53 protein-coding genes and 1 pseudogene (1 of these 54 cut by a window edge) are annotated in these 54,583 nt (G+C 68.4%); 32 read left to right on the forward strand and 22 right to left on the reverse strand.

All coding sequences use genetic code 11. The features are described 5' to 3' along the window. The first annotated feature begins 55 nt into the window (after positions 1-55). The 6 genes from ACIQ67_RS04555 to ACIQ67_RS04580 all read left to right on the forward strand — a co-directional run bounded on the left by ACIQ67_RS04555 (position 56) and on the right by ACIQ67_RS04580 (position 8,077). Positions 56-4,147, forward strand: a complete 4,092-nt coding sequence (locus tag ACIQ67_RS04555) for an alpha/beta fold hydrolase (protein WP_397533172.1) — start codon at positions 56-58, stop codon at positions 4,145-4,147. Next, positions 4,147-5,781 carry an alkaline phosphatase D family protein gene (locus ACIQ67_RS04560; RefSeq protein WP_397533173.1) on the forward strand — a complete coding sequence of 545 codons (1,635 nt, stop codon included), beginning with the start codon at positions 4,147-4,149 and terminating at the stop codon, positions 5,779-5,781. Before ACIQ67_RS04555 ends, ACIQ67_RS04560 begins: the two co-directional genes overlap by 1 nt. Positions 5,782-5,785: 4 nt before the next feature. Continuing rightward, the gene (locus ACIQ67_RS04565; RefSeq protein ID WP_397533174.1) at positions 5,786-6,343 is read left to right on the forward strand and encodes a GNAT family N-acetyltransferase; all 558 of its coding nucleotides are present in this window, start codon (positions 5,786-5,788) and stop codon (positions 6,341-6,343) included. 34 nt (positions 6,344-6,377) lie between these two features. After that, the gene (locus ACIQ67_RS04570; protein WP_397533175.1) at positions 6,378-7,019 is read left to right on the forward strand and encodes a DUF2238 domain-containing protein; all 642 of its coding nucleotides are present in this window, start codon (positions 6,378-6,380) and stop codon (positions 7,017-7,019) included. A gap of 21 nt (positions 7,020-7,040) precedes the next feature. Continuing rightward, a complete protein-coding gene (locus ACIQ67_RS04575; RefSeq protein ID WP_397533176.1) occupies positions 7,041-7,379 on the forward strand; it encodes a hypothetical protein in 339 nt (112 codons plus the stop codon). 74 nt (positions 7,380-7,453) lie between these two features. Then, on the forward strand, positions 7,454-8,077 hold the full coding sequence (locus tag ACIQ67_RS04580) for a GNAT family N-acetyltransferase (RefSeq protein ID WP_397533177.1): 624 nt from the start codon (positions 7,454-7,456) through the stop codon (positions 8,075-8,077). Positions 8,078-8,154: 77 nt separating this feature from the next. Here ACIQ67_RS04580 and ACIQ67_RS04585 read toward each other — a convergent pair whose 3' ends face one another. Beyond that, positions 8,155-9,066 (reverse strand): hypothetical protein, encoded by a 912-nt coding sequence (locus ACIQ67_RS04585; protein ID WP_397533178.1) that lies wholly within the window; start codon positions 9,064-9,066, stop codon positions 8,155-8,157. 270 nt (positions 9,067-9,336) lie between these two features. Here ACIQ67_RS04585 and ACIQ67_RS04590 point away from each other — a divergent pair, with 270 nt between their 5' ends. Beyond that, entirely contained in the window at positions 9,337-9,924 is a 588-nt protein-coding gene (locus ACIQ67_RS04590) for a glycine zipper 2TM domain-containing protein (protein WP_397533179.1), read from the forward strand. A gap of 15 nt (positions 9,925-9,939) precedes the next feature. On the opposite strand, the gene ACIQ67_RS04595 is transcribed toward ACIQ67_RS04590, so the two are convergent. From ACIQ67_RS04595 to ACIQ67_RS04610, 4 genes are all read right to left on the reverse strand, one after another. Further along, positions 9,940-11,247, reverse strand: a complete 1,308-nt coding sequence (locus ACIQ67_RS04595; RefSeq protein WP_397533180.1) for an ATP-binding protein — start codon at positions 11,245-11,247, stop codon at positions 9,940-9,942. A gap of 1 nt (position 11,248) precedes the next feature. Further along, on the reverse strand, positions 11,249-11,941 hold the full coding sequence (locus tag ACIQ67_RS04600; protein WP_397533181.1) for a response regulator: 693 nt from the start codon (positions 11,939-11,941) through the stop codon (positions 11,249-11,251). 121 nt (positions 11,942-12,062) lie between these two features. Continuing rightward, positions 12,063-12,455 (reverse strand): VOC family protein, encoded by a 393-nt coding sequence (locus tag ACIQ67_RS04605; protein ID WP_397533182.1) that lies wholly within the window; start codon positions 12,453-12,455, stop codon positions 12,063-12,065. Positions 12,456-12,553: 98 nt separating this feature from the next. Beyond that, entirely contained in the window at positions 12,554-13,399 is an 846-nt protein-coding gene (locus tag ACIQ67_RS04610) for a metal-dependent hydrolase (protein ID WP_397533183.1), read from the reverse strand. A 101-nt stretch (positions 13,400-13,500) separates the two neighbouring features. Here ACIQ67_RS04610 and ACIQ67_RS04615 point away from each other — a divergent pair, with 101 nt between their 5' ends. Next, positions 13,501-14,091 (forward strand): TetR/AcrR family transcriptional regulator, encoded by a 591-nt coding sequence (locus ACIQ67_RS04615; protein ID WP_397533184.1) that lies wholly within the window; start codon positions 13,501-13,503, stop codon positions 14,089-14,091. A gap of 8 nt (positions 14,092-14,099) precedes the next feature. On the opposite strand, the gene ACIQ67_RS04620 is transcribed toward ACIQ67_RS04615, so the two are convergent. Continuing rightward, complete coding sequence (locus tag ACIQ67_RS04620) at positions 14,100-14,420, reverse strand: DUF2322 family protein (RefSeq protein ID WP_397533231.1); 321 nt, start codon at positions 14,418-14,420, stop codon at positions 14,100-14,102. 292 nt (positions 14,421-14,712) lie between these two features. Here ACIQ67_RS04620 and ACIQ67_RS04625 point away from each other — a divergent pair, with 292 nt between their 5' ends. The 3 genes from ACIQ67_RS04625 to ACIQ67_RS04635 all read left to right on the forward strand — a co-directional run bounded on the left by ACIQ67_RS04625 (position 14,713) and on the right by ACIQ67_RS04635 (position 19,580). Continuing rightward, positions 14,713-17,691: a two-component regulator propeller domain-containing protein gene (locus tag ACIQ67_RS04625; protein ID WP_397533185.1), complete on the forward strand. Its 2,979-nt coding sequence runs from the start codon at positions 14,713-14,715 to the stop codon at positions 17,689-17,691. A gap of 341 nt (positions 17,692-18,032) precedes the next feature. Next, positions 18,033-19,106, forward strand: coding sequence for a porin (locus tag ACIQ67_RS04630; RefSeq protein ID WP_397533186.1), 1,074 nt, complete (start codon positions 18,033-18,035; stop codon positions 19,104-19,106). A 42-nt stretch (positions 19,107-19,148) separates the two neighbouring features. After that, the gene (locus ACIQ67_RS04635) at positions 19,149-19,580 is read left to right on the forward strand and encodes a hypothetical protein (RefSeq protein WP_397533187.1); all 432 of its coding nucleotides are present in this window, start codon (positions 19,149-19,151) and stop codon (positions 19,578-19,580) included. Between the two features lie 38 nt (positions 19,581-19,618). Here the strand turns inward: ACIQ67_RS04635 and ACIQ67_RS04640 are convergent, their stop codons facing one another. The 4 genes from ACIQ67_RS04640 to ACIQ67_RS04655 form a co-directional block, all read right to left on the reverse strand. After that, the gene (locus ACIQ67_RS04640) at positions 19,619-20,512 is read right to left on the reverse strand and encodes a tetratricopeptide repeat protein (protein ID WP_397533188.1); all 894 of its coding nucleotides are present in this window, start codon (positions 20,510-20,512) and stop codon (positions 19,619-19,621) included. Beyond that, positions 20,509-21,072: an isochorismatase family protein gene (locus tag ACIQ67_RS04645; protein WP_397533189.1), complete on the reverse strand. Its 564-nt coding sequence runs from the start codon at positions 21,070-21,072 to the stop codon at positions 20,509-20,511. The genes ACIQ67_RS04640 and ACIQ67_RS04645 overlap by 4 nt, the downstream gene beginning before the upstream one ends. Before the next feature lie 75 nt (positions 21,073-21,147). Beyond that, complete coding sequence (locus ACIQ67_RS04650; protein ID WP_397533190.1) at positions 21,148-22,128, reverse strand: hypothetical protein; 981 nt, start codon at positions 22,126-22,128, stop codon at positions 21,148-21,150. A gap of 132 nt (positions 22,129-22,260) precedes the next feature. After that, positions 22,261-24,186, reverse strand: a complete 1,926-nt coding sequence (locus tag ACIQ67_RS04655) for a B12-binding domain-containing radical SAM protein (RefSeq protein ID WP_397533191.1) — start codon at positions 24,184-24,186, stop codon at positions 22,261-22,263. A gap of 104 nt (positions 24,187-24,290) precedes the next feature. Between ACIQ67_RS04655 and ACIQ67_RS04660 the strand changes: the two are divergent. Then, positions 24,291-25,295: pseudogene (locus ACIQ67_RS04660) on the forward strand (aldo/keto reductase). Between the two features lie 17 nt (positions 25,296-25,312). Then, on the forward strand, positions 25,313-26,665 hold the full coding sequence (locus ACIQ67_RS04665; protein WP_397533192.1) for a glutamine synthetase family protein: 1,353 nt from the start codon (positions 25,313-25,315) through the stop codon (positions 26,663-26,665). Between the two features lie 160 nt (positions 26,666-26,825). On the opposite strand, the gene ACIQ67_RS04670 is transcribed toward ACIQ67_RS04665, so the two are convergent. Beyond that, entirely contained in the window at positions 26,826-27,074 is a 249-nt protein-coding gene (locus ACIQ67_RS04670; protein ID WP_397533193.1) for a hypothetical protein, read from the reverse strand. Between the two features lie 36 nt (positions 27,075-27,110). Continuing rightward, positions 27,111-28,322, reverse strand: a complete 1,212-nt coding sequence (locus tag ACIQ67_RS04675; protein WP_397533194.1) for a murein transglycosylase A — start codon at positions 28,320-28,322, stop codon at positions 27,111-27,113. Here ACIQ67_RS04675 and ACIQ67_RS04680 point away from each other — a divergent pair. Next, complete coding sequence (locus ACIQ67_RS04680) at positions 28,321-28,479, forward strand: hypothetical protein (RefSeq protein ID WP_397533195.1); 159 nt, start codon at positions 28,321-28,323, stop codon at positions 28,477-28,479. The two genes, ACIQ67_RS04675 and ACIQ67_RS04680, sit on opposite strands and share 2 nt — an antisense overlap. Positions 28,480-28,485: 6 nt before the next feature. On the opposite strand, the gene ACIQ67_RS04685 is transcribed toward ACIQ67_RS04680, so the two are convergent. Continuing rightward, positions 28,486-30,486 carry a site-specific recombinase gene (locus tag ACIQ67_RS04685; RefSeq protein ID WP_397533196.1) on the reverse strand — a complete coding sequence of 667 codons (2,001 nt, stop codon included), beginning with the start codon at positions 30,484-30,486 and terminating at the stop codon, positions 28,486-28,488. Further along, a complete protein-coding gene (gene apaG / locus ACIQ67_RS04690) occupies positions 30,486-30,860 on the reverse strand; it encodes a Co2+/Mg2+ efflux protein ApaG (RefSeq protein ID WP_397533197.1) in 375 nt (124 codons plus the stop codon). Before apaG ends, ACIQ67_RS04685 begins: the two co-directional genes overlap by 1 nt. 223 nt (positions 30,861-31,083) lie before the next feature. On the opposite strand from apaG, the gene ACIQ67_RS04695 reads away from it, so the two are divergent. After that, positions 31,084-31,761, forward strand: a complete 678-nt coding sequence (locus ACIQ67_RS04695) for a substrate-binding periplasmic protein (RefSeq protein ID WP_397533198.1) — start codon at positions 31,084-31,086, stop codon at positions 31,759-31,761. 35 nt (positions 31,762-31,796) lie between these two features. Here the strand turns inward: ACIQ67_RS04695 and ACIQ67_RS04700 are convergent, their stop codons facing one another. Together ACIQ67_RS04700 and ACIQ67_RS04705 are read right to left on the reverse strand one after the other, a co-directional pair. Then, complete coding sequence (locus ACIQ67_RS04700) at positions 31,797-32,720, reverse strand: fasciclin domain-containing protein (RefSeq protein ID WP_397533199.1); 924 nt, start codon at positions 32,718-32,720, stop codon at positions 31,797-31,799. A gap of 25 nt (positions 32,721-32,745) precedes the next feature. Next, on the reverse strand, positions 32,746-33,663 hold the full coding sequence (locus ACIQ67_RS04705) for a fasciclin domain-containing protein (RefSeq protein ID WP_397533200.1): 918 nt from the start codon (positions 33,661-33,663) through the stop codon (positions 32,746-32,748). 147 nt (positions 33,664-33,810) lie between these two features. Here ACIQ67_RS04705 and ACIQ67_RS04710 point away from each other — a divergent pair, with 147 nt between their 5' ends. The 5 genes from ACIQ67_RS04710 to ACIQ67_RS04730 all read left to right on the forward strand — a co-directional run bounded on the left by ACIQ67_RS04710 (position 33,811) and on the right by ACIQ67_RS04730 (position 37,747). Beyond that, positions 33,811-34,437 carry a TetR/AcrR family transcriptional regulator gene (locus ACIQ67_RS04710; protein WP_397533201.1) on the forward strand — a complete coding sequence of 209 codons (627 nt, stop codon included), beginning with the start codon at positions 33,811-33,813 and terminating at the stop codon, positions 34,435-34,437. A gap of 70 nt (positions 34,438-34,507) precedes the next feature. Then, a complete protein-coding gene (gene rpe, locus ACIQ67_RS04715; protein WP_397533202.1) occupies positions 34,508-35,191 on the forward strand; it encodes a ribulose-phosphate 3-epimerase in 684 nt (227 codons plus the stop codon). Positions 35,192-35,205: 14 nt separating this feature from the next. After that, positions 35,206-35,658: a low molecular weight protein-tyrosine-phosphatase gene (locus tag ACIQ67_RS04720; RefSeq protein ID WP_397533203.1), complete on the forward strand. Its 453-nt coding sequence runs from the start codon at positions 35,206-35,208 to the stop codon at positions 35,656-35,658. A gap of 14 nt (positions 35,659-35,672) precedes the next feature. Further along, positions 35,673-36,266, forward strand: coding sequence for a LysE family translocator (locus tag ACIQ67_RS04725; protein ID WP_397533204.1), 594 nt, complete (start codon positions 35,673-35,675; stop codon positions 36,264-36,266). 53 nt (positions 36,267-36,319) lie between these two features. Beyond that, a complete protein-coding gene (locus tag ACIQ67_RS04730; protein ID WP_397533205.1) occupies positions 36,320-37,747 on the forward strand; it encodes a diguanylate cyclase in 1,428 nt (475 codons plus the stop codon). Here ACIQ67_RS04730 and ACIQ67_RS04735 read toward each other — a convergent pair. From ACIQ67_RS04735 to ACIQ67_RS04750, 4 genes are read right to left on the reverse strand one after another with little or no spacing between them, the layout of a single operon-like run. Next, positions 37,730-38,653, reverse strand: a complete 924-nt coding sequence (locus tag ACIQ67_RS04735; RefSeq protein ID WP_397533206.1) for a pseudouridine-5'-phosphate glycosidase — start codon at positions 38,651-38,653, stop codon at positions 37,730-37,732. The genes ACIQ67_RS04730 and ACIQ67_RS04735 overlap by 18 nt on opposite strands. A 10-nt stretch (positions 38,654-38,663) precedes the next feature. Beyond that, positions 38,664-39,785, reverse strand: coding sequence for a carbohydrate kinase (locus ACIQ67_RS04740; protein WP_397533207.1), 1,122 nt, complete (start codon positions 39,783-39,785; stop codon positions 38,664-38,666). A 52-nt stretch (positions 39,786-39,837) separates the two neighbouring features. Next, positions 39,838-40,623, reverse strand: coding sequence for an alpha/beta fold hydrolase (locus tag ACIQ67_RS04745; protein ID WP_397533208.1), 786 nt, complete (start codon positions 40,621-40,623; stop codon positions 39,838-39,840). Next, positions 40,620-41,684 carry a M14 family zinc carboxypeptidase gene (locus tag ACIQ67_RS04750; RefSeq protein ID WP_397533209.1) on the reverse strand — a complete coding sequence of 355 codons (1,065 nt, stop codon included), beginning with the start codon at positions 41,682-41,684 and terminating at the stop codon, positions 40,620-40,622. The genes ACIQ67_RS04745 and ACIQ67_RS04750 overlap by 4 nt, the downstream gene beginning before the upstream one ends. Positions 41,685-41,746: 62 nt before the next feature. Between ACIQ67_RS04750 and ACIQ67_RS04755 the strand changes: the two genes are divergently transcribed. Together ACIQ67_RS04755 and gph are read left to right on the forward strand one after the other, a co-directional pair. Continuing rightward, a complete protein-coding gene (locus ACIQ67_RS04755; protein WP_397533210.1) occupies positions 41,747-41,890 on the forward strand; it encodes a hypothetical protein in 144 nt (47 codons plus the stop codon). A gap of 65 nt (positions 41,891-41,955) precedes the next feature. Next, complete coding sequence (gene gph / locus ACIQ67_RS04760) at positions 41,956-42,645, forward strand: phosphoglycolate phosphatase (RefSeq protein WP_397533211.1); 690 nt, start codon at positions 41,956-41,958, stop codon at positions 42,643-42,645. Here gph and ACIQ67_RS04765 read toward each other — a convergent pair. Further along, positions 42,642-43,244 (reverse strand): chalcone isomerase family protein, encoded by a 603-nt coding sequence (locus ACIQ67_RS04765; RefSeq protein WP_397533212.1) that lies wholly within the window; start codon positions 43,242-43,244, stop codon positions 42,642-42,644. The genes gph and ACIQ67_RS04765 overlap by 4 nt on opposite strands. A 433-nt stretch (positions 43,245-43,677) precedes the next feature. Between ACIQ67_RS04765 and trpE the strand changes: the two genes are divergently transcribed. The 6 genes from trpE to ACIQ67_RS04795 are packed head-to-tail and all read left to right on the forward strand — an operon-like array spanning position 43,678 to position 49,418. Beyond that, positions 43,678-45,174, forward strand: a complete 1,497-nt coding sequence (trpE, locus tag ACIQ67_RS04770) for an anthranilate synthase component I (protein ID WP_397533213.1) — start codon at positions 43,678-43,680, stop codon at positions 45,172-45,174. A gap of 2 nt (positions 45,175-45,176) precedes the next feature. Then, on the forward strand, positions 45,177-45,761 hold the full coding sequence (locus ACIQ67_RS04775) for an anthranilate synthase component II (RefSeq protein ID WP_397533214.1): 585 nt from the start codon (positions 45,177-45,179) through the stop codon (positions 45,759-45,761). After that, entirely contained in the window at positions 45,758-46,798 is a 1,041-nt protein-coding gene (ltaE, locus tag ACIQ67_RS04780) for a low-specificity L-threonine aldolase (protein WP_397533215.1), read from the forward strand. The genes ACIQ67_RS04775 and ltaE overlap by 4 nt, the downstream gene beginning before the upstream one ends. Before the next feature lie 4 nt (positions 46,799-46,802). Further along, on the forward strand, positions 46,803-47,837 hold the full coding sequence (gene trpD, locus ACIQ67_RS04785; RefSeq protein WP_397533216.1) for an anthranilate phosphoribosyltransferase: 1,035 nt from the start codon (positions 46,803-46,805) through the stop codon (positions 47,835-47,837). 34 nt (positions 47,838-47,871) lie between these two features. Continuing rightward, complete coding sequence (trpC, locus tag ACIQ67_RS04790; protein ID WP_397533217.1) at positions 47,872-48,663, forward strand: indole-3-glycerol phosphate synthase TrpC; 792 nt, start codon at positions 47,872-47,874, stop codon at positions 48,661-48,663. Then, positions 48,663-49,418 carry a uracil-DNA glycosylase gene (locus ACIQ67_RS04795; RefSeq protein ID WP_397533218.1) on the forward strand — a complete coding sequence of 252 codons (756 nt, stop codon included), beginning with the start codon at positions 48,663-48,665 and terminating at the stop codon, positions 49,416-49,418. Before trpC ends, ACIQ67_RS04795 begins: the two co-directional genes overlap by 1 nt. A 7-nt stretch (positions 49,419-49,425) precedes the next feature. Here the strand turns inward: ACIQ67_RS04795 and ACIQ67_RS04800 are convergent, their stop codons facing one another. Continuing rightward, positions 49,426-50,931 carry a GAF domain-containing protein gene (locus ACIQ67_RS04800; RefSeq protein WP_397533219.1) on the reverse strand — a complete coding sequence of 502 codons (1,506 nt, stop codon included), beginning with the start codon at positions 50,929-50,931 and terminating at the stop codon, positions 49,426-49,428. A gap of 318 nt (positions 50,932-51,249) precedes the next feature. On the opposite strand from ACIQ67_RS04800, the gene ACIQ67_RS04805 reads away from it, so the two are divergent. The 4 genes in view from ACIQ67_RS04805 to ACIQ67_RS04820 are tightly spaced (at most 15 nt apart) and all read left to right on the forward strand, a layout consistent with a single transcriptional unit that may run on beyond the window. Then, positions 51,250-52,119, forward strand: coding sequence for a BadF/BadG/BcrA/BcrD ATPase family protein (locus tag ACIQ67_RS04805; RefSeq protein ID WP_397533220.1), 870 nt, complete (start codon positions 51,250-51,252; stop codon positions 52,117-52,119). After that, a complete protein-coding gene (locus ACIQ67_RS04810; RefSeq protein ID WP_397533221.1) occupies positions 52,116-52,853 on the forward strand; it encodes a GntR family transcriptional regulator in 738 nt (245 codons plus the stop codon). Before ACIQ67_RS04805 ends, ACIQ67_RS04810 begins: the two co-directional genes overlap by 4 nt. Before the next feature lie 15 nt (positions 52,854-52,868). Next, positions 52,869-53,999, forward strand: coding sequence for an N-acetylglucosamine-6-phosphate deacetylase (gene nagA / locus ACIQ67_RS04815; RefSeq protein ID WP_397533222.1), 1,131 nt, complete (start codon positions 52,869-52,871; stop codon positions 53,997-53,999). Continuing rightward, positions 53,992-54,583, forward strand: partial view of an SIS domain-containing protein gene (locus ACIQ67_RS04820; RefSeq protein WP_397533232.1) — the 5' portion only. Its footprint extends 419 nt past the window's final position; only the first 592 of its 1,011 coding nucleotides appear in the window; it begins with the start codon at positions 53,992-53,994; its stop codon lies off the right edge, out of view. The genes nagA and ACIQ67_RS04820 overlap by 8 nt, the downstream gene beginning before the upstream one ends.

Below are 54,583 nucleotides of genomic sequence, written 5' to 3' on the forward strand. Positions count from 1 at the left end.
TGGCGGGGATGCTGGCGGCGCTGAAGGACGCGCGTACCGAAAGCCATCCGGCCTGATGCCCGCGGCATCCGCCTCCCGGGCCTCCCGCTGGCTGAGCGAGCCGCTGGAGGCGCTGCTGCTTGAACGTGCCAGCGCGCCGCCGCAGGAAGCCGAGCCTGACTTCGACCTGCTCATCGTTGGCAGCGGCTATGGCGGCGCGGTCGCTGCCGAGCGCTTCTCGCGCTGCACTGACGAGCAGGGCCAGCCGCTGCGCATCGCGGTGCTGGAGCGCGGCCGCGAATACCTGCCCGGCAGCTTTCCGCAGCACTTTGCCGAGCTGACCGGCCATGTGCGCACAGTTGGCCCCTCGGGCCAGCCCATGGGCTTCGGCGACGGACTCTTCGATCTGCGCGTCGGCCCCGATATGGTGGTCGTGCAGGCCAGCGGCTTGGGCGGCGGCTCATTGATCAATGCCGGCGTGATGCTGCCTGCGCGCGAAGAGGTGTTCACCGCGCCGCACTGGCCCGCGAGCCTGCGCCGCGACCCGGCCCAGATGCGCGCCTGGTACGAGGATGCAGGCCGCGCGCTCGGCAGCCTGGACGCGCAGGGCGAGCCGAACACCATCGATCGCCTGGCCGGCTTCAAGCCGCGCCGCGCCGATTTTTTCGCCAGCCTGGCCGATGGTGCCCAGGCGCCCGTGCGCCGCGTGCCGATCACGGTGGCGCTGGATGCGCAGCCGCTCAGCCCCGCCGGCCTGGACCTCAGTCGATGCGTCGCCTGCGGCGACTGCGCCACCGGCTGCAACCATGGCGCCAAGCAGTCCTTGGACACCAGCCTGCTCGTGCAGGCGCAGCAGCGTGGTGTGCGCCTGTTCAGCGGGGCCAGCGTGGTCCGGCTCGAGCCGTCCGGCGTGACGGGCTGGCGCGTGTGGGTCGAGCACAGCAGCGAGGCGCTGCGCCGGCGCGAAAGCGGGCCGACGGCACTGACCGCAAGGCGCGTGGTGCTGGCCGCCGGCACGCTGGGTTCCACCGAGATCCTGATGCGCTCGCGCGATGCCGGCGGCCTGGCGCTGTCTGATCGCCTGGGCCGCCAATTCAGCGGCAACGGCGACCTGATCGCCGCCGCAGTCGAAGCGCCGGTGGACCTGCACGCGCTGGCCGACGAGCAGCAGGCGCCGAATGCACGCGAGGCCGGCCCGACCATCACTGCGATGCTGGACGCACGCGGCGCCGCGCTGGATGGCAGCCACTTCATCGTGCAGGACCTGGCCGTGCCCGGTCCCTTGAGCTGGACCTTCGAGGAAGGCTTCGCGCTGGCCGAGACGCTGGAATCGCTGGCCGGCGGCGATGCCGCGCGCCATCAGGCCGGCTTCTCCTTCGATGATGCGCTGACGATCCGACCCGAGCGCAGCCGGCGCCTGCTGCCGCTGGCCATCATGGGCCTGGACAGCGCCAGCGGCGAGCTGCGCCTGCCCGAGGCCGCCGAGCGAACCGGGGCCTTGACGGTGCACTGGCCCGGCGCGCGCGACGACCCCGCGGTGCAGCAGCGCCATGACTGGCTGGAACAACGCCTGCAGCGCCAAGGCGCACACCTGATCCCCAACCCGATGTGGCGGCTGCTGCCGGCCGAGATGGCCCTGCTGATCGACGATCAGAAAGGCCCGATGCTCAGCGTGCATCCGCTGGGCGGCTGCGCCATGGGCGACGATGCGACGCGCGGCGTGGTCGATGAATACGGCCGCGTCTATGCCGGCCGCAGCGGCAGCGCGGTGCACGAGGGCCTGGTGGTGCTGGACGGCGCCATCGTGCCCGGCGCGCTGGGCGTCAACCCGGCGCTGACCATCACCGCGCTGGCCTTGCGCGCGCAGGCCACGCTACGCCGCGTCTGGGGCTGGCAGGAAACGCAGCACAGCAGCCCTCTGCCCAAGCCCGCGCCGCGGCTCGTGTTCCGCCCCATCCCGGTCGACCGCGCGGCCGCTCAGCAGCCCACCGAGGCCGAGCTGCGCGAGCGCCTGGGCGGCTTCGTGCGCCTGCCCGGCGCGCCGGGCGGCGAGGTGAAGTACCTGGAGCTGACCTTCGTCTATGAGCCGCTGCCCCTGCGCCAGCTGCTCAAGGCCGGGCCTGAGCGGCGGCTGCGCTGCGCTGATGACGGCCAGAGCCGGCTGCGCCTGTTCGACGCCTGGCCCGACCCGGATGCGCCGGGGCACTACATGGTGGTCAAGGCCGATAGCGCACGCGGCAAGGGCAAGCTGTGGATGCACGCCGAACGTGCCGATGCCGACGCACGCTGGATCGCGCCGCTGCGCAGCGCCGAGCTGGCGGTGTTCCACCGTGAGGCCAGCAGTGCCTGGCAGCGCCGCAGGCGCGGCCTGTTGGCCTGGTTTCTGAACCGTGGCTGGCGCGACAGCCTGTTCGCGCTGCAGGATGCCTGGGCCCAGCGCCAGGCGCCCAGGCCCGGCCAGGCCTCGGTCTGGCATCGAGTGAAGACGCAGGCCGTCCACGCCTGGAACCTGGCCTCGCATGCCGGCCAGGTGCGGCGCATGGACTACACGCTGGAGATCGGCGAGAGCGCCGCCACGCCGGCCTGGGCACGGCCGCTGCAAGGCCTGCAGCTGCAGGGCGGCAAGCGCATCAGCTACACACGCCGCGGCAATCCCTGGAAGCAGCTCAGCACGCTGACGCTGGATGTCAGCGGCCCGCTGCGTGCGCCCAAGGGCCGCGCGGCGCCGGTGCTGGAGCTGGACCTCTACTACCTGGCGCGCCAACGCCAGCCGCTGTTGCGCATCACCCGCGCGCAGGACCTGCCCAGCGTGATCCGTGATGTGGGCCAGCTGATGGCCTATGTCACGCGGCTGCTGCTCCAGGTGCACGTCTGGACCTTCCGCCTGCCTGACGAAGCGCCGCCGCGCAAGCCGGAGCGCCTGCCTGGCGCGGTTCCGGGCCTGCCCGCGCCGGAGATCAGCGAGATCGCCGTCGGCCGCCGCGGCGAGGCGGGTCAGCAGCGCCGCCCGGTGGGCCGCAAGCCGCGCGGCGATGACGACGAGCCCGTGCACATCCGCCTGACGCGCTACCGCCAGGACCAGCGCGTGGCGCCGGCGGGGCACGGCGAGCGCTGGGCCGCCGGCCAGCCTATCCTGATGATCCACGGCTACAGCGCCAGCGGCACCACCTTCGCGCATCACTCGGTGCAGCCTGGTCCGGCCCAGCTGCTGTGGGATGCGGGCTTCGATGTGTGGGTGCTGGACATGCGCACCAGCGCGGGCCTGGACAGCGCCAAGCTGCCCTGGACCTTCGAGGAGTGCGCGCTCAACGACATTCCGGTTGCCGTGGACGCGGTGCGCCGCGCCACCGGCCGCGACAAGATCGATGTCTTCGCGCACTGCATGGGCTCGGTGATGCTGCAGATGGCGCTGCTGCAGCCCAGGGAGCAAAAGGGCATCGAGCACTTTTTCGCGCTGCGCGAGAAGCTGATGCACGAGCATCCGATCCGCCGCCTCGTGATCTCGCAGGTGACGCCCAAGATGATCATGTCACCCACCAACGCCTTGCGCGCGCACCTGATGCTCTATCTGCGGCCTTGGCTGCCGATGCTGCAGGATTTCGCCTTCCGACCCGAGGGCCAGCGCACTCTGCAGGATCAGCTGATCGACCGCCTGCTGTCCAGCCTGCCCTATCCGGACGCCGAGTTCGACCTCGAGAACCCGCCCTTTCCCAGCCTGAAGAAAACGCCCTGGGTGGCGACGCGCCACCGCATGGACATGCTCTATGGCCGTGACTTCGCGATCACCAATGTGGATCAGCCGGTGTTCGACTTCATCGACGACCTCTTCGGCCCGCTGAACATGGACACGGTAGCGCAGGCCATCCACTTCGCGCGCGTCAACGAGATCACCGACTGGCGCGGCGCCAGTCTCTACCTCGACGACATGGCCAAGGTGCTGGCCCAGCTGGAAGCCTTTCCCATCCTCTCGATCCACGGCCAGGACAACGGCCTGTGCCAGGCTGAAAGCGGCGAGTTGACGAAAGACCTCTACGAGCAGCTGGCCCCCGGCCGCTACCGCTTCAAGGTGATCCACGGTCATGGTCACCAGGACTGCCTGATCGGCCGCCATGTGCGCGAGAAGGTTTTCGTCCATGTGCTGGACTTCCTGTTCGAGGAGCAACCCTGATGGCCCGGCTGCATGAGTTGCGCAGCGCGGCGCCGCCGCTGCACCGCGTCGAGCGCGTAATCGAGCGCCAGGCGCAGGAGGAAGGGGGCGATCAGCTGCGCGTGCTCACCGCGCTGCGCCCCGAGCTCGGCTGGCCGCGTGCCTGGGCCTGGCTGCCTGTGCGCGAGGACGCAAAGGCCGGGCGCTATGTACCGCTGGACCCGCTGAAGCCCTTGAGCCAGCAGGTGCAGCTTCAGCCTTTTGAATCGCAGCCCGGCGAGCCGGGGGCGGCCTTGCGCAGCAGCTTGCCCGCCCGCTGGCTACCTGCCGAAGCGGGCTCCGGCCTGCTGTGCCTGTTCGTCTATGCCGACGAGCGGGAACAGCGTGTCGAAGGCCTGCACGAAACGCCGGACCTCGAAACCGCGCTGCGCAGCGCGCTGGCCGCCGGTCTGGTGGCGCTGCGCCATGCCTTCGTCACCCGCCCGGCCGAGGCGCCGGAGGAAGGCAAGCTGAGCTTTGTGCTGGCCGCCTGCCAGTTCCCGCCGGGCTTGCTGGACACACTGCAGGGCGCCGAGATCGACCCGCGCCGCGCCGGGCCGGCCGATGCATCGCTGGCGCGGCTGCTGGCCTTTACGCGCGGCCATCCGGCCGGTGCTGCGGTGTCGCTGCTGCTGCTTGCGGGCGACCAGATCTATGGCGATGCTAGCGGCGGCGTGGCCGATGCGGCCAACAGCGTGGACCGCTATGCCATGCCTTACCGCGCGTTCAAGGCCGGCCTGGTGCGCCATCTGCCGTCGACGCTGGAGCGCATCGTCCATGCGCCCGACGACCACGAGATCATCGACAACTGGGAGCCGAAGCTGCTTGCCGATGGCCGCTGGGACCGCGGGCCCTGGGCTGAGGAGGCTCTCGCCGCGGCCTGGGCGGCGCGCTGGGAGCCTGGCGCACGCGCAGGGTTGTTCGAGCGCTTCTGGCATCCGTTCGACTGGCGCGGCGCCAGCTTCTTCATCGGCGACTCACGGACCGAACGCGAGCCGCGGCCGCTGGCGCGCTTGCTGCGCGCGCAGATGATCAGCAGCGCGCAGCGCGCAGCTTTCGCCGCCTGGCTGGCGCACAGCTCGGCAGCCGGCCGACCGCGCTTCGTGCTGACCGGCTCGATGCTGCTGCCGCGTCGCCTGGCCACAGCCGAGCACGCGGCCAGCGCGCTGCACTCCGACGCCTGGGACGGCTACCCAGCCTCGCTGCACTGGCTGCTGGGCGAGCTGTGGCGGCAGCGGGCTTCGAATGTCGTCTTTCTTTCCGGCGACGAGCACCGCTCCGGCTTCATCAGCGCCAGCATCCGCCGGGCCGATGGCGCCGAGCCCGAGCGGGCGGTGCAGCTGCACTCCATCCACAGCTCGGCGCTGTATGCGCCCTGGCCTTTTGCGGTGACGCCCGCCGAGGCCCTGGCTGCGCCCGAGGCCTTCGACTTCCCCGGCCCCGAGGGTCAGGTCTTGCGCTGCACGGTGAGCGCCTGGCACGATTGCCCCGGCGACGGCTTTGCGCTGCTGCAGGCTGAAGGCGCTACGCTGCGCCTGTGGTTCGACCGGGCCGAGCGCCCCTTGCATGAGGGCGCGGTGCTGCCGGCTGCGGATGCGGTGCTGGATTTGAGTTGAGGTGATGACGGAGCAAACCTTGGACGATCTGCAGCAAATCCATGTGCCGGGCCTGCTGCTGCGGCCCTTTGTGGACAGCGATGCGCCTGCCTTTGCGGCTGCAGCGCTTGAGTCTGTGGAGACGGTCGGGCGCTGGATGCCCTGGTGTCACGCCGGTTTCGGCGCGGAGACGGCGCTGGCCTGGTTTGCCGCATGCCGCAGCGGCCGCGAGGCTGGCAGCGCCTACGAATTCGGTGTTTTCGATGCCGCCAGCGGCGAGCTGGTGGGCGGTGTCGGCCTGAACCTGATCAACCTTCAGCATCGCTACTGCAACCTTGGCTACTGGGTGCGGCAGTCGCGACAAGGGCAGGGCATTGCGACGCGCTGTGTGCCGGCACTGACGCAGCTGGCCTTCGGCATGCTCGCGCTGCATCGCATCGAGATCGTGGTCGCGGTGGGCAATGCCGCCAGCGAGCGCGTGGCGCTCAAATGCGGTGCCACGTTCGAGGCATTGGCACGCAAACGGCTGCTGCTGCATGGTGAGCCGGTGTCTGCCTCGATCTTCTCCATCGTTGCGCCTTGATCCAGCCCCGGCGCCCAGCCGCTAGCATGCACGCATGAATCCCGCTGCCCCCTCGTCTGCCCGCGCCGACCTGCCGGTGCTGTTGCTGCTGGCCTCGCTGCTGCTGCTGGGCCTGCTGGCCTGGTCCGGCTGGCAGCCTTACGACCGCGCCACCTGGGCGATGGAGGTGGCGCCCGTCTTCATCGCGCTGCCGCTGCTGTGGGCCAGCTACCGTCGCTTTCCGCTCAGCAGCTTGCTGTATGTCTGCATCTTTGTGCACGCCTGCGTGCTGATGCTGGGCGGCGCCTACACCTATGCGCGCGTGCCGCTGGGCTTTGCGCTGCAGGACTGGCTGCAGCTGCAGCGCAACCCCTACGACAAGATCGGCCACTTCATGCAGGGCTTCGTGCCGGCCCTGGTGGCGCGCGAGATCCTGCTGCGCGGCGCCTATGTGCAGGGCCGGCGCATGCTGTCCTTTCTGTGCGTCTGCGTCGTGCTGGCGATCAGCGCCAGCTATGAGCTGATCGAATGGGGCGCGGCGCTGGCTCTGGGCCAGGGCGCTGACGAATTCCTGGGCACCCAGGGCGACCCCTGGGACACGCAGTCCGACATGTTCCTGGCGCTGATCGGTGCCGGCGTGGCCCTGCTCCTGTTCACGCGGCTGCAGGACCGGCAGATTGCCGCGCTTTCGCGCTAGCTCATCGGAAGAGAAAACGGCATGTACGAGGCCAAGCACCAGCCGCTGATACCGCCTGAACGCTTCATGCGCCGGGTGCTCTTGCACGCTGGCGCCGGGGCAGCCTTGCTGCTGGCGTCGCTGGCGCTGGGCATGGGCGGCTATATGCATTTCGAGAACCTGGCCTGGCGCGACGCCTTCCTCAACGCGGCCATGCTCTTGGGCGGCATGGGGCCGGTGGACGCGCCGCGCAGCGATGCGGGCAAGGTCTTCGCGGGGCTTTATGCGCTCTATGCCGGACTTGTGTTCCTGATCGTTGCCGGATTGATCGTTGCGCCAGTTGCGCACCGGGTGCTGCACAAATTCCATTGGGATCGTTAGGGCCTGCGGCGTGCGTGGCTCGGGGATCATCCGGTCGGCGCGCCGTCCTGGCGCGTCGCAGAATCGAAGTCACGATGAACACCACCCGCACTTCCACCCAGCCCCTGCTGTTCCAGACGGCCGATCTGCAGGCGCGCGAGCTCACCGAGGCTGAGCTGCCTGAACTGCAGGCCTTCTACGACGCCAACCCCTTCTACTTCCAGACCATCAACGGCCACCCTGCGGGGCCGGACGATGCACGCATCGATTTCGAGGAGCGCCCGCCGGCGCACATGAGCTTCAGCCGCCAGTGGTTCATCGGCCTGCGCTTGCACGAGCAGCCCGATGCGCCTCTCGGAGGTGTGGCCATCGTGGTGTCTGACCTGGTGGCCCGGCAGGTCTGGCACCTGTCGCTGTTCCTGATCGCGACACCGCTGCACGGTCAAGGCATTGCGGCGCCCGCCTACCAGGCGCTGGAGTCCTGGGTGAGCGGCCAGGGCGCGCGCTGGCTGCGCCTGGGTGTGGTGCAGGGCAATGCGCGGGCCGAGGCCTTCTGGGCGCGGCAGGGCTACGCAGAGCTGCGCACCCGAGAAGGCGTGGACACGGGCGGGCGCATCAACACTTTGAGCGTGCGGCTGAAGCCACTGCAGGCCGGTGCGGGGCTCGATGACTACCTGCGCCTGGCGCCGCGGGATCAGCCGGGGTCCAACTTGCCCTGAGTCGGGCGGGGCCCGACCGCAAACGCTTCAACTTCCCGCGCTCCTCGGGTCAGGGTTTGCGCGGCAGTCGCGTGCAATCAGGGGGTCATGATCAGCACGCTGTCGTTGCGGTTGTCGGTGTCGGCGCTGGCCCGCACGCTGGTGTTGAACAGCAAGCCTTGTGTGACGCCCGGTGCAAAACGGTAGGGCAGCGTGAACACCAGGGTGCCATCCTTGGGCAGGCTCGGAAGTTCCATCACCCCCACCTTCAGTTCCGTCGGGCACAGGGCTCCACCGGAGGCGCTGCAAGTGATCGTGCCGAGCGTGGGTGCGCTGGCCGCGGGATTGCTCAGCAGATCGATGCCCAGGCGCGCATCCGTCGACGCGTCCGGGCCCTTGTTGCTCACCGTGAGCACATAGGCAAAGGCGCCACCGGGCGGAACGGATGTGCTGGGGCCGGTGGCCTGCACCGCCACATCAACGCTGTAGGCCTTGAAGCCGACCGATTGGCTGCTGCTGGACATGTGGCCGCCATTGCTGGTGCTGGCGGACGCCGCCACATTCACCGTGCTGCTGGTGCCCAGTTTGACCATGCCAACCAGATCGAAGGTGAGCGAAGCGCCGGGCTGCAGATTGCTGACAGTCATGCGCGAGCCCGTGGCCGGGCAGGCGGAGGCGGCGTTGTCAGACTTGCAGTTGACCACCTTCAGGTCTTGCAGCACCGCGTCGGCCGTGATGTTGAAGTCGGTCGTGCCAGCCACGCCCTTGCCGATATTGCTGAGCTTGACGGTGGCCATGGTCTGCAGGCTGCCCGAAGGGACCGGGTTGGCGATCGGCTTCACCAGAACCGCCAGTTCGGCCGCGTTGACGGGCGGGGGAGGGATCACTTCGGTGCCACCGCTACCACCGCCACCACAGGCACTGAGCACGGCAGCGGCCGATAGCGTCATCGCGAGCAGCAGCGGGCGATGACGGGGGCTGGAGGCGATCTGGGCGGCGTGCGTGTTCATGGAATTCCTCGGAGGCGTTTGAAAGGCGGGTGGGGTTTCGGGTGCGGCGGCGTTGTGCGGCCGGTGCGTCGCACTGCGTCGAGGCAATGTGGACAGCGATGAAAAAGTGTAGGAGCGCGGGGTCCGCATGTCTGTGTAGGTTTTGTACAGCCGCCGCCATCGGGGCTGTCACAGACCGTCACACAGGCCGTACGCGAGCAGCACAGACAGCGGCGGTGGCAGTTTCGACAATTCGATCCGTCAACACATCAACCCAAACGGAGACCCCTCATGTCCAAGCCCAACACCGCCACGCTCACCACTTCGGCCCGCGGCGCCGCACTCATCGTGGCTGTCGGAATCACGCTGAGCCTGTTCTCTGTGATCGTCAACGAAGCGCAGGCGCAGAGCTGGGGCACCGGCGAGCGCCGTGCCGAGCCCAGCACCATGGTGCGTGTGCTCTCGGCCACGCCCAACCTGGACCGCATCAGCGAGACCCGCCAGCAATGCAGCTACGAAACCCAGCAGGTGCCGGTGAGCACGGCTGGCAGCAGCGGGACGGGCGGCGCGGTTCTTGGCGCGCTGGCCGGCGGCCTGCTGGCCAGCCAGGTGGGCAAGGGCACGGGCAAGCATGTGGCCATTGCGGCGGGCAGCGCGACCGGCGCCTTGATCGGCAAGAACATGGCCGAACAGGCGGGCAGCACCAGCTATGTGAACCAGCAGGTCCAGGTGTGCCGCCCGGTGACGCAGTGGCGCGAGCAGGTGCGCGACTACACGGTGCGTTATGCCTACCAGGGGCAGGAGTACACGGTGAACCTGCCGCAGCATCCGGGCGAGTGGCTCAAGCTGACCGTCTCGCACGGCGTCACGCCGATCTGATCGTCCAGCCAGCCCTCAGGTCAGCGGCCATTGCAGCAACAAGCGCGCACCACCCAGCGGGGCGGCGCCCATTGTCGCGCTGCCACCATGCGCTTCAGCCACCCGCCGCACGATGGCCAGCCCCAGGCCAAAGCCCCGGCTGCCGCGCTCCTTGACGCGGTTCAGGCGCTTGAAGGGCTGGAACACCGCTTCACGCAAGGCCTCGGGCACGCCCTCGCCGTCGTCATCAACCGCCAGCAAGACCTGGCCCTCATGCACCCAGGCCGACAGCAGAATGCGTGAGCGCGCATGCCGGGCGGCGTTGCGCAGCGCATTGCGCAGCGCGTAGGGAATCAAGCGCGCATCGAAGCTGAGCGAGGGCGGCAGACGAAGCTCGGTGGCGAGTTGCTTGCCACCCAGCAGCGGTGCCAGGCTGTGCGCCTCCCGCTCCAGCAAGACCTGTAGATCGCCGGGCTCGGGCTGGGCCTGCAGGGCTCCCATGTCCAGGCGCGCCAGCATCAGGCTGGTATCGATGAGGGTGTCGAGTTCTTCGATATCGCGTTCGCAGGCCTGCACGGCGCGCTCGCGTGTTGCGGCATCGTCCTCGTCCACCAGCGCATCGATGGCGAAGCGCAGGCGCGCCAGCGGGGTGCGCAGCTCGTGAGACACCGCCCCGGTGAGTTCGCGCTGCGCGGCCAAGGCGGCGGCCAGGCGGGCCAGCGTGGCGCGCGCGCCGGCGGCGATGGGGGCGAACAGGCGGCTTTGTGGCTCGGGAATCTGCGTGTCGAAGCGGCCCGCGCTCATTTCGTCTGCGGCGTGCTGCAGCGCGCGCATATCGCGCCAGATCGGGCGCAGCAGCCACCAGGCGATGCCCATCACGGCCAGCGCCAGACCCAACGCGGCCGCCAGCTGCAGCCAGATCTCGCGTGGCAGCTGCAGCCTCGCATGCGGGTTCCAGTCGGCGTTCAGGGGGCCCAGCCGCAGCAGCTGACCCGGCTCGCCCGGCACGGCTGCATAGATGCGTCGGTTGAAGCCTTGCACCACCAGGCCGCCGGTCGCCACAACTTCCAGCTGCGCGGTGCTCAACTCCGTGCTGGGCACGATCGCCACGGGGTAGGCAAACAGCTCGTCCAGCAGCAGCACGCGCTGGCGGCGTTGCGCCTCGGGCAGGGCGGCAAGGTCGCGCACCAGCATGTCCACCGTGCCGCGCATGAAGCGGCGCACATAGTCATCAGTCACGCCATCCACTGCCAGCAGCACCAAGGACTGCACCAGCAGCACCAGCGTCAGTACCGCCAGCCCCAAGCCCAGGGCCACGCGCAACATCGGGGCGCGAAAGCGCACCTCAGTCCTTGGCAAAGAGATAGCCCTGGCCGCGCACCGTCTTGATGCGCGAGGGGGCGTTTGCATCGTCGCCGACCTTCTTGCGCAGGCGCGAGACGCGTGCATCGATGGCGCGATCCAGCCCATCGAATTCCAGGCCGCGCAGGCCCTGCATGATGTCGTCGCGCGTCACCACCTGGCCGGCCCGCTCAACCATGAAGAACAGCAGCTCATACTCGGCCGTGCTCAACTCCACCCGCTCGCCCGCCAGGCGCACATCACGTGCCGCCGGCTTGATCTCCAGCGCGCCGAACACCAAGGTGTCGCTCGGCGCGGCTGCAATTGCGGCGGTGTCGCGGCGCAGCAAAGCCTTGATGCGCGCCAGCAGCACGCGCGGGGCGACCGGTTTGGTGATGTAGTCGTCGGCGCCGCCCTCCAGGCCGAGCACCTGGTCGATGTCGTCGTCGCGTGCGGTCAGCATGACGATGCGGCCGCTGTAGTCGCGGCGCACATCGCGCAGCACCTCAAAACCATCCTTGCCGGGCAGATGACCATCCAGCAGCACCAGCTCGAAAGCCTGGCTGCGCAGAAGGCGCTCGCCCTCCAGGCCGTCGGCGCAGTGCTGCACCGCATAGCCGGCCTTGCGCAAGGCCTCGGCCACCAGTTCGGCCAGGCGTTCATCGTCCTCGATCAGCAGAATGCGGGCGGATTCCATGCTGGCGAGTGTAGGCAAAAGCGCTGCGCTTCAACCCCGGTTGCACTGGTCCGCAGCAGCGGGTGCCGCATGTCTTTCTCATTCGCCAGCGAATGCGCATGCGCCTGCGGCACCGCGGCACTCACTTGGGGCGATAGATCGCGCAGAGCTTGTGCCCGTCGGGGTCGCGCACATAGGACAGGTGCAAGGCGCCCATGGCGCCTTCGCGCAGGCCGGGCGGGCCTTCGATCGAAGTGCCGCCATGGGCCACGGCCACATCATGGAACTCTCGCACCTGCTCGGCCGAGTTGCACTTGAAGCCCAGCGTGCCGCCGTTGGCGTAGGTCGCTTCCTCGCCGTTGATCGGCTCGGTCACGCCGAAGGTGCTGCCTTCGTGGCGGTAGAACAGCCGGGTGTGGCCTGTGGCCGACTGGTTGCGCACCGGCTCGCCGGCGCCGAGCACGCCCAGCACCGCGTCGTAGAAGCGCTTGGAGCGCTCGATATCGTTTGAACCCACCATCACGTGATTGAACATGGCCTTGTCTCCTCAGGGTTGTTTGTCCAAGGCTGTCGATGCTAACGGTGTCGGCGGCAATCTGCGCAGTCCGGCGGCGGGGTGCAGGCGCTTGAGCCTCAGCCCTGTGCGGTGGCCGCCCCCGGCGTCTGCCGCACCGGCACCGCGATGTCGCCATGCGCCGCCAGCCATTGCAGGCCGGGCTCGCCGTCGCCTTGCGAGGGGTGGAAGTCGGGGCGCAGATAGGCCTTCCAGGCCTTGTGGGTGCAGCGCACGAAGCCCTCGCGGCCGAAGGTCATGCGCCAGGCGCTGGCCCAGGTGGAAGGCCGCCACCAGCTGCCGTCGTGCCAGAGGTTGTTGAGTGTCTGGCGCAGCAGGTCGCAGCTGAAGTGCCAGGACACCAGCCAGAACAGGCGCCGGCGCCAGGCTTCGTTGCCGCCCAGCGCTCGGTAGAGGTCGAAGGCGGTGCTGCGGTGCTCGCTCTCCTCGCTGGCATGCCACAGCCACAGATCGCGCAGCCGCGGCTCGGCGCCGGCCAGCGGCGTCTCGTGGCACAGCAGGTACTCGGCCAGGATGGCGGTGAAGTGTTCGGTGGCGGCGGTTGCGGCCAGCCAGATGCGTGGGTCCACGCCGTCCAGGCGCTGCATGCGCCGCCGTGCGCGCGGCTCCCAGTGGTTGCGCAGGCCCTGGCGCGCGAGGTGTTCGTTGAACAGCGCGTGGATGCGCCGGTGCGTGGCCTCCTGGCCGATGAAGCCCTGCACCTCGTCGGCAAAGCGCGCGTGGCCGGCCTCGTCGAGCTGCTTCAGCCCCAGGCGCATCGAGTCGATGAAGAACTGCTCACCAACCGGGAAGCTCATCGACAGCGCGTTGAACATCGCGCTGCGGAAGGCGTCGCCGCCGTTCCAGTGGCGCGGCAGCGGGGTCTGCAGGTCGACCAGCAACCGACGCACGATGAGTTCAGCCATGGCTTGTTCCTCAGCTCTGTTGTTGGGGCTTGGTACTGCCGGGTACCAATGCGCGATCTTGGGTGGCATGGCTGGTACTGTCAAGTACCATGCGCCTCAGCATGAATACCCTGACCGATCCGATCCAGGACACTCGGCGGCGCCTGCTCGACGCGCTGGCGGCCATCATCGCCAGCAAGGGCTATGCGGCCACCACCATCGCCGACCTGGTGGCCGAGGCGCGCGTCTCGAAGCGCAGCTTCTATGAGCAGTTCAGCGACAAGGCCGATGCGCTGCTGGCGCTGTACGAGAGCGCCACGCGCCAGTCCTTCGCGGTGCTGCGCGCCGCCATCGACCCGGCGCGCGACTGGCACGACCAGCTCGACCAGGCGCTGGGCGCCTATTTCGCCACGCTGGCGAGCAATCCGCCGCTGCTGCGCACGCTGTTCGTCGAGATCATGGCGCTGGGGCCGCGCGGCCTTGCGGTGCGGCGCCAGTCGGCCGAGGCCTTTGCTGACTTCATCGTCCAAGTGGCCGGGCCGAGCCTGCCCAAGCCGCTGGCGCTAGCCATCGTTGGCGGCATCCACGAATGGGTGCTGCAGGCTGTGGAGGCCGACGCGGTGGCGGGCCTGCCCGCGCTGACGGCGCCGGCCTCGCGCCTGGTGCGCGCGGTGGTGGATGCATCGGCGGCGGGCGATGCAGCGCCGCGCTAGCGCTGGCCCTACAGCGCCGGCACCAGCTTCACTGCCAGACGCTTGCCGCTGGCGATGATGTCGAATAGGCGGTCTATGTTCGGATGGCTGCCCGGATGGGCGCGTGCGGCCTCGGTGTGTTCGGCGAACAGGCGCAGGCCTTCTTCGGCGGCCGCCGCGTCAATATGGCCACAATGGCGCGCGGCCAAGGCCGCATAGACGGCCAACGCGCCGGCCTTGCCGGGCTTGTTTTCTATCGTCGCTACCCACTCGCCGGCGGCGTCCAGCAGATGCAGCTCGGCCAGATGGGCCGCGGGCGGGAGTTGCTTTAGCGTGTCGGCGAAGGCCATGGTCAGCGCAGCGTGCAAGGTTGGGATGGCCGCCATTGTCCTGGCATGTCAGCTGGGCCGCTGGGCGGGCGTGACCCACTGCACGCTTGCACTGTCGTGCCGGGGCGCTGGCGGCTCAGGCTCGGGTAGCCTACGTGTGCGCGGCTCGCCGCTCGCCCAGCCGCCACGCTGCGGCAAGGCCAAGGCCTGCTTTTCTCCCTTATGCTGTGTCAACTTCCTTTTGCTACGAGCCCCGAACCCTGACAGCGCCCATGCAAGGCTTTCGCACGATTCGTTTTACGGCAGGTTGGCGATGAAACGAGCGCTGCCCACACTGGGCTGGCTGCTGGCGCTGTGGCTGATGGTGTCAGCCGCGCAGGCCGCCGAGCCGCCCAAGTCGTCTGTGTCGGCCACATCGCCAGCGAGCAGCCTGGGCCTGGGCGGGCCGACGCAGGCGTTGACGCAGTACAAGATCGACAGCTGGCAGACCGAGCAAGGCCTGCCGCTCAACACCGTGCAGGCCTTGCTGCAGACCCGCGACGGCTATCTGTGGATCGGCACCGCGGGCGGCCTGGCGCGGTTCGACGGCGTGCGCTTCACCAGCGTCGATGCAACACAGGCGCCCGATGTGGCCTCGCAGCCGGTGTTCGGCCTGATGGAAGACCGCGAGCAGCAGCTCTGGATCGGCCACAGCAAAGGCGCACTGGTCTACCGCCAAGGCAGCTTCCACAGCGTCATCAGCACCGAGCAGACCGCCGGCCGGCGTGTCTGGGCGTTTGCGCAGGCGGGCGACGGCTCAGTGTGGGCCGCCAGCGAGAACGGGCTGATGCACTTGCGCGAGGGCAAGCTCGTCAAGCGCTACCAAATGGCCGACGGCCTGCCGACCTTGCGGCTGCGCAGCCTGGCCTTCGACCGCGAGGGCGTGCTGTGGATCGGCACCAGCGGCGGCGGCCTGGTCGCGCTGGAGAAAGGCGGCCAGTTCCGCATCCTGAATCCGGACACCGGCTTCCCGCATCTGCAGGTGCGTCATGTGCTGGCCGATCCGCACAGCGGCGTCTGGGCCGCCACGGCCGGCGGCGGCCTGGTGCATGCGACGCCCGGTGGCCAGCGCGTCTACACCGTGGCCGACGGTCTGCCGACCGACCATCTGACGGCGCTGGCGCGGGATGCCAAGGGTGCGCTGTGGATCGGCAGCTGGGGTGCTGGCGTGGTGCGCATGAACGCCGAGGACGGTCGCTTCAGCGCGATCTCCAGCGCCGAAGGTCTGGCCGGCAGCCAGATCTGGTCCGTCCTCAGCGACCGCGAGGGCAGCGTCTGGGTGGGCACCTGGGTGGGCGGGCTGAACCGCCTGCGTAACCGCCCCTTCACCGTGTTCGGCACGCCGGAAGGCTTGGCGCACGACAACGTGCGTGCGGTGCTGCATGGCCGCGGCGGTGTGAGCTGGGTGTCGACGGCGGGCGGCGGTCTCAGCCGCATCGAAGGCGAGCGCATCAGCACGCTGAGCAAGAAGGACGGCCTGCCGACAGACGAGGTGTCGGCCCTGCACGAGGACGCCGATGGCACGCTGTGGATCGGCAGCTACACCACCGGGCTGGCGCGGTTGCGCACCGGCCGCATCGACAGTTTCAGCATCGAGCAGGGCCTGCCCGGCGTCGAGGTGCGCTCGGTGCTGCGCGACCGGAGCGGCACGCTGTGGGTGGGCACGCGCGCCGGCCTGGCGCGTTTCAACGGCCAGGGCTTCGAGGCGGTGCAGGCTCCCGGCCTGCCGCAGGAAGGCGTGGTGGCGATGCTGCAGGACCGCAGCGGCACGTTGTGGCTGGGCACCACCGGCGGTGGTCTGGTGAGCTATCGCGAAGGCCGCTTCAAGACACTGACGACGGGCGATGGCCTGCTGTCGAACTGGATCATGGCCTTGCATGAGGATGCCGATGGCACGCTGTGGATCGGCACCAATGGCGAAGGCCTGAACCGTCTGCGCGATGGCCAGCTGCAATCGATACGCAGTGCCGACGGGCTGTGGGACGGCGTGGTGCAGACCATTCTGGAAGACAGCGCCGGCAATCTGTGGATGACGTGCAACCGCGGCTTCTTCCGCGTGGCGCGTGCCGAGCTGGATGCCTTCGCGCAGGGCCGCATCAAGAAGGTCAGCTCGGTGGGCTACGGCCCCGGCGATGCGCTGCGCGGCACCACCTTTGCCGGCGGCCTGCAGCCAGCGGGCGCGGTCGACAGCCGCGGGTGGCTCTGGCTGCCCTCGGCCAACGGACTGGTGATCGTCGACCCGGCTCGACTGCCGGGGGCAGGCCCAGCACCGGCCGTTCGGATCGAGCCTGTCGTGCTGGACGGCGTGGCTCGCGTGGCCAACGCCGGCATCGTGCTGCCGCCCGATGCGGCGCCGCTGACCTTGCGTTACACCGCGATGACGCTGCTCTATGCCGAGCGCGTGCGCTTCCGCTACCAGCTCGAAGGCCTGACACGCGACTGGGTCGAAGCCGGCAGCAACCGCGAGGCGGCCTTTCCGGCCTTGCCGCATGGCCACTACCGCTTCCGCGTGGCGGCCTCCACCGATGGCGGCCTAAACTGGGGCGAGCCCTCGGCGCCGCTGGACATCACAGTGCAGCCGCACTTCTACCAAACCCGTTGGTTCATCGCGCTGATGCTGCTGGCCGCGGTGGCGGGCATCGTGCTGTTCGAGCGTCTGCGTGCGCGCCATCAGCACGCCAGGCAGGCCGAGATGGAGCGACTGGTGGCGCAGCGCACCGAAGAGCTGCGCCTGGCCAACGAACATCTGCAGCGCCTGTCCTTTGTCGATTCACTGACCGGCCTGGCCAACCGCCGCCGCTTCGACGAAGCGCTGGACAACGCGTGGCGCCGCGAGCGCCGCACCCACACGCCGCTGGCGCTGGTGATGGCCGATATCGATGCCTTCAAGCGCTACAACGATCTGCTGGGCCACCCGGAGGGCGACCGCTGCCTGGCGGCCGTGGCCGGCGTCTTCACGCAGGCGGTGGCACGCGCCGGCGATCTGGCGGCGCGCTATGGCGGCGAAGAGTTCGTCGTGCTGCTGCCCGGCGTGGACCGTGCCGGCGCGCTGGCGCTGGCCGAGCAGATCCGCGCCGGCTGCGAGGCGCTGGCGCTGGCGCATCCCGACTCGCCGGTGGCGCCGGTGGTGACGCTGAGCCTGGGCGTGGCGGCCTGCGTGCCCGGCCAGGACGGCAGCGTCGAGGCCCTGCTGGAGCAGGCCGACGCGGCGCTCTACCAGGCCAAGCAGGCCGGCCGCAACCGGGTGCGCTGAAGGGCGATCAGCCCGACTCGCAAGCTGAGCAATATTTCACGCTGCATTGCAAGTCCACTGTTGCAGCACCATCGGGGCAGCGCCTGAATCCATGCTCAGCCTGCCTGCCCGATGGCAAGATGCACTGAGCGGCGCGCTGTGATGAACAACGTGCCCTCGCCTCGGACATGCGCCAGGGCGTCACCAGGGAGTTCCAGAAACATCGCTCGGTCTTGCGTTCCCCCGTTGGGAGCCGACCGCCTCTTGCAGGATTGGAGGATTGGATGCGTTTCAAGGGAAATCATTGCGCGACGCCCCGGCTTCGCAGGGCCCTGATCGGGGCCGCTGCCGTGCTTGGCAGCGTGGCCTCGCAACACAGCCTGGCGCTGGACTTCAGCTACAGCGGCTTCGCCACGCTGGCCCTGGGGCGAAGCTCCGGCGCTTGCACCGAAGGCGCGCTGTCAGACCGCTACAACCTGGGTTGCACCCGCTTCATCGCTGACTGGGCCCATGCGGGTGTCTATCGGGATACCTGGAGTGCCAAGCAGGAGTCCCGCGCCGGCCTGCAGGGCACGCTGCGGCTGAGCCCCGAGCTCAGCGCCACCGCACAGGTCACGGCGCGGGCCCTGGAAGATCAGCATCTCAACCTCGAGTGGGCCTACCTCAGCTACAAGTTCAGCCCGAGCCTGACGCTGCAGCTGGGCCGAAAGCGGCTGCCGCTGTATTACTACTCCGACTTTCAGGACATCGGCTACGCCTACAACACCGTGCGTCCGAGCCCGGATGTCTATGGCTGGGATGTCGTCAACTACAACGGCGCAAGCCTCAGCCACAGCAGCAACTTCGGCGAGCTTTCGGTGCGCAGCGAGCTGCTGCTGGGCAGCGAGAACAGCCGCGACAACGCCTACTCGAAGATGGTCGTCAACGATCCCAAGGATGTGCGCTGGAGCGGCATCGGCGGGGCCGCGGTCGAAGTCTCTTACGACTGGTTCTCCGGGCGCCTGAGCTATGTGCGGAGCAAGTTCCGCCAGATTGATCGCGCCACGGGCGCCGTGGAGGTCGACCCTTCCGGCCCGCGGCAGAGCTTTCTGGGCCTGGCACTCAACGGCGATGTGGGCAACTGGGTCATCCGGACCGAGTTCGGCAGCTCGGATCGCGACTTGATCGGCTACAAGGCCAAGTTCTACCTGGCGACGGTCGGCTACCGCCTCGGCGATTTCACGCTGACGGGCGGCAGCAGCGCTTATCGCGAAACCGCTGCGGCGGGCTCTGGCTACAACCCGGTCAAGCTGCGCAGCGAGCTGCTTGCCCTGCGTTACGAACTGCACAAGGGCGGTGCCCTGAAGCTGCAGTTCGACCGTGTTCGCGACCAGGGCGCGCCGGCTTATGTCGGCAATTCGCGCTTGCTCAGCGCGACCTACGATGTCGTGTTCTGAGCCCATGGCATCGAGCCATCGATTCAGTTTGAGGAGTACCCGATGATGGACGGACTTGGATACCGGACTGTGGCCGCTGCGCTCTTGCTGGGCTGCAGCCTCTCGGCTTTTGCGCAGGTTGCTGTGATCGTCAACCCGAAGAGCCCGCTCACCGCCTTGACGTCTGAGCAGGCGGCGGCGGTGTTCCTGGGCAAATCGGCTTCCTTGCCAGGTGCGGGCCTGGCGCAACCGGCGGATCTGCCGGATGCCAGCGCGGTGAGGGAGCTGTTCTACACCAAGGCTGCGGGCAAGACCGCCGCTCAGGTGAAGGCCGCCTGGGCGCGCCTGACCTTCTCCGGCAAGGCCTCGCCGCCCAAGGAGTTGTCCAGCGCGGCTGATGTGAAGAAGCATGTGGCGGGCAATGTCGATGCGATCGGATACATCGAGAAGTCCGCGGTCGACAACACGGTGAAAGTGGTGCTGGTCATTGACTAGCGGCTGCTGACGCACCGGGGCGGCGCGCCCGGCCTGTTTCAGCGCGCTGCGGCAGCAGCAGCCTCGGCGCGCCGCAGCGCCGCCTGAGCGGCCAGGGCGCTGTCGCCACGCGCCTGATACAGCAGCTCCAGCTCCTCGAAGACAAACGCATCCGGCGTGCCGGCGGCCTCGTTTTCGCGGGCCAGGCGCAGCTGGATCGCCAGCGCTTCATCGATGCGGCCCAGGCTGCGCAGCGTCCAGGCCACCATCCAGTGCGCCACGCGCTCGCGCTGGGCGTCGCCCTGTTCGGCCCGCAGCGCCGAGGCCTGCTGGAACTGCACAAGGGCTTCGGCGAAGCGCTGCTGCCGGTGCAGGGCCAGGCCCAGGTTGTTGCGCAGTGAAGCCTCCCAGCGGCGCGCCTGCGGCTGCCTGGAGGCCAGCGCAATGGCCAGCCCCTGCTCGGCCCAGCGCGCCTGCTCGGCCGGCGCCTGGTCGACGAAGGCGAACATATGCACCGCGTCCACCGCCAGAGCGTCCAGCCCGGCCTCGCGCGCCAGGCGCAGTGCGCGTTCGAAGGCGGCGCGGGCCAGGGCCTTGTGCTCGGGCGTCAGCTGCTCGGGCGTGTGGGTGGCCGAGGCATGGCTGCGACCCAGCTCCAGCGCATGGCGCACCTGGACCTCGGCGCCGGCCTTGGGCAGGTGCGCTTCGACCTGTTCGCGCAGCAGGCGGCGCGCCGCCTCGAAATCACGCCGCAAGCCCAAGCTGCGCGCGATCTGCGTCTGCAGGATCAGGGCCTCATCGCTGGCGGGTGGCAGCGTCGCAAGCGCGGCGCGGAAACGCTGCTCGCTCAAGGCCGGCTGGCGGAAGTCCCACAGCGCCTGGATGTCCAGCGCGCTTGCGGGCAGCGCGGCCAGCAGGCCCAGTGCCAGCACGCTGACCCGGCTGAACTTCATGCCGCGAAGCTGAAGTCGTCCACCGCCACGGCCGCGTTGCGGCGCCCCGGATAACGGAGCCAGCGCAGCGAGAGATTGAGGTCGAGCACGACCTGGGCAGCGTCCAGCCTGCGGCCGTCGCCGACATCGAAGCTGGCGGTCGTGTGGGCATCTTCCAGCAGCGTCAGGTCATAGCCGCGCTCCAGCGCCGCATAGGCGGTGGCGCGGATGCAGGCATTGGTCATCGCACCGGCCAGCACGATGTGGGCCGCGCCCAGCTCGGCCAGCAGCGCGTCCAGCGGCGTGTCCTCGAAGCCCGAGTTGTAGCGCTTGTGGATGCATGCCTCGTCGTTGCCGGGCTGGAGCTCGGGCACCCATTGCCAGGCTGCGCTGCCCTGAGGCAGGCGCTCGTCATTGCTGTGCTGCACCCACACCACCGGCACGCTGGCGGCGCGCGCCTTCTGCACCGCATGGGCGATGCGGGCGATCACGGGCTGGCGCTCCCAGGCCTCGACCATCACGCCGACCTGCACGTCGACGATCATCAACACTTGTTTGCTGCCGGGGCGGATGGTGGCCATGAGGGGTGCGCTTTCGAGAGAGTGATGCAGCGAGGGCTGCCCTGACTGACCATTGTCGGCCAGCCAGCCTCGCCGTCAGCGCGCCGCCAGCTGTGGCCGCGCTGCGCTGCAGCTGGCCAGCTCGAAGGGCAGTTCGCGCCATTTGGCATCGCCGTCACCGGCCGCTGCGCCTGCAGCGCATGCCTTGGTCTTCAGCATGGCGTTCAGCGCTTGTGTCTCGCGCGGCGCCAGGCGCGGCAGCTTGGCCGTCAACAGCAGCTGCATGGCCTGCTGCGGCGTGGCCGCGTCGGCTTCAGGCACGGGGCCCAGCAGCGTCTGGGTCTGCCGGGCCTCGGCCAGAGCCGCGGCGGGCTTGGCGCCGCTGCGCCGCTTCTTCAGATAGGCCAGGCCCAGCTCCATCGCCGCGTAGCCGCGCGCGGCCGAGGTGGTGAAGGGCTTGCGGAAGGCCGCGGTGTAGAGCGCTTCGACTTCGGGCCAGCGCGACTTGTCGGGGCTCAGCGTGGGGCACAGCGCGGCATCGAACTTGGTCGACAGCTCGGGGGCGAAGTCCATCCAGCAGGCGCCGCCGGCGGTGACGCGCAGCCCGGTCTCGCGGCGCAGCGTCGCGGCGGTGGTCTCCGCCACGCGCGGCGCCACGCGGCCGGTCTGCAGCACCAGATCGCCGAGTGCGAAGCGCTCGGCATTGCTCGACACCATCGGGATGCCGGCCTGGCCCAGCACGGCGGGCGCCGTGCCGACCACGCACCAGCCGCCCAGCACGATGTCGACCTTGGCGGCCGCCAGTGCCTTGGCGCTGGCCTCGGCCTTGGCGGCATCGCAGCCGCTGTCCATCAGCACCAGGGTCGGGGTCGGATTGATCGGAAAGGTCTTCAGGGCCAGCAGCATGCCCTCGTGGATCTCCTGCGCCTGGCTGGGGCTGGGCCAGCTCTGCGGCACGATGGCGCCGATGCGGGGCGCCGCTGGCTGAGCGGCCACAGCGGCGGCCACGCCGAGCAGGGCCGCACCGAGCAAGACCTGACCCCGTTTGCGTTTGATCGAAAGCGCGTGGGCGTGCATGAAGTTGGCATCCTCCTGCGGCGTGAATTGCCGCGCGCGAACGGTATGCCAGGCGCCGGCATCGCCAGCTCAGGAACTACCCGAAGCCTGACGCGGCCCCGTGCGCTTTCTCACGGCCCGGGCGGGCGCGCTTTAGTGCCCCGCAGCTGCCAGCGCCTTGGCGATCCGATGCCGCCCCACGGTGGTCTTGGGCACGCGCATCTCCTCGAACCACTGGCGCACGTCCTGGTCCAGGCCGATGCCGTGCATGTAGTTGTAGATGGCCTTCTTCAGCGCGCGGCCCAGCAGGTCGTGGTCCACGCCGGTGGGATCGACGAAGCCGACATCGTTCATCGCGAACGGGCTGTCGGGCAGCGGCAGCAGGCTGACGCCGAAGTCTTGCGGGCGCTGGCCCACGGGCGAGTGCACAGTGCAGGCAAAGCGGTGGAAGAAGCCGCTGTGGATGCAGCCGTTCAGGAATAGCTGGCGCACATACTCCAGCGCATCGACCGTGTCCTGCACTGTCTGCGTGGGGAAACCGTACATCAGGTAGGCGTGCACCAGGATGCCGGCATCGGCAAACGCCTTGGTGACGCGCGCCACCTGCTCTACCGAGACGCCCTTGTTCATCAGCGTCAGCAGCCGGTCACTCGCCACTTCCAGGCCGCCGGAGATGGCGATGCAGCCGCTGTCGGCCAGCTGCTGGGCCAGCGCGGGCGTGAAGGTTTTTTCGAAGCGCACATTGCCCCACCAGCTGATGGCCGGGTTGCCGCGCCGCTGCAGCTCGGCCGCCAGCGCCTTCAGCGCCTTGGGCGGCGCAGCCTCGTCGACGAAGTGGAAGCCGGTCTGGCCGGTCTCGGCCACCACCGCCTCGATGCGGTCCACCAGCACCTCGGCTGAGGCCGCTTCGTAGCGCGAGATGTAGTCCAGCGAGACGTCACAGAAGCTGCACTTCTTCCAGTAGCAGCCATGTGCCACGGTGAGCTTGTTCCAACGCCCGTCGCTCCACAGCCGGTTCATGGGGTTGAGCATGTCCAGCAGCGACAGATAGCGGTCCAGCGGCAGGCCGTCCCAGGTGGGCGTGCCCACTTCGTCGAAGGGAATCTCCGGCTCGCCAGCGAAGTTGATGTAGCGCACCTGGCCTGTTTCATCGCGCACGAAGGTGCGCACCAGGCGTTGCTTCGAACGCTTGCCTTGGCAGTGCTCCAGCAGCGCCAGCAGCGGGCGCTCCCCGGCGTCCAGCGTGATGTAGTCGATATGGTCGAACACGCGCGGCTCGCGCAGTTCGCGCAGCTCGGTGTTGACGAAGCCGCCGCCCAGCACCGTGACGATGCGCGGATTGGCGCGCTTGATCGTCTGCGCGATGCGCAGCGCCGCATAAACCGCGCCGGGGAAGGGCACTGAGAGCAGCACCACATCGGGCGCGTGCTCGTCCAGCGCCGCCAGGGTCAGGTCGTGCAGTGTGCGGTCCACCAGATTGGGCGGCGCAGCCAGCGCCTCGGCCAGCGGGTCGAAGCTGGGCTGGCTGGTGGCCAGCTTTTCGGCATAGCGGACGAACTCGAAGCGCTCATCCACCGCATCGCGCAGCACATCGGCCAGGTCGTTCAGGTAGAGCGTGGCCAGATGGCGCGCGCGGTCCTGCAGGCCGAGAGCGCCGAAGGCCCAGGCCAGCGGGTCTTCGCCTTCTTCATGGCTCAGATAGGAATCCAGCGTGGCGAAGCGCGCGCCCTCGGGCAGCAGCGTGCGGGTGTTGATGCGGTGCGCCAGCGTGGCGTCGCGCCCCTGCAGAAAGGCGATCACGCGCTCGATGCTGGCTTCGTAGCGCGGGTACTCGGCCAGGAACTGCTGCACCTGGGCGCTGTGCCGCGCCGGCGGCAGCGCCTCGGCCGCCTCGCGCAGCTGGGCCAGGCCGGCGCGCGAGAGCAGGCGCAGCACCAGGGCCAGGGCCAGGTCTTGCTGGCGCGCGTCCACGCCGCGCGAACGCAGGAAGCCGGTCAGGTAGGCGGTGGACGGGTAGGGCGTGTTGAGCTGCGTCATCGGCGGGATGAGGCTCAGCACGCGCAGCGATGCAGCGGACATGGATGGCGGCGGGGAGGGCAAGGCTGCCATTGTGCCCGGCCAGGTTGTTTTTCCTGTTCTGCCGCTAGCATGCACAGACCATTCGAGAGGAGATCGCGATGACGATGAGCTACCGCACGCTGGGCAAGAGCCAGCTCAAGGTGTCCACGCTGTGCCTGGGCACGATGATGTTTGCCGACCAGACCGAGCTGGCCGAGGCGCGCTCCATCGTCGACCATGCGGCCGAGCAGGGCGTGAACTTCATCGACACCGCCGATGTCTACTCGCTGGGCCGCAGCGAGAGCATGGTGGGTGAGCTGCTGAAGGGCCGCCGCCACGACTGGGTGCTGGCCACCAAGATCGGCAACAAGATGTCGGAGCGGCCGAACGAATCACGCTATTCGCGCAGCTGGATGCTGCGCGAGTGCGAGGCCAGCCTGCAGCGCCTGGGCACCGACCACATCGACATCTACTACCTGCACCGCGACTTTCTCGACCTCGATCTGCAGGAGGCGCTGCAGGGCCTGGCCACATTGCTGCAGCAGGGCAAGATCCGCTACTGGGCGCTGTCCAATTTCCGCGGCTGGCGCATTGCCGAAGCCGTGCACCTGGCGCGCGCGCTGGGCCTGCCGGCGCCGGTGGCCTGCCAGCCCTATTACAACCTGCTGAACCGCCAGCCCGAGGTCGAGGTGCTGGCGGCCTGCGCGCATCACGGTCTGGGCGTGGTGCCCTACAGCCCGATTGCACGCGGCGTGCTGTCAGGCAAGTACGCGCCGGGTGCGCAGCCGGCCGCGGGCACCCGCGCCGGCCGTGGCGACAAGCGCATGATGGAAACCGAATTCCGCGAGGAATCGCTGCAGATCGCGCAGACGCTGCAGCAGCATTGCCAGCGCAAGGGCGTCGGCCTGACGCATTTCGCCACCGCCTGGGTGCTGGCGCATCGCGCGGTCAGCGCGGTGATCGCGGGGCCGCGCACGCTGGTGCAGTGACAGGACTACTTCGCTGCGTTGGACTGCCGCATCGATGCCGAGGACGAGGCCCTGGTCGACCGCCTGGTGCCGCCCGGCCATCCGTCGACGCCCGGCTACACCGATCCAGCCTATCCCTTCGAGGCGAGAATCAAGGCCTGACTAGCAGGGGTTTCCTGATGAGCGATGCAGCGCGCGCCGGTGGCGCCGACCTGGCCGAACAGTTCCGCCGCGAGGGCGTGCGCGATGTCGAATGCCTGTTCCCGGATGTCTCGGGCTACCCGCGCGGCAAGCTGATGCCGGCCGCCAGCTTTGCCAAGGGCAATGAACTGCGCATCGCGCAGGCCATCCCGATGCAATGCGTCACCGGCGAGTATTCCTACGATCCGATCTTCCCGGACGCCGACCCCGATGTTCGCCTCGTGCCCGACATGGGCACGCTCCGGCGCGTGCCCTGGAGCACGCAGCCGCGCTATCTGGCCATTCACGACTGCATGGAGCTGAATGGCGAGCACTGCGCCTTTGCGCCGCGCTCGGTGCTGCAGCAGGTGCTGGAGCGCTACCGCGCCCGCGGCCTGACGCCGGTGGTGGCGCCGGAGATTGAGTTCTACCTGACGGCGGCCTGCACCGACCCCGCACAGCCGCTGGCCGCGCCGGTGGGCCGTGGTGGCCGAGCCGAGGCCGGGCAGTCGGCCTTCAGCATGAATATGCTCAATGAGCTGGCGCCGTTCTGGGATGAGTTCCATGCCGCCATCGATTCGCTGGGTATCGTCGGCGACACATGGATCCATGAGGTCGGCCAGAGCCAGTACGAGATCAATCTGATGCACGGCGACGCGCTGGCGGTGGCGGATCAGGCCTTCCTGTTCAAGTACGCGGCCAAGGAGGTGGCGCTCAAGCATGGGCTGAACGCGGTTTTCATGGCCAAGCCCATCGCGGGGCAAGCAGGCAGCTCAATGCACCTGCACCAGAGCGTGCTGGACGCGGCCGGGCGCAATCTGTTCACCCAGGCCGATGGCGGCGCCAGCCCCGAGTTTTCACACTACATCGGTGGCCTGCAGGCCTATATGCCGGACCTGATGCTGGTCTACGCGCCCTTCATCAACTCCTACCGCCGCTATGTGACGGGCAGCCAGGCGCCGGTGAATCTGCACTGGGGCCTGGACAACCGCACCACCGGCCTGCGTATTCCGCTCAGCGGCCCGGACGCGCGGCGGGTCGAGAACCGCATTGCCGGCGCGGATGCCAACCCCTATCTGGCGATTGCCGCCACGCTGGCGGCCGGCCTCGCCGGCATCGAGGAGGGGCTGGCACCCACCGACCCCATCACCGGCAATGCCTACGACCACGCGCACCAGCTGGCGCGCACCTTTGTCGTCGCGCATGAACGCATGGCCGCCAGCGCCGCCGCGCCGCGCCTGTTGGGCGCCGGCTTCGTGCAAGCCTATCTGGCGGTGAAGGGCCTGGAGTACGACAGCTATCTGGGCCAGATCAGCGAGTGGGAACGCCGCTATCTGCTGCCGCAGGCCTGAGAGCGGCTGACAAAACCCTTCTGGCGTCGTAGCCCTGGCTTGCCGTACCTGCACGTACTGTCTGCGCCAGGGCGCCTAGCCAGAACCGCTCCGCTGGCTTTTGTTGGCCGCTCTAAGAACCTGTGAACACATCCAGCATTCACCGGCGCTGATCGCCGGCTCAGTCGGTGGCCAGCGGCGGCAGCAGGCTGATCAGTTCCTTGACGAAGTCCAGCGCTTCTTCCGGCGTGGCGAAGTAGTACTCGCCGCCCAGGTCAACCGAGTCGCCATCGGGGCCGATGTGCACCACGGCCCAGCCTTCGGCGCCGCCGCCTATGGCGCAGAGGCCGAAGCTGCCGGGGGCCAGGCCCTGGGCCGAGCCCGAGGTGACAAAGATGTCGCGGCCGAGGTGGGCGTGGTATCGCTTCAAGGGGCAGTCGATCGCAAGGGGTGGGCGTGCATTGTCTCAGCGCCCGCTGCTGCGCCCTGGCTCGCGCGGCCACAGCGCCCACATGCGCAGCGCCTGCTTGGTGCGGCCGGCCTGGAATTCAGCCTCGCTGCCCCAGCCCCAGAAAAAGTCGGCGCGCACCGCGCCTGTGATGGCACTGCCGGTGTCCTGGGCCATCACCAGGCGGCGCAGCGGCGTGGTGGACAGCGGCTCGGTGGCATCCAGCCACACGGGAGTGCCATAGGGGATGCTGCTGCGGTCCACCGCGATCGAGCGGCCCGGCGTCAGCGGCACACCCTGGGCGCCGCGCGGCCCCACCGAGGGGTCGGCCAGCGGCTCTTCGCGGAAGAAGACATAGCGCGGGTTCAGCCCCGAGAGCTCGGCCGCACGCTGCGGATTGCGCCGGGACCAGTCGCGCAGACCGGCCCAGGAGGCTTCGGCCGGCTGGATCTCGCCGCGCTCGATCAGCGCGCGTGCCAGCGACTGGAAGGGCTGGTCGTTGTGGCCGGCAAAGGCCATGCGCACCAGGCGCTGGCGGCCGTCTGGCTCGCTGATCTGCAGCCTGCCCGAGCCCTGGATCTGCAGCAGCAGCAGGTCCATCGGGTCTTGCAAATAGGCCAGCTCATATGGCTTGAGGCGGGTGCGCACGGCAGGGTCGCCCTCGATCTGCGCGCGGCTGGGCAGGGGCTTGCGCTGGGCCAGTTCCGGCGGCGGCGCATGCAGCGGCACGCGGAAGGCGGCTTGCGGCTGGCGGCTGGCCTGCAGCAGAGGTTCGAAGTAGCCGGTCATCAGGCCCTCGCTGCTGCCTTCGTGGCTCTCGATGCGCCAGGGCTGCAGGTGCTTCATCAGCCACAGATGGGCGTCCATATCGTTGCCGGGCGCCTGCAGCGCTGCGCGTGCGCAGAGCTCGGCCCAGCCGGGCGCGGGCCGGGCGCAGCCCAGGGTCAGCGCGGGCCAGATTTCGGCGGCGCGGTCCTGGCCCCAGCCGGGCAGCTCGGCCCAGTCGCTGGCGATCCAGCGCGAGCGTTCACGTTGCAGCGTGGCGCGCGGGCGCTCGACGGCCGGGGGCGGCGGCGTGGCGAGGGCCGGCGCCGCGGGCATGGCTGGCAATTCAGCGGCCCGTTCCAGGGGTGGTGCCGGCGTGGTGGAGCAGGCGGTCAGCAGCACTCCTAGAATGGCGCCCGCCAGGCCGAGGGCGGTGCGGCGGGAATGAAGACGGGAAACGAACATGGGATTGCTCTTGCTTGAGGCTTTCGGCGCGCTGCTGATCTTTGTCTTCATCATCTGGTGGACCATGTTCTCGGGCCGCAAGAACGGCGAGCGTCGCGGCCATGACGCGGGGACGCAGGAGCAGGATCCCGATCCGAAGGACCCCAAGAAGGACTGACCGAGCTCACCGAGGCGGCAGCAGGAAGCTGCGCGGCTGCTCGCGCAGGCGCTGCCAGATGGCCCTGCGCAAGCGGGCACGATCAGCCACCTGCAGGCCCTTGGAGCGCAGCGCCAGCTTGAAGGCCAGGTAGAAACTCACGCCGACATTCAGCAGGCCTGTCAGCGGAATTGCCGCCACACACCACCAGAAACCAGGCTGGTGCAACACCTCCAGCCCCAGCGCCCCGGCTGCCGCTGCGATCTGGCCGGTGGACAGCGTCACGTGGCGCACCTCGATCGGCAGGCCGAAAAAGGCGGCCAGTGCTGGCAGCAGGCCCAGCATCATGCCCAGCGAGACATTGGCCGCCAGGCCCGAGATGTTGTGGCGCCACCAGTCGGCCCAGCGCTGTGCGCGCGGCTGCCCTAGGCGGGCCACCAGGCGCGGGTTCCAGGCGATGGCGGCATCCAGCCGATAGAGCACAAACCAGTTCTCGGCCCAGCCGGCGATCAGGCTGCTGCTGAATAGCAGCACGCCGGTGAAGGCGGCAAAAGCCAGCGTCGGGCCGAGCAGGGTCAGCGAGTGCAGCACGTAGTCGGCCTGGGGTGCACCGACCAGCGGCGTGCCCAGCAGCCAGGCGCTCAGCAGCTGGACGGCCAGCACCAGCGGGATCACCGCGCAGAGGTTGCCGACGATGCCGGCCATCTGCGAGCGCAGCAGATGGGCCACCTCGTCAACGAATTCTTCCAGTCCCTTCTCGCCGCTCAGGCTGCCGAGCTTCTGTGCCAGCGCGGGCGCCGTCATCGCCGGCTGCTTGGTGGCGACGGTCCAGTGCATCAGCTGCACCGCGACAAAGCTGGCCGCGTAATTGGCGCCGGCCCAGAAGCCAGCCCAGAAGGCGGGGAAGGCCAGCGCCGCGATCCCGAACTTGACGAAGGTGGTGATCGCCATCAACGCGCCACCGCCGGCGGCGCTTAGCAGCATGGCGCGGTATTCGCTGCGAGTGCGGGTGATGTAGTGCTCGCCGGTCTCGGCGCTGCGCTCGGTCACCTTGCGGGCCAGCAGCGAGTAGTGTCGGGCGAACAGGGTGCGCAGGCTGCGCCGCTCCTGGGTGACGCGGGCGAGCTCGGCCAGCAGCCGCGCCAGCTCGCGCTGCGGCTCAGGCGCCACCAGGCAATCCAGCAGCGCCTCGATGCGACGGATGCGCGCCTGCATCTGTTCGACTTCGAACACGATGTCCACCGAAACCCCATGCTGCTCCAGGTGGCGGGGCACGCTGGCGGCCGCACTGCGGCAATCGTCGAGCAGCGCGCGCAGCAGCTGCAGGCGCTGATGCAGCAGCGCACTGTCGCCCGCGGCCTGGGCAGCCAGCAGCTGCTCAGCTGTGCTGGCGAGCTGTGTGAAGGGCTGGTTCTGCAGCAGAGCTGCATCCATGCGCTGGCGCAGCGCGCCGGACAGGCCGGCTGAGCGCACCGCGCTGATCAGTGCCGTCAGCCCGGCCTGCATCGGCTCGCGCCAGCTGTGGCCGCTGCCCTCGGCCTGGGCCAGCAGCGCCGCCAGGCGTTGCAGCAGCGCTGCATCCAGCTGGCTCAGCCATTGCGCGTCCTCAGGTTCGGGGAACAGCAGAACGAACAGCTCGGCCAGCTCCTGGGTGTCGACCGTGCCCGGCAGCACGCGCAGCCGCAGCCGGTTCAGCAGCTCGCTCCACAAGGCCATGCGGGGCGCGAAACCGACATCCGCAAACAGGCCGACGGCGTGCATCTCGCGCCATATCGCCAGCAGCAGCTGCGCCACCGGGCGGGCATGCTCGGGATGGCGCTCCAGCACATTCAGCAGATGGGTAAGGCGCAGCAGCGGCAGGGGCCGCCCGGAGGGTTCGGCGCCACCCTCATCAGTGCGCGCAACGGGGTGCCGCAGCCATTCGAGCAGACGCACCAGCCAGAGGTTGCGCGCCGGCAGCGGCGCGCCGGCGTCCGCCGCATTCAGCAGTGCCGTCAGATCCCAGCTGCTTGGACTGCTGCTCGCCATCAGTGCAGAGTGCCGGCCTCGGCCAGCAGGAACTCCGGCACTTCGGCGTAGAACACCTCGGCCGCCTCGGTCACGCAGAGGAATCGTCCCTGCATGCTGCCCTGGGGCGTGCCGATTTGCGCCCAGGAGCTGTAGCGGAAGCTTTCGCCAGGTTGCAGCAGAGGCTGGTGACCAACTACGGCCAGCCCATGCACTTCCTGCACCGTGCCCTGGGTGTCGGTGATCTGCCAATGGCGCGCCACCAGCTGCGCCGCAATGTCACCGCTGTTGACGATGGTGATGGTGTAGGAAAAGGCGAAGCTGCCTTGTGCAGCGTCGGTCTGTTCGGGCAGCGGCTCGACGTGTGCGCTGCAGCTGAATTGCGGTTGTGCCATGCGGCATTCTATGGACTTGGACACGATTGGAAGCGCGTATGCTTGTCGGCGCCCAAGCTTGGTGCGTTACCTGATGCCTCGACTGTTGCTGCGCCTGCCTGACCTGACTCCGCCGCGGTCCGCGCCGAAAGGCTGGCGTTTGGGCGTCGCCCTGGCTTGTCTTGTTGCGAACAGCCTTCCGCCTGCGGCTCAGGCGGCTCAGCCGCCCAAGGCTTTTCGAACCGTGGCGCAGAGCGGCGCGCCGATCAAGTTCGCGGCACCGGCTTCGGCGCGGCCCGGCATGTGCCGGGAGGTGGCACTTCGGATGGAGCTGATAGACCCGGGGCTGAAATTCACTGGCCTGGCGACTGAGGCGCCGCTGCGGCGTATCGAGCTCTCGCTCGAGCGCGGCGAGATCGATGTGTTCTTCTGTCTGCTGGACACGCCTGAACGTCGGCAGCGATTCGACTATCTGCCGGTGCCGATCTACCGGGTCCAGCATGTGTTGGCAGTGCGCGTCGATGAGACGCGCAATCCGCTCAGCCTTCGTGAGTTGGCCGACCTGTCACGGAGCGCGCCGGTGTTGGTGACACAAGGCTCGGTGCTGGCCCGCACCTTGGCAAAGGCCGGTGTAATCCATCTGGAGGCGGCGCCAACCGACCAGGCTGCGCTGCGTATGCTCGCGGCCGGACGGGCTGATGCGGTCTACGGCCAGGATCTCAACCTGCAGGTGCTGCTGAAGATGCCCGAGTTCGCGGGCAAGATCAGATTGCTGGAGACCCGGTTCGTCGACGAACAGCACTATGTTGTCGTCGGTCGGCATGTGCCCAGGGCGGCCGTCGAACGCATCGCGGCCGCCCTGGCCCAGATCGAGCGCAGTGCTTGGCTGCGCGAGTTGCAAGCCAAGTACCAGCAGCCCTGAACGCGCAGGGCCGCTGGGCAGGGCTCAGGCTGTGCTCACTTCGGCAGGATCACCCGATCGATGACATGGATCACGCCATTGGTGGCCAGCACATCGGTGGCGCCGATCTTTGCGCGGCGGCCGTTGGCGTCGGTGATGCTGAGGCTGCTGTCGACGCTGAAGGTCTGGCCTTGCACGGTGGTGATGGCGGCGCCGACCGGTACATCGGCCTTCAGCACGCGGGCCGGCAGGACGTGGTAGGTCAGCACCTTGGTCAGCAGGGCCCTGTCGGCCAGCAATTGGGCCTTGCTCACGCCGAGTTCAGTCAGCAGCGCAGCGAAGGCGGCATTGGTCGGCGCGAACACGGTGAAGGGGCCGGTGCCGCTGAGCGTGTTGCCCAGGCCGGCGGCCGTCACGGCCTCGACCAGGATGCTGAAGTCAGCCGTGGCCATGGCGGTTTGCACGATGTCCTTGTTGGCCGGCAGCAGCACGCGGTCGACCACATGGATCACACCGTTGGTGGCCTTGACGTTGGTGGCGCTGATGCGGGTGGCGCGGTTGCGGCCGTCGGTGATAGTCAAGGCGCCGTTGACCGACTCGACCTTGAAGATGCCGCCCTGCACCGTGGTGATGGGCTTGCCCACCGGCACAGAAGCCTGCTCCACCTTGGCCGGCAGCACGTGATAGGTCAGCACCGCGGTCAGCAGCGGCTTGTTGGCCAGCAGCTGTGCCTTGCTGACACCCAGTTCGCCCAGCAGGGCCGCAAAGGCGTCGTTGGTGGGCGCGAAGACGGTAAAGGGGCCGGCGCCGGACAGCGTGCCCTGCAGGTCGGCCGCCACAACGGCTTCGACCAGGATGCTGAAGCGCGGGTCGGCCTGCGCGACCTCGACGATATTGGGTTCGGGGTCGCTGCCGCCGCCGCAGGCGGCGACAAGACTGACCATGGAGACAGCGAACAGGCGTTTGATCCAGGTAATCATCGGGAACTCTCCGTTGGGGTGGGTTTCAAGAGGGTTGGACTGGCAGCAGCGCATCTGCCAGCCGGTGCATCACGCCATTGCTGGCGCTCAAGTCGCTGCCCGGCAGCAGCGCTTGGCTGCTACCTTGGCTGCTGATCAATCCCAGGGCGCTGAACTCCAGGGGCAGGCCCTGCAGGCTGTGTGCCAGCGAGCCCCAAGGCAGGCTGTGGCTGGGCCAGCTGCCTGCCAGCAGGTGGTGGCGCAGCACGTCTGCCAGCAGCGCGGGGCTGGACATCAGATGGCGCTGGCGCAGGCCCATGCGGGCAGCCAGGCGGGTCATGCCCTGGTTCTCGGGCGCCAGTAAGGTGAAAGGGCCTTGAGCGCGCAGCACCGGCTCCAAGCCGCTGCGTTGCAGGGCCTCTGCGAACAAACTGTGCTCGGACGACTGCCCGATCAAGTCCAGCAAGGAATGTCGAGGGGCGCTCAGCACGCGGTCGATGATGTGCACGTGCAGGCTGCCCCAGCGGAGGCCCCGGGCGCGCAGCCTGGCCGTGGCGCCGTGACCGTCCAGCAGATCCAGCTGCCGGCCCTGCGGCGTCAGTCGCAGCAAGCCTCGACCCAGCGTCGAAAGGGCTTGCGGTGCCGCAGTCTCCGGTTCGTGCAGCGCACTGCTGAGCAGGTGCTCCAGCAGCAGGTGGCATAAGCCGCTGCGGTCAGCCAGCAAGGCTTCGAAGCTCACGCCCGTCGCTGCCAGATGGCGCTGCAAGGCGGCATCCGAGGGTGCCAGCAGGGTCAGGCCGTGACCCTGTTCAATCAGGCCGCTCATGCCGGCGCTGCGCAGGCCTTGCACCAGCCAGTGGATCGACAGCTCGCGGTCGGCGCTGCCTGGAGCAGGCGCTGGCGCAGGGGGCGCCGCCCGCAAGATCGGGCGGGGCGACGCAGAGGTCTGGAGCAGGTCGAACATCGTGTCCTCACAGGCGCAAGTCGGGGCGAATGAGTGAACTGTGAACTGAATGGTTCACGAAGTCAACTGGTCGGTATCGATAAGTACTTAACGGTATTCGAATGACTGCTTGGTTCAGGTTATTCGGCGACCGTCTACAATCGCTGCATGGCAAAAGTTTCTTTCCGCGAACAGGTGCTGCAGGCCCGCGAGGACGCGATCGTTGCGTCGGTCAATCGCTTGCTGGCCGAGAAGGGCTTCGATCTGATGACGGTCGACGAGGTGGTTGCCGATGTCGGTATCGCCAAGGCCAGCCTCTACAAGCATTTCACGTCCAAGGAGGAACTGGCCGCCGCTGCGATGGTGCGGGTGCTGGAGCGTGCGCTTGCTGAGCTGGCGCGTTTGCGCAGCCTGCCGGAGCTCAGCGCCCTGGATCGCTTGAAGGCGGTGGCGCGCTGGACCATGCAAGTGCAGTTGGCCGGTGAAATGCCGTCCCTGCCCGCACAGAACTCCAGCTTGAGAGCCGCGCTGGTGGGGCATAAGGTCTATATGGACCGGCTGCTGACGCTCAGCGACGAACTGGGTGAGTGGATCAGCGAGGCCCAGGAGAAGGCGCAACTGAGCCCGCGCTTGCCGCCGGAAGTGGTGCTCTACACGCTGTTTGCGCGTGCCTGCGACCCGGTGCTGGGTCTGCTGAAGGCCGGTGGGCAGTACAGCGATGAGCAGATCATCGAGATGCTGCTGGGCACTTGCTTCGATGGCCTGGCGGCGGCGGCGCTTGCAGCGCGGCATTAGCCGGCGCCGTCCGTGAGCGTCGGATGCGCTCATTAGAATCGCGCTTCTCTCCCCCTCAGCCGACCGCCCCATGAGCACCACGCACCGCATCGCCCCCAGCATCCTCTCGGCCGATTTCGCCCGTCTGGGCGAGGAAGTGCGCAACGTGCTGGCTGCCGGTGCCGACTGGATCCACTTCGACGTGATGGACAACCATTACGTGCCCAACCTGACCTTCGGCCCGATGGTCTGTGAGGCGCTGAAGAAACATGCGGTGAAGCCCGACGGCACGCCCGCGCCGATCGACGTGCACCTGATGGTGCAGCCGGTGGACAGCCTGGCGCAGGCCTTCTGCAAGGCCGGTGCTGATCTGGTGAGCTTCCATCCCGAGGCCAGCGCGCATGTGGACCGGACGCTGCAGCTGATCAAGGCCGAAGGCTGCCAGGCCGGCCTGGTGTTCAACCCGGGCACGCCCCTGGACGTGCTGGAGTGGGTGATCGACAAGGTCGATCTGGTGCTGATCATGAGCGTCAACCCGGGCTTCGGCGGCCAGAGCTTCATTCCCAGCGCGCTGAGGAAGCTGGAGGCGGCCCGCAAGATCATCGACAAGAGCGGCCGTGACATCAGGCTGGAGATCGACGGCGGCGTCAAGGTCGACAACATCCGCCAGATCGCCGATGCCGGTGCCGACACCTTTGTGGCCGGTTCGGCCATCTTCGGCAAGTCCGACTACAAGGCCGTGATCGACGCGATGCGGGCGGAGCTGGCGCGCTGAGTCGCGCCGCGGCAATGCCTTCGATCCTGCTGGTCTGCACGGCCAATATCTGCCGCTCGCCGATGGGCGAGGCGTTGCTGCGGGCGCGCTTGGCCGGGTTGGCTGAGCTGCAGTCCTGCGGCACCCATGCGGCCTCGCGTGGCGAGCCCATCGATTCGCGTGCGGCGGCCGCGCTGGCGCGGCGGGACCTGAGCCTGCCCAAGCGCTGGCGCTCGCGTCGCGTGCAGGCCGGGAGTCTGGGTGGCTTCGACATGATCCTGGCCATGGACCACGACAATCTGCGCGCGCTGCGCCAGATCTGCCCGCCGGGCCTGCAAGACCGGGTGCAGCTGTTCATGGACCAGGTGCCTGGCCGCGCCGGCGACGAGGTGCCCGATCCCTACTTCGGCGCGCCGCAGGGGTTCGACAACGTGCTGGACCTGCTGGAGCTCGGCGCGCGCGCGATTGCCCAGGCCTTGCGGCGCTGAACGGAGCGGCCGCGATGGACGTGTTGGCGCTGGCCACCTACGCCTTCGCGATGTGCATCACGCCCGGCCCCAATGTGCTGATGGTGACCGCCTCGGGCGCTGCCCATGGCTACCGCGCCAGCCTGCCGCATCTGCTGGGTGCCAGCCTGGGCACTGGCGTGCAGACGGTGCTGGTCAGCCTGGGGCTCGCAAGCCTGTTCGCGCGCCATCCGCAGCTGCATCAGCTGCTGCTCTGGGTCGGCTGCGCCTACCTGCTGTGGCTGGGCTGGCGCCTGGTGGGGGCCGCGGCCCTGCAGGATCGGCCTGCCGGGCCGCCGCTGGGCTTCGGCCAGGCACTGGCCTTGCAAGCCCTCAATCCAAAGGCCTGGATGATGGCCCTGACAACGGCCAGCCTGTTCCTCCCCGCCGAGCCGCGGGGCCCGGGGCCGGCGCTCCTGCTGGGCGCCGTGATGGCGGCGGTCAACTTCCCCAGCCTGAGCCTGTGGGCCCTGTTCGGCAGCGCGCTGCGGGCTTGGTTGAAGGCCGCAAGCCGGCGTCGCGTGTTCAATGCGGTGATGGCTTCGCTGCTGCTGCTGACGGTCGTCCAGATGCTGTTGTCCGGAGCGTGAAGCCCGGCATTTCCCCCTGTCCCATCCACAGAGGACAAGGTTAAGCTTGTTACATGCAGATACGCACCAAGCTCACCCTCAACCTGTTGGTTCAGGTGCTGCTGGTGGCCTTGGTCGTGGCGGCCTTGCTGCATCTGGCCCAGACCTACAAGACGCTGGAAGAAGCCCAATGGCGGCACTTCGAGGGGCACAAGCTGGCCTCCGAGCTGCACCAGAGCGTCAATGAGGCCACGCAGATGGCGCGGCTCTATGTGGTCGGGCGTCAGCCGGAGCACGCGCGCTGTTTCCACGAGATCGAACGCATGCGCGATGGCGAGCAGCCACGCCCTGCCGGCTATGACGCGGTGCACTGGGACCTGGTGCTGGGCGGCCATGCGCCGGCAGAAGCCCTGCCAGCGCCGGCCCAGGCCTTGGTGGATCGCATCCGCGCCGCTGGCTTCTCCGAGGCCGAGCTGGCCTTGCTGGACGAGGCGCGGCGCCGGGCGGCAGAGCTGCTGCGCGTCGAGGCTCATGCGGTTGAACTGGTGTCGTCCGGCCTCGATTCGCAACGCGCGCCTGCGCTGGACATGCTGCACAACCCGGCCTATCTGCAGATGCGCGCGGCGGCGCTGGAGCCGGTGCGACAGTTCATGAGGGAGGCCGGGCAGCGTCTGGCATTCGAGCGCGAGCGGGCCGCCGATGCCGCCCACGATGCTGGCTGGCTCGCCGCGGCTGCCCTGTTGCTGCTGGCGCTGCATGCCTTGATTTCGACCTTCAACCTGGACCGTTCGGTGCGCGTGCCCATGGCCGTGCTGCGCGATTGGGCGCAGACGGTGCGCGCCGGCCGCATGGACCGGCGCACCCGGCTCGCAGGCCGTAGCGAGTTTGGCGAGCTCTCGTCCGTGATTGACCAGATGGCCGATTCGGTGGAGCGCAACCTCGGCGAGTTGCGCGAGGAAGTGCTACGCCGCACACGTGCCGAGGAAGTGGTTCGGCATCTGGCGAACCACGACGCGCTGACGGGCCTCCCGGCGCTGCGCCTGTTGCACGACCGGCTGGAGCGCGCGATGGCGCGTGCCCAGCGCGAAGGCCAGGGCGTTGCCGTGCTGTTCGTCGATCTGAACGGCTTCAAGCCCATCAATGATCGCTGGGGGCATGAGTCAGGCGACGCGGTGCTGAAGGCGGTGGCGCAGCGGCTGCAGGGCGGGGTTCGCGACGCCGATACGGTCGGCCGCATCGGCGGCGACGAGTTTCTCGTCATCCTGCCCGATGTGGCGACGCTGGAGATCGCGACCCAGGTGCGTGACAAGCTCGATGCCGCGCTGCGCGAGCCGGTCTATCTGCCCGGTCCGCAGATTCTGGTCAATTTGTCGGCCGCCATCGGCATTGCCTTGTTCCCCAGCATGGCCGGCGACATGACGACGCTGCTGCGCCTGGCTGACGAGGACATGTACCGCGTCAAGGCGATGCAGAAGGCGTCGGGCTCAGCGCCCCAGCGCTAGCGCCAGGCGTGCGCCGGCGTGCGCATTGTTCTTGACGAGGGCGATATTGGTGGCCAGGCTGCGGCCCGCGGTCAAGGCCTTGATACGGGCCAGCAGGTAGGGCGTCACGGCTTTGCCGCTGATGCCTTGCGCGGCAGCCTCGCGCAGCGCCTGCTCGGTGATCGCGTCGATCTCGGCACGCGGCATCGCGTCGGTTTCCGGCACCGGGTTGGAAATCACCACGCCGCCGGCCAGGCCGAGCGCCCACTTGGTTTGCAGGAAGCGCGCCTGCTGGTCCGCGGCATCGATACGGAAGTCGGCCTTGAAGCCCGAATCCGGCGTGTAGAAGGCGGCGAAGTTGTCCTGCCCGATGGCCAGCACCGGCACGCCCTGGGTCTCCAGGTACTCCAACGTCAGCCCGATATCGAGGATGGACTTGGCACCAGCGCAGACCACCGCGACCGAGGTGCGCGCCAGTTCCTGCAGATCGGCCGAGATGTCGAACGAGGTCTCGGCGCCGCGGTGCACACCGCCGATGCCGCCGGTGACGAAGACGCGGATGCCTGCCAGCGCGGCACAGATCATCGTCGCGGCCACCGTGGTGGCGCCGATCCGGCCGGTGGCTATCACGTAGGGCAGATCGCGCCGGCTCACCTTCATCGCCTCGGGCGACTGCCCCAGCAGTTCAAGATCCGCCTCGGACAGACCGATCCGGATCTTGCCACCCAGCACCGCGATGGTGGCTGGCACGGCGCCGCCGGCACGGATGATTTGCTCCACCTCGCGCGCGGTCTGCACGTTCTGCGGGTAGGGCATGCCGTGCGAAATGATGGTGGACTCCAGCGCGACGATGGGCTGGCCGGCGGCGCGTGCCGCTGCCACTTCGGCGGAGAACTCAAGGAAATCGGAGAGGGCGTGAGCGTTCATGTCGCGGCTTTCATCGGGAGTCTTGTGGGTCCTGCAGCAGGGCAGGGCTGAGTTCGGCGCTGACGCTGGCCTCGGTCTGCAAGGTCAGTGCCGCCAGGCGCAGGCCCAGGCGGCAGGCCAGGGTCAGGTCTTGCGGATCGCGGTGCAGCGAGGCGCACACGCCGGCCGAGAAGGCATCGCCCGCGCCGCTGACGTCGCGCACCTGCACGGCCTCGGCCGGCAGATGCACCAGTTCTTCTTCGTTAGCGCTGCTGCAGTAGACGCCCGCAGCGCCGGCGGTGACCACCAGCTGGCGCAGGCCGCGCGCGCGCAGCGCGCCGAGCGCGCGGCGCCTTGTGGCCGCACTCTTCAGCGGCTGGCCGCCAACCAGCGCCTGCAGCTCGGCCTCATTCAGGATCAGGCACTGTGCGCCGCTCAGGTCCTGCGGCAGGCGTTCCATCTTGGGCACCGACACAGCCACCAGCACCAGCGGCGTGCCGTGCTGGCACGCTTCGTCGATCAGGAAGGCGATGCTGTCAGCGCCCAGATTCAGATCGGCCACCAGCAAGGCGGCATCGGCGCGCTGCGGCGCGGCGATGCGCAGGAACTCTGGCGTCAGCTGCTCGATCAAGGCCATTTGCGCCAGCGCCAGCATCAGCTCGCCATCGGCGTCCAGCACGGCGGTGTAGCTGCCGGTTGCGGCACCGCTGGCACGCAGGCTGCCGCGCGTGTCGATGCGCAGCTGCGCCGCCTGCTCCAGCAGCGCGTGGCCGGCCGCGTCGTCGCCAAAGGCGCTCAGCAGCCGCGTGGGCAGCCCCAAGCGCGCCAGGTTCTCAGCGATGTTGCGGGCCACGCCGCCCGGGGTTTCGCTCTGGCGCGCCGGGTTCGAGCTGTGCAGGTGCAGCGGCCCCAGGCTTTGTAGCTTGCGGTCCAGATTCGCGCCGCCGATGCAGACAAGCGGCGCCTGCTGCGGCAGCACGTAGGCGCGGCCCAGCAGCCGGCGTTCGCGCGTCAGGCTGGCGATATGGCCGGCCACCGCCGAGCGCGACAGGCCCAGGCGCTCGCCCAGCTCCTGCTGGCTGATGAATGGGTTGGCGCGGATCAGCGCGAGCAACTGCTCCTTCTTGGAGCTGGGCGCGGAAAAGTCAGACATTTGTCCGTAGTTTAGAACAAATGTCTGGATGCGACTGGTCGTCGCACCGGCGTTAGCGGCCTTCCAGACTATCGAGCCAGCGCCCGATCTGCTCGATCACCCATGCGCCATCGTCCAGCGTCAGGTCGTGGCCGGCACTGGGGTGCCAGGCGTGACGGCCCAGCCAGGCGGCGGCGATGCGCTGCGAGCAGACTGGATCGACCAGGCGATCTCCCGCGCCTGCCAGCACCAGCAAGGGCTGGCTGGGTCCCGTTTGCGGCGCCCTGAAACGCGCGGCAGCCAGCAGCTGGCGCAAGAGGTTGAGCCGCTGCACCGGCCTGGCCTGCTGCATGGCACACCAGTGCTGCAGCAGGGTGGCGTCGAGCGGACGCTGTGCGCTGCTCAGTGCCAGCGCCTGGCTTTCGCGCCACTGCAGGCTGGGGCTGATCAGGGCGCTCAGCAGGCGCAGCAGCGCCACCGGGCGCATGCGCTGATGCCAGCGGCTCAGGCCGCGCAGACTGGAGCTGATCAAGACCAATGCTGCGATCTCGTCGGGGTAGCGGCAGGCCCAGTCCACGGCCACCATGCCGCCCATCGACAGGCACAGCAGATGGACTGGCCCGGCATGGCCTTGCGCCCGCAGCGCGGTGCGGCAGTGTTCGGTCATGGCGTCGATCTGCGCGGGGCTGGACTGCCGGTGCAAGACGCCGTTGCCGGGCAGGTCCAGCAGCAGCACCCGGTCCTGCGGCCGCGCGGCCTGCAGCCGGGCGGGGAAGTCGCCCCAATGGCCGCTCTCGCGGCCCAGGCCGCGCAGCAGCAGCCAGCTGCGTTGCGGCGGCGTGCTGTTGTTGCTGATCAATGCTGTCTCCCTCGGTACCAGCGGTCCAGCGCCGCTTCATGCGCCTGGGCGCGGGTTTCGCCCTGCGGCAGCCAGCGCGCGTGGCTATGGGCGGCGCGGGCGATGAAGTCCAGCCAGCCCAGGTGGCGCCGCAGCACGCGCTGCTGGCGGTGCTCGATCAGCGGGTTGAAGATGCCCGCGCGCGAGAACAGCTGGCGCGGGTTCTTCTTGATCCACAGCCAGGAGCCCATCTCCAGTGTCAGCGGCAGAAAGGTGTGCTCGGCGTGCCGCGCTCGCGCCTGCAGGTAGAGATGGTCCCAGAGGTCGCCATGGGTCAGGTAGTGGCGGCTTTGCGGCTCCATCACATAGGGGTGGTGCGGCAGGCTGGCGTCCTGGATCTGGGCCAGTGCGTAGAGCTCGGCCAGGTGTTCGATCGGCCGGGCGGTGTGCGCGAAGGGAAACCAGATGCGGTCGACGAAGCCGAAGCCCGAATGGCAGTCCACCGAGATGGCGAAGCGGCGCAGCAGCAGCTGCTCCTGCACGAAACGGCATAGCGTCTCGCTTTCCACCTCCATCGCTGCGTCCGGCGCGCCGCGGTACCAAGGCAGGTGCGGGCTGAGCCGCTGGCCGCTGATCATGGCCGGCGCGCGCTCGTCGGCATCCACCGGTGCATTGCGCATCAGGTCCACGCCCTGCGGATTGGCGCGCGTGCCCAGTAGCAGGCCGCCCGGGTTGACCAGGGGCAGGAACACCAGCCGCATCGACGCCAGCAACTGATGCAGGCTTTCATCCCACTGCAAGCGCGTCACCAGGCTGTGCAGAAAGGCCAGCACCACGTGGCTGCCGATGCGTTCCAGCCCATGCACGCCGCCGAAGTAGCCGACAGCAGGCAGGGACGGGTCGGCATTGCCAAGGCTGAAGGCGGTCAGCGGCAAGGTTTGCCCGGCGGCCTCGATGCTGCCGAGCGGGTGAACCTCAAGCCAGGGGCTGGCCAGCGATGAAAGCTGCTGCAGCAGCCGCAACTCCTCGGGCCACCAAGGTTCGGCAGCTGCGTCGGGGTGTCGTGCAGGTTCGGTGGGCATGGGACGACGATAGCGGCCTTGTGTGCCACAAAGATGTCATCTGTACGCTCTACGCTGTGGAGATGGCACCGAACTCCATCCCGCGCCGCGCCGAGCGCAGCGTCCGCTTGGCCCAACCCCTGTGGCTGGGCTTGGCCATGCTGGCGGGGCTGCATGAGTGCCTGGCGCTGGCCCGCGCCAGGCTGAGGCAGCGGCGTCCGGGCTGAGCGCACCAGTCGTAGAGCGGGTCGCGGCGAGAATCGCGAGGTTTTCACTTCTGCCCCGCCGCCGCATGCTCGCCACTCCCGACACAAGCCACTTGTCTGGCCGCCTCCAGGCTTTCATCGTCGACCTCGACGGCACGATGGTGGACACGCTGGGCGATTTCGTCGCCGTGCTGGCGCTGGTGCTGACCGAGTTGAAGCTGCCTGTGGTGGACCGTGCATTTGTCGAGCGCACGGTCGGCCGCGGCAGCGAGCATCTGATCCGCTGCACCTTGGCCGAAGTGGGTGGCGATGCGACCTTGTACGAGCAGGCCTGGCAGCGCTATCAATTCCATTACGCGGCCGAGAATGGCCGGCACTCGGCCACTTATCCCGGCGTAATGGAAGGGCTGCAGGCGCTGCGCGCGCTCGGTCTGCCGATGGCCTGCCTGACCAACAAGCCTGCCGCGCCGGCGCGAGCGCTGCTGGCGGCCAAGGGCCTGGACGGTTTCTTCGACAAGGTCTTCGGTGGCGACGATTTCGAGCGCAAGAAGCCCGATCCGCTGCCCCTGCTCAAGACCTGCGAGGCGCTGGGCGTGGCGCCGGCCGGCGCTTGGATGATCGGTGACTCCAGCAACGATGCCGCTGCGGCCCGTGCGGCCGGCTGCCCGGTGGTGCTGGTCAGCTATGGCTACAACCACGGCCAACCGGCCAGCGAGGTCGGCGCCGACTTGCTGCTGGACCGCCTGGATCAGCTGCCGGCCCTGATTCGGGCTTAGCTCCGTCCGGCGCGCTCGCGCTTGACGCCCAGCAGCGCTTCCTTGAGTTGGTCGTCGGCGGGCGACTTGCCCAGCCAGATCTTCAGGAACACGTTGTAGAACTCGGGTTCCTTGATCACATCACCGGTGGGCTTGCCATTGACCAGCACGCGCGTGCCTGTGCCAGGGATGAAGTCGACGCTGAAGTGGTCGCCGGTGGCCAGCTTCTGGCGCGTCGAAAACACATCGGCGATGCGCATGATGCCATTGATGGACTTGGCAAACTCCTCGCGTGTGGCGTTCTGCTCGATGCCCTTGGTGAAGAGCTTGCCGAGTTCGTTGCCATCGATCTCGCGCAGCATCTGGATGTGCAGACGCTTGGGGCCGGTGTTGGCCATCACGGCCTCGGGGCTGTTTGTCGCGCCGTTGGTGTACAGGCCGGCGGTGTAGACCTTGAACACCGCCTTGTAGCGGATGCCGGCGCCATTGAGCTGCAGCTTCTGACCGCCCAGGTCCACGCTGGATTCGTACTTCACGCCAGCGACGTCGACGCTCTGCGCCATCACGGGCAGGCTCAGCAGGGTTGCGGCCAGCAGGGCAGCCACGCCATGTTTCTTCATTGTCTCGCTCCGAAGGCTCTTGTTGCGCCGAATGCCGGTTGTGCGGCAGGGGGCGTCTTTTGCACAGGCGCGCAGTATGGCGTGAGCCCGCAGATTTCGCTGACGCAGGGTCCCGGCGAAAACCCTGAGTGGCGGGCTTGCCTTGGTGCCATTCTGATGAAGCCACGGCACTGCTAAACTCGGCCGCATCATGTTCATCACGCGCAAGCACATCAAGGGGTCGAACGACCGGGGAGCCTGGCCCTGGCGTCGCCCGCACGACTTCGCCTGAAGCCGCTTGACTGCTTGCCGGCCCGGATCTGTCACCGGGCCTTCAAACCCCAGACCTACGCTCTTGACCCTGGTGGGATGGCCGCAGTCGGCGACCTGAAGACCGGCGTGCGCGCGCCTGAAAATCTTGGCAGCGCCGTCTTTGCATCAAAGGTTTGACGACGTGATCACAGAACTCGAATTCCAGAGCCTCGCTGCGCTGGGCTACAACCGCATCCCGCTGATCAGCGAGGCCTTCGCGGATCTTGAGACTCCGCTCTCGCTCTACTTGAAGCTCTGCGCCGGCGCTGGCCAGGGGCGCCACAGCTTCCTGCTGGAATCGGTGGTCGGGGGCGAGCGCTTCGGCCGCTACTCCTTCATCGGCCTGCCGGCGCGTACCGTCATAAAGAGTCAGGGTTTCAAGACAGAGGTGCTGCGCGACGGTGTCGTGGTGGAGATGCATGAAGGCAATCCGCTCGACTTCATCGAAGCCTATCAAGCGCGCTTCAAGGTGGCCTTGCGCCCCGGCATGCCGCGCTTCTGCGGCGGCTTGGCGGGCTACTTCGGCTACGACGCGGTGCGCTATGTCGAGCCCAAGCTGGCCCGTTCCGGAAAGGGTTTCGACCGTCCGGGAGGGTTGGACACGCCCGATGTGATGCTGCTGCAGTGCGAGGAGCTGGCGGTCATCGACAACCTCTCCGGGCGCCTGTATCTGATCGTCTATGCCGACCCCTCGCAGCCCGAGGCCTACTTCCGCGGCAAGAAGCGCCTGACTGAGCTGCGCGACAAGCTGGCGTATTCCGTCAGCGCGCCGCAGGTCAAGCGTGGCCAGGCGCACCCGGTGCAGCGCGATTTCGCCAAGGATGATTTCGAGGCAGCCGTGCTGAAGGCCAAGGAGTACATCGCCGCCGGCGACTGCATGCAAATCGTCTTCGGCCAGCGCCTGGCCAAGCGCTACACCGAGTCGCCGCTGTCGCTCTATCGCGCGCTGCGTTCGCTGAATCCCAGCCCGTATATGTACTTCTACGACATGGGGGACTTCCAGATCGTCGGCGCCTCGCCCGAGATCCTGGTGCGCCACGAGCGCATTGCCAATGAGGAGCGCATCACCATCCGCCCGCTGGCCGGCACGCGGCCGCGCGGCGCCACGCCCGAGCTGGACCAGGCGCTGGAAGTGGAGCTCAAGGCCGACCCCAAGGAGCGCGCCGAGCACCTGATGCTGATCGACCTGGCGCGCAACGACATCGGCCGCATCGCCGAGACCGGCTCGGTGCGCGTCACCGACGCGTTCGCGGTGGAGCGCTACTCGCATGTGATGCACATCGTCTCCAACGTCGAGGGCGCGCTCAAGAAGGGCCAAAGCAATATGGATGTGCTGCGCGCCACCTTCCCGGCGGGCACGCTCAGCGGCGCTCCCAAGATCCGCGCGATGGAGATCATCGACCAGCTGGAACCGGTCAAGCGCGGCATCTACGGCGGCGCCTGCGGCTATCTCAGCTTTGCCGGCGACATGGACCTGGCAATCGCGATCCGCACCGGCGTCATCCAGAACCAGACCCTGTATGTGCAGGCTGCGGCGGGCATCGTGGCTGATTCGGTGCCCGAGCTGGAATGGAAGGAAACGGAAGCCAAGGCGCGGGCGCTGATCCGCGCGGCCGAACTGGTTGAGGAAGGGTTCTGATCATGCTGCTGATGATCGACAACTACGACAGCTTCACTTTCAACCTGGTGCAGTACTTCGGCGAGCTCGGTGCCGACGTGCGTGTGGTGCGCAACGACCAGATCACGGTGGAGGAGATCGGCGCGCTCAAGCCCGACCACTTGGTGTTCTCGCCAGGCCCTTGCTCACCGGCCGAGGCCGGCGTGTGTGTGGCCGCGATCCAGGCCTTCACCGGCAAGTTCCCTATTCTGGGCGTCTGCCTGGGCCACCAGAGCATCGGTGCCGCGCTGGGCGGTCGCATCGTGCGTGCCCAAACGCAGATGCACGGCAAGGCCAGCGCGATCACGACCGACCAGAAGGGCGTGTTCAAGGGCCTGCCCAAGGAATTCAGCGTGATCCGCTACCACTCGCTGGTGATCGAGGAAGCGACCATGCCGCAGGTGCTGGAGATCAGCGCACGCAGCGAGGACGGCGAGATCATGGGCGTTCGCCACCGCGAATTGGCCGGCACGCGCACGCCGCTGGAAGGCGTGCAGTTCCACCCCGAGTCCATCCTCAGCGAGCATGGCCATGCGATGTTGAAGAACTTCCTGGAGCTGGCCCTATGAAAGTGGTGGATCTGCGTAGCGACACCGTCACGCAACCAACCCCGGCGATGCGCGAAGCCATGATGGCCGCGCCGCTGGGCGACGATGTGTTTGGCGATGACCCCAGCGTGAATCTGCTGCAGGACGCACTGGCAGCGGCGCTGGGCTTTGAGGCGGCGCTCTTCATGCCCAGTGGCACGCAGAGCAATCTGTGCGCGCTGATGAGCCACTGCCAGCGCGGTGACGAATACATCGTCGGCCAGTTTGCCCACACCTACCGCTGGGAGGGCGGCGGTGCCGCGGTGCTGGGCTCCATCCAGCCGCAGCCGATCGCGCATGCGCCGGATGGCTCGCTGCCGCTGGCCGAGATCATCGCCAACATCAAGCCGGACGACGCGCACTTCGCGCGTACACGCCTGCTGGCGCTGGAGAACACCATAGGCGGCAAGGTGCTGCCGCTGGCCTATCTGTCCGAGGCTTCGCACTTGGCGCTGACGCATAGCCTGTCGCGGCACCTGGACGGCGCGCGCCTGTTCAATGCTGCGGTGGCTTGCGCCCACGAGTTCGGCCATGACCCCTATGCGGCGGCCAAGGGCATCTGCAGCCACTTTGACAGCGTTTCGGTCTGCTTCTCCAAGGGCCTGGGCGCGCCGGTGGGCTCGGTGCTGTGCGGCTCGCGCGAGTTCATTACCAAGCGCGCCCATCGCTGGCGCAAGATGACCGGTGGCGGCCTGCGCCAGGCCGGTCTGCTGGCCGCCGCCGCCCATCACGCTCTGGAGCATCAAGTGCGGCGCCTGGCCCAGGATCACGCGCTGGCGCGCCACCTGGCCCAGGGCCTGCAAGGCCTCGAAGGCGTCACGGTTGAGTCGCCGCAGACCAATATCGTCTTTGTCGATGTGGCGCCGGAGCGTGCGGCCGGTCTGCTCGATCACCTGAAAGCGCGCGGCGTGCTGGCCACTGGCCTGTACCGTTTGCGCTTTGTGACCCACCTGGATGTTGATGCGCAGGGCGTGGATCGAGCGATCGCCGCGATGCGTGAGTTTTTCGCTGGAGCCTGAAGCCATGCCGATCACCGATACCGAAGCCCTGACCCGCGTCATCGAGCACCGCGAGATCTTCCACGACGAGATGCTGGCGCTGATGCGCCGCATCATGGCCGGAGAGATGTCACCGGTGATCGCGGCCGGCCTGTTGATCGGCCTGCGCGTGAAGAAGGAAACCATCGGCGAGATCACTGCCGCCGCGCAGGTGATGCGCGAGTTGTCGGCCAAGGTGCCGCTGCCGCCGCTGCCGCATCTGGTGGATGTTGTGGGCACCGGTGGCGATGGCTCGCACACCTTCAACATCTCGACCTGCTCGATGTTCGTCACCGCGGCAGCGGGCGCGCAGGTGGCCAAGCATGGCGGCCGCAGCGTCTCCAGCAAGACCGGCAGCGCCGATGTGCTGGAAGCGCTGGGCGCCAACATCATGCTGACGCCGGCCCAGGTCGCCGAGAGCGTCATGCAGACGGGCATCGGCTTCATGTTCGCGCCCAACCACCACCCGGCGATGAAGAACATCGCGCCGGTGCGCCGCGAGTTGGGCGTGCGCACGCTGTTCAATATCCTGGGCCCGCTGACCAACCCAGCCGGCGCGCCCAACATCCTGATGGGCGTGTTCCATCCCGATCTGGTGGGCATCCAGGTGCGGGTGCTGCAGCGCCTGGGCGCCGAGCATGCGCTGGTGGTCTACGGCAAGGACGGCATGGACGAGATCTCGCTGGGCGCGGCCACGCTGGTAGGCGAGCTGAAAAACGGGGAGGTGCGCGAGTACGAGATCCACCCGGAAGACTTCGGCATGGCCATGGTCAGCAACCGCAGCCTGAAGGTGAGCGGCCCGGATGAATCGCGCGCGATGATGCTGGGCGCCCTGGACAACGAAGAAGGCCCGGCGCGAGACATCGTGATCCTGAACGCGGGTGCGACGCTGTATGCCGCCAACAAGGCGGGCTCGATTGCCGAAGGCATCGCATTGGCCCGCCAGGCGATTGCAAGCGGCGCCGCGCGCGCCAAGCTGGATCAGTTCATCGCCGCAACACAGACGCTGGGCCGCAGCTGAAGCCGCCGCTACAACCGCACAAGGCAGACCGAGCATGTCCGACATCCTGAACAGAATCAACGCGGTCAAGCATGAGGAAGTGGTCGCTGCACGCGCGCGCCGCTCGCTGGCCAGCCTGCGCGAGGAGGCCGAGTCCAACCGTAGCACGCGCGGCTTCGAGCGCGCGCTGCGCGCCAAGATCGCCGCCGGCAAGAGCGCGGTGATCGCCGAGATCAAGAAGGCCAGCCCCAGCAAGGGCGTGATCCGCGCCGACTTCCGCCCGGCCGAGATCGCGCGCAGCTACGAGCAGCACGGCGGTGCCTGCCTGAGTGTGCTGACCGACGAGCCCTTCTTCCAGGGGCATGCCGACTATCTGCGCCAGGCGCGCGCTGCGGTGGCGCTGCCGGTGCTGCGCAAGGACTTCATGGTCGACGAGTACCAGGTCTTCGACGCACGCGCGATGGGAGCCGACTGCATCCTGCTGATTGCCGCCAGCCTGGACAATGCGCAGATGGCCGATCTGGAAGCCTGCGCGCTGGCGCTGGGCATGGATGTGCTGGTCGAGGTGCATGACGGCGCCGAGCTGGATCGTGCGCTGCGCCTGAAGACGCCGCTCTTGGGCATCAACAACCGCAATCTGCGCACGTTCGAAGTGACGCTGGACACCACTCTGGGCCTGCTGAAGCAGGTGCCGGCCGACAAGCTGCTGGTGACCGAGTCCGGCATCCTCGGCCGCGCCGATGTGCAGCGCATGCGCGCCGCGCAGGTCAACGCCTTCCTGGTCGGCGAGGCCTTCATGCGCGCCGACGATCCGGGCGCAGCGCTGGCCGAACTGTTCGGTCAGTGATGGCGCAGCAGAGTCTGGACCTGGGCACCACCGGTCAGCGCTTGAGCGAGCCGCTGGGCGCGCTGCTGCGCACGGCGCAGCTGGATGCGGGCTGGCAGGCCTGTCTGGACGCATGGCTGCTGACGGCCGGTGCGCAGACCCTGATCGCGCAGATCGAGCAGCGCCAGCAGGCGAGCGCGATCATCTACCCCGCCGACCCGCTGCGGGCACTCAAGGCCACGCCGCTGGCCGCCACCCGTCTGGTGATCCTGGGCCAGGACCCGTACCACGGACCGGGCCAGGCCGAGGGGCTGGCGTTCTCGGTGCCGGCCGGGCAGAAGCTGCCGCCCAGCCTGCGCAATATCTTCAAGGAGTTGCAGCGCGACCTGGGTTGGGTACTCCCGGCCAGCGGCCATCTGGGCGCCTGGGCCGAGGCCGGCGTGCTGCTGCTCAACACCAGCCTGACTGTGGAGGACGGCGCACCGGCCAGCCACGCCAAGATCGCCAAGGGCGCGGGCTGGGAGGCACTGACCGATGCGCTGATCCTGGCCGCGGCGCGCGATGCCGCGCCTAAGGTCTTCATGCTTTGGGGCGCGCATGCACAGGCCAAGGCCGGACTGATCGCCGCCGCCGGCCCGCAGCATCTGCTGCTACAGGCCAACCATCCCTCGCCCTTGTCGGCCCTGAGGCCACCCGTGCCCTTCATCGGCTGCGCGCATTTCTCGACGGCGCTGCGTTGGTTGGCGGCGCAGGGGCGGGCATTGCCGCTGCGCTGAGGATGCGCTAAGCGCTGGCCTGCGCCAGCAGCAGCAGGTTCTCGATCAAGCGCGCCAGATGCGCTGCGTTGAGCTGATCCTGCCGGGTCCAGCTGCGGCTGTGGCCGGTCTGCGCCAGCCAAAGGACGCCGGCCAGGCCCTGCCCATTGAAGAGCGGCTGTTCCAGCCGTGATTGCGCGTCGGTGCCGCCTGGCAAAGCCTGCAGTTCGCGGAAGCAGGGATGCAGGGCCATGTCCTGCAGCGCCAGCGCCGCATGCCGGTCGCGCATAAGCGCCAGATAAGTTCCGGCTGGCAGGCGACTATCGCCGCCCAGCAGGCGCAGCGTGCCATCGCCTGTGCTGTCCAGCCAGAGCCGGACTTGATCCACTTGCATCACTTGCCGGGCGGCCTGACTCAGCGCTTGCAGCGCGAGTTCGGCATCGGCCGCGGAGCGAAGCGGCGTCCAGGGGCGGTTCGACAGTTGCAAGAGCAAGGCCTCGGGGGCTTGTGCTTCGCTGTCCAGGCGCAGGTGTGCCGCGGTCGTGTCGCCACTGAGCCGCTCAATCTCTGTCTGCAAGGACTGGTGCTGCCACAGGTGATGCAGCGCCGCTTCGGCGTTGCCTTGCTGCTGCAGCAACTTGGCCAGCTGCAGATGGGCCTGGCTCTGCTGCGGGCGCGACTGGATGCGCTCGGCCAGTGCCAGCGCGTGGTGGCTGCTGCGCACTGCGCCGGCCTCGTCGCCGCGGGCCAGCGCGATTTCGGTCCAGGTCCGGCTGGCAGCTGCTTCCAGCCAGGAGTGCCCCAGTCGGCTGGCCAGATTCAGCGCCAGGCGGCAGTCGGCAATGGCCCAGTCGGTGCGGCCACGTGCCAGTGCAGCGCGAGCCAGCTGCCAATGCGCCTCGGCCTCGAACTCGCGGTGCTGCCCACGTCGTGCTGCCGCCAGGCCGTGGCTGAACTGGCGCTCCGCGTCCTCCAGTTCGCCGCATTCGAAATGACTAACGCCAATATTAAGCGCCAGCTTGGCGGCCAGATAGCTGTCGTCCAGGTCGCCGAGCAGGACGACCGCTTCGCGATGAATGCGACGCCCGCGCTCCCAGGCGTTGCGGGCATAGTGGATCTGGCCCAGGCCGATGCGGGCCGCCACGGTGACACGCAGATCCTGCGCCAGCTCGGCCAGCTGGAGTGCATCGGCCCAATGGGTGCTTGCCTGCTGGTAGTCACCCAGCTGATAGGCGATCCGCCCCAGGGCCTCGGCGGCGCGCGCCGCCTGCAAGGTGAAATGCTGTTCGGCGGCCGCATGCCGCGCCTGCAGCAGTGCGGCCTGAAGCTCCAGGGCGCGGCCGCGGTGTTCCTGCAGGTAGAAGCGCGTGTAGAGCGCGTCGACGGCCGCTGCCAGATTGCCCTGCTGCCGGCATCGCTGCTCCAGTGCCTCCAGGCGCCGGGCGGCGCAGTCCGGATGGCGCTGCGCGAGCAGCTCGATGCGCTGCTGCAGGCGAGCCATCGCGTCGGAGCTGGCGGGAATGATCTTGAACACGGGCAGGCAGGTTGCGCAGAGGCGCCAAAGCGTCGGAGGCCGAAGGATAACGTCCGGCTGCGGCGCGGCCTTGATGGTTTTCGCGAGCTTGGCCTTCAACCTGGTTTCGCACTGGTATTCTCCGCACCGCCTGACAGACGCAGCGCTGCTTGTCTCGCTCTTGACCTGTTCCGGGATGGACCGGGCAAGGGCAAATACCAGTTAAAAGCCAATTGACCCACTGTATTGTTGGTATTAGACTGGTATCTTATGTTGAAGAAGCCTGCCCTCCCTCTGTTGTTCCGCTCGGCCCAAGTACACCAGGCCCCACGGTTTCTGGTGAGTGTCGATGGCGGGGGCACGGGCACGCGGCTGCAGCTCAACAACGCCAGCGGGCAGTGCCTTGGCGTCGGGCGTGCGGGGCCGTCCGCGCTAGGACAGGGTGTCGAGCAGGCCTGGACTCATGTGCTTCAAGCCTTGCAAGGCGCGGCGGCGCAGGCTGGGTTGGGACGCATTGATCCCGCGGACTGTGCGATCGGCTTGGGTTTGTCGGGCGTCACCTTGATTGAACAGGCGCAGGCCTTCATTACGGCAGAGCCGGGCTTCGCCTTCATCGCGCTGGACAGCGATGGCTACACCGGTGTGCTGGGTGCACATGGCGGCGGCCCGGGTGCGGTGCTGGTGTCCGGCACCGGTTCGGTGGGCGAGGCGCTGCGGCGCGACGGCAGCCGCGCCTGCGTAGGCGGCTGGGGCTGGGCGATCGGTGATGAGGGCAGTGGGGCTTGGCTGGGCCGCTGCGCGATGGCGCATGCCCACCGGGCATTCGATGGGCGCGAAGCCGAAGCTCCGCTGACCACTGCCTTGATTGAGATGGCTGGGCGCAGCCGTGAGGCCCTATTGGCCTGGTGCGCTGCCGCCGGTCAGCAAGGCTATGCCAGCCTGGCCCCGCTCGTGTTCGACATGGCGGGCCGCGACCCGCTGGCGTCCGCCCTGATCGGTGATGCTTTGCTGGAACTGGAGCGGGTGGTGAAGGCGCTTGATCCCGAGGGCGAGCTTCCGCTGGTGCTTGCCGGCAGTGTGGCCGAGCGTCTGGCACCGCGTTTGCCGGCGGCATTGCGTTCGCGCTGTGTGGCCGCCCAGGGCGATGCGGTCGCCGGTGCCTTGCAGCTGCTGCAGACAAGCATGTTGACGATGGGGGGCGGTGAATGAGCAAGTCGGCGTTTCAATTCAAGCCTGACGCGGACGCGGCATCGCCGCTGTACATGCAGCTGGCGCAGGCGCTGGCGCAGGCGATTCGCGATGGCGTCTATCACGCCGACGAGGCGCTGCCCTCCGAGCGCGTGTTGGCCGAGTCGCTGGAGCTTTCGCGCGTGACAGCACGCAAGGCGATCGACCGGCTGGTTGAGCAGGGGATGATCGTGCGCAAGCGCGGCTCGGGCAACTACATTGCGCCGAAGCTGGAGCAACCGTTGACGCGCCTGACCAGCTTCTCTGAGGAACTGCACCAGCGCGGCTTCGTGCCGGGCTCGCGCTGGCTGACGCGCGCCTTCCGTGCCGCGGCGCCGGACGAGCAGCTGTCGCTGGAGCTCAAGGCCGGCGAGCGCGTTGCCCGCTTGGAGCGCCAGCGTCTGGCCGATTCGGTGGTGATGGCCTATGAGGTCAGCGTGCTGCCGGAATCGGTGCTGCCGGATCCGCAGCGTGTCGAATCCTCGCTGTATGCGCATCTGGCGCAGCTGGACGGTGCGCCCGTGCGCGCGCTGCAGCACATCCGAGCGATCAATGCTGATGCCAAGCTGGCAGCCTTGCTGGAGGTGCCGGTGGGCTCGGCGGTGCTTTTCATCACCCGGGTCGGCTATGTGGCCTCGGGCAAGGCGGTGGAGTTGACGCACTCCTACTGCCGCAGCGACTACTACGACTTCGTGGCCGAGATGCGGCGCGACTGACGGAAGACACTCACGATGGCTGATGTGATTGACGGTGTCATTCTGACGCCGGGGGGATTCCTGCGCGGTCGTCTGGCCCTGGCTGGCCAGCGCATCGCAGCGATCACCGGTGTGCCGGTGTCGGAGTCGGCCGTGCGCGGCCTGGGTCTGCCCATCGTGCTGCCCGGCTTTGTCGACACCCACGTGCATGGCGGTGGCGGGCGCGATGTGATGCAGGGTGGTGACGCTATCGCTGAGATTGCACGTCTTCATGCCGGCCACGGCACGACATCCTTACTGGCCACCACGATGACCGCGCCGCGCGGCGAGATCGAGGCCGCACTGCGCGCGCTGGCGCCGCACTGCCGCGAACGCGCCGCCGGCGGCGCACGGGTGCTGGGCGTGCATCTGGAAGGGCCGTACATCAACCCGGGCCGGCTGGGTGCGCAGCCCGACTGCGCGCGCCTCGGAACGCTGGAGGAAGCCCTGGCACTGCATGCGCTGGCGCCCATCCGCCTGATCACGCTGGCGCCTGAGATCGAGGGGCATCTGGCCCTGATCGGCCCACTCAATGACGCCGGGTTCCGCGTGCAGATCGGCCACAGCGCTGGCCGCTACGAGGACGGCGTGGCGGCACTGCAGCGCGGCGCGCACGGTTTCACGCATCTGTTCAACGCGATGACCGGCCTGCATCACCGCGAGCCTGGCATGGTGGGCGCGGCACTGGCGCACGCGCAGTACGCCGAGCTGATCCCTGATCTCCTGCATGTGCATCCGGGGGCCATCCGCGCCGCGCTGCGCGCCATCCCTTGCCTGTTCTGCGTGACCGACTCAACCGCCGCCGCCGGCATGCCGGACGGCGACTACAGCCTGGGCAGCCAGACGGTCAGCAAGTGCATGGGCGGTGTTCGACTGGCTGACGGCACGCTGGCCGGCAGCACGCTGACGATGGACCAGGCGCTGCGCAATCTGGTGGGCCTGGGCCTGCCGCTGGATGAGGCTTCGCGCCGCACCTCCAGCCATGCCGCGGCCTATCTGGGTTTGCAGGACCGTGGACAGCTGAAGCAAGGCCTGATGGCCGATCTGGTGGTGCTGGACCCGCAGACGCTGCAACTGACAAACGTATTCGTGGAAGGGGAAGCAATTGAGCTCGTCGCTGATGTATGAAGAGGCGCTCAGTGCGCCTGCCGTGGTGGCCCGTCAACTGGCCGCTGACCATACCGCCTATGCGGCACTGGGTGAAAGCCTGCGCCAGCAGCCGCCATCGTCTCTGCTGACGGTGGCACGCGGCAGCTCGGACCACGCCGCGCATTACCTTGCCTATCTGGTGATGGCGCGTCTGGGCCGCCTGGTGACCTCGCTGCCGATGTCGCTGGTGACGCTGTACCAGAGCCGGCTGGTCTGCGATGGTCTGGTGTCGCTGGCCTTCTCGCAGTCCGGCCAAAGCCCGGATCTGGTGGCCCCGACGCGCTTTCTGCGCGACGGCGGCGCACGCACCGTGGCCTTTGTGAACGCTGAGGGCTCGCCGCTGGCCGAGGCCGCGCAGCATGTCTTCCCGCTGCATGCGGGTGCCGAGAGAAGCGTGGCCGCGACCAAGAGCTATATCGCGCAGCTGGTGGCCGGCGCCCGTGTGGTGGCGGCCTGGCAGGGCGATGACGATCTGTTAGCCGCGCTGCAGCAGCTGCCCCAGGTGCTGGAGCAGGCCGCGGCGCTGCGCTGGGATGTGGCGGTGGATGTGTTGCGAGAGGCCG

Source organism: Roseateles sp. (genome assembly GCF_044373315.1).
Lineage (GTDB): Bacteria > Pseudomonadota > Gammaproteobacteria > Burkholderiales > Burkholderiaceae_C > JACDQM01.

What these genes read in the sequence shown, in the direction of transcription:
- ACIQ67_RS04555 (WP_397533172.1), top strand. Translation starts at nt 56, where the DNA reads ATGCCCGCGGCATCCGCCTCCCGGGCCTCCCGCTGGCTGAGCGAGCCG.
- ACIQ67_RS04560 (WP_397533173.1), top strand. Translation starts at nt 4,147, where the DNA reads ATGGCCCGGCTGCATGAGTTGCGCAGCGCGGCGCCGCCGCTGCACCGC.
- ACIQ67_RS04565 (WP_397533174.1), top strand. Translation starts at nt 5,786, where the DNA reads ATGACGGAGCAAACCTTGGACGATCTGCAGCAAATCCATGTGCCGGGC.
- ACIQ67_RS04570 (WP_397533175.1), top strand. Translation starts at nt 6,378, where the DNA reads ATGAATCCCGCTGCCCCCTCGTCTGCCCGCGCCGACCTGCCGGTGCTG.
- ACIQ67_RS04575 (WP_397533176.1), top strand. Translation starts at nt 7,041, where the DNA reads ATGTACGAGGCCAAGCACCAGCCGCTGATACCGCCTGAACGCTTCATG.
- ACIQ67_RS04580 (WP_397533177.1), top strand. Translation starts at nt 7,454, where the DNA reads ATGAACACCACCCGCACTTCCACCCAGCCCCTGCTGTTCCAGACGGCC.
- ACIQ67_RS04585 (WP_397533178.1), bottom strand. Translation starts at nt 9,066, where the DNA reads ATGAACACGCACGCCGCCCAGATCGCCTCCAGCCCCCGTCATCGCCCG.
- ACIQ67_RS04590 (WP_397533179.1), top strand. Translation starts at nt 9,337, where the DNA reads ATGTCCAAGCCCAACACCGCCACGCTCACCACTTCGGCCCGCGGCGCC.
- ACIQ67_RS04600 (WP_397533181.1), bottom strand. Translation starts at nt 11,941, where the DNA reads ATGGAATCCGCCCGCATTCTGCTGATCGAGGACGATGAACGCCTGGCC.
- ACIQ67_RS04605 (WP_397533182.1), bottom strand. Translation starts at nt 12,455, where the DNA reads ATGTTCAATCACGTGATGGTGGGTTCAAACGATATCGAGCGCTCCAAG.
- ACIQ67_RS04610 (WP_397533183.1), bottom strand. Translation starts at nt 13,399, where the DNA reads ATGGCTGAACTCATCGTGCGTCGGTTGCTGGTCGACCTGCAGACCCCG.
- ACIQ67_RS04615 (WP_397533184.1), top strand. Translation starts at nt 13,501, where the DNA reads ATGAATACCCTGACCGATCCGATCCAGGACACTCGGCGGCGCCTGCTC.
- ACIQ67_RS04620 (WP_397533231.1), bottom strand. Translation starts at nt 14,420, where the DNA reads ATGGCCTTCGCCGACACGCTAAAGCAACTCCCGCCCGCGGCCCATCTG.
- ACIQ67_RS04625 (WP_397533185.1), top strand. Translation starts at nt 14,713, where the DNA reads ATGAAACGAGCGCTGCCCACACTGGGCTGGCTGCTGGCGCTGTGGCTG.
- ACIQ67_RS04635 (WP_397533187.1), top strand. Translation starts at nt 19,149, where the DNA reads ATGATGGACGGACTTGGATACCGGACTGTGGCCGCTGCGCTCTTGCTG.
- ACIQ67_RS04640 (WP_397533188.1), bottom strand. Translation starts at nt 20,512, where the DNA reads ATGAAGTTCAGCCGGGTCAGCGTGCTGGCACTGGGCCTGCTGGCCGCG.
- ACIQ67_RS04645 (WP_397533189.1), bottom strand. Translation starts at nt 21,072, where the DNA reads ATGGCCACCATCCGCCCCGGCAGCAAACAAGTGTTGATGATCGTCGAC.
- ACIQ67_RS04650 (WP_397533190.1), bottom strand. Translation starts at nt 22,128, where the DNA reads ATGCACGCCCACGCGCTTTCGATCAAACGCAAACGGGGTCAGGTCTTG.
- ACIQ67_RS04655 (WP_397533191.1), bottom strand. Translation starts at nt 24,186, where the DNA reads ATGTCCGCTGCATCGCTGCGCGTGCTGAGCCTCATCCCGCCGATGACG.
- ACIQ67_RS04665 (WP_397533192.1), top strand. Translation starts at nt 25,313, where the DNA reads ATGAGCGATGCAGCGCGCGCCGGTGGCGCCGACCTGGCCGAACAGTTC.
- ACIQ67_RS04680 (WP_397533195.1), top strand. Translation starts at nt 28,321, where the DNA reads ATGGGATTGCTCTTGCTTGAGGCTTTCGGCGCGCTGCTGATCTTTGTC.
- ACIQ67_RS04675 (WP_397533194.1), bottom strand. Translation starts at nt 28,322, where the DNA reads ATGTTCGTTTCCCGTCTTCATTCCCGCCGCACCGCCCTCGGCCTGGCG.
- ACIQ67_RS04685 (WP_397533196.1), bottom strand. Translation starts at nt 30,486, where the DNA reads ATGGCGAGCAGCAGTCCAAGCAGCTGGGATCTGACGGCACTGCTGAAT.
- apaG (WP_397533197.1), bottom strand. Translation starts at nt 30,860, where the DNA reads ATGGCACAACCGCAATTCAGCTGCAGCGCACACGTCGAGCCGCTGCCC.
- ACIQ67_RS04700 (WP_397533199.1), bottom strand. Translation starts at nt 32,720, where the DNA reads ATGATTACCTGGATCAAACGCCTGTTCGCTGTCTCCATGGTCAGTCTT.
- ACIQ67_RS04705 (WP_397533200.1), bottom strand. Translation starts at nt 33,663, where the DNA reads ATGTTCGACCTGCTCCAGACCTCTGCGTCGCCCCGCCCGATCTTGCGG.
- ACIQ67_RS04710 (WP_397533201.1), top strand. Translation starts at nt 33,811, where the DNA reads ATGGCAAAAGTTTCTTTCCGCGAACAGGTGCTGCAGGCCCGCGAGGAC.
- rpe (WP_397533202.1), top strand. Translation starts at nt 34,508, where the DNA reads ATGAGCACCACGCACCGCATCGCCCCCAGCATCCTCTCGGCCGATTTC.
- ACIQ67_RS04720 (WP_397533203.1), top strand. Translation starts at nt 35,206, where the DNA reads ATGCCTTCGATCCTGCTGGTCTGCACGGCCAATATCTGCCGCTCGCCG.
- ACIQ67_RS04725 (WP_397533204.1), top strand. Translation starts at nt 35,673, where the DNA reads ATGGACGTGTTGGCGCTGGCCACCTACGCCTTCGCGATGTGCATCACG.
- ACIQ67_RS04730 (WP_397533205.1), top strand. Translation starts at nt 36,320, where the DNA reads ATGCAGATACGCACCAAGCTCACCCTCAACCTGTTGGTTCAGGTGCTG.
- ACIQ67_RS04735 (WP_397533206.1), bottom strand. Translation starts at nt 38,653, where the DNA reads ATGAACGCTCACGCCCTCTCCGATTTCCTTGAGTTCTCCGCCGAAGTG.
- ACIQ67_RS04740 (WP_397533207.1), bottom strand. Translation starts at nt 39,785, where the DNA reads ATGTCTGACTTTTCCGCGCCCAGCTCCAAGAAGGAGCAGTTGCTCGCG.
- ACIQ67_RS04750 (WP_397533209.1), bottom strand. Translation starts at nt 41,684, where the DNA reads ATGCCCACCGAACCTGCACGACACCCCGACGCAGCTGCCGAACCTTGG.
- ACIQ67_RS04755 (WP_397533210.1), top strand. Translation starts at nt 41,747, where the DNA reads ATGGCACCGAACTCCATCCCGCGCCGCGCCGAGCGCAGCGTCCGCTTG.
- gph (WP_397533211.1), top strand. Translation starts at nt 41,956, where the DNA reads ATGCTCGCCACTCCCGACACAAGCCACTTGTCTGGCCGCCTCCAGGCT.
- ACIQ67_RS04765 (WP_397533212.1), bottom strand. Translation starts at nt 43,244, where the DNA reads ATGAAGAAACATGGCGTGGCTGCCCTGCTGGCCGCAACCCTGCTGAGC.
- ACIQ67_RS04775 (WP_397533214.1), top strand. Translation starts at nt 45,177, where the DNA reads ATGCTGCTGATGATCGACAACTACGACAGCTTCACTTTCAACCTGGTG.
- ltaE (WP_397533215.1), top strand. Translation starts at nt 45,758, where the DNA reads ATGAAAGTGGTGGATCTGCGTAGCGACACCGTCACGCAACCAACCCCG.
- trpD (WP_397533216.1), top strand. Translation starts at nt 46,803, where the DNA reads ATGCCGATCACCGATACCGAAGCCCTGACCCGCGTCATCGAGCACCGC.
- trpC (WP_397533217.1), top strand. Translation starts at nt 47,872, where the DNA reads ATGTCCGACATCCTGAACAGAATCAACGCGGTCAAGCATGAGGAAGTG.
- ACIQ67_RS04795 (WP_397533218.1), top strand. Translation starts at nt 48,663, where the DNA reads ATGGCGCAGCAGAGTCTGGACCTGGGCACCACCGGTCAGCGCTTGAGC.
- ACIQ67_RS04810 (WP_397533221.1), top strand. Translation starts at nt 52,116, where the DNA reads ATGAGCAAGTCGGCGTTTCAATTCAAGCCTGACGCGGACGCGGCATCG.
- nagA (WP_397533222.1), top strand. Translation starts at nt 52,869, where the DNA reads ATGGCTGATGTGATTGACGGTGTCATTCTGACGCCGGGGGGATTCCTG.